Origin of the sequence: Streptomyces chiangmaiensis (genome assembly GCF_036281785.1) — a bacterium.
GTDB lineage: Bacteria > Actinomycetota > Actinomycetes > Streptomycetales > Streptomycetaceae > Streptomyces > Streptomyces chiangmaiensis.
This window is the reverse complement of the sequence record NZ_JAYWVC010000039.1, coordinates 1-48,280: the sequence shown is the minus strand read 5'-3', so window position 1 is coordinate 48,280 and position 48,280 is coordinate 1. Positions and strand designations below refer to the sequence as shown.

Sequence of the window (48,280 nt, the reverse complement as noted above, 5' to 3'; positions counted from 1 at the left end):
CGTTGCAGAGCTTCGGTGATCAGGTCGGTCCAGGGCCAGTGCTTGGCGAGGCGGAGGATGCGGCGCCGTCCGGTGGTGACGAGCTGGGCGGCGGCGCAGAACAGCCGCAGCCTCAGGCGCTTGGGCTCCCACAGTCGGGCGGGGCCGGTCAGGGCCAGCATCGGCATCCAGGCCAGCAGGTCGAGGGCGATCTGGACGATCTCCAGCCAGACCTGGTTCTGCGCGGCGTCGTGCAGGGGCAGGTTGGTAAGGCCGGTGGCGCGGGCGGCGCGGATGCGGTCCTCGGCTCGGGCCCGCTGGCGGTGGCGCAGCTCGAGCGCGGCGATCGCGCTGTCCTTGGTGTTGGTGGCGAACGCCGTCAGGCGCATGCCGTCGGCATCGGTGAAACGCAACTGGGCGCCGGGGTGCGGGCGTTCTTTGCGGATGATCAGCCGCATGCCCTGTGGCCAGCCGTCCAGCACATCTCCGGCGAGCTCGGCGACCCAGGCACCGTCACGGATCTCACCGCCGGGCTCGACGGCCGGCGTCCACGCCGAGGCGGGAACCCGCAGCACCGCCTGGTGGATCTGATCGGTGATGGTCATGCCGACCGAGTACGACAGCCACCGCCCGCGCGCGGTGAGCCAGTCGAGGAATGTGTGGGTACCGCCGGCGGAGTCGGTGCGGATCAGGGTGCGCCGACCGCGCCGGAACTTCCCCGGCAGCTGGGCCAGCGCCAGGCGGGTGGTCTGGACGTGGTCGGTGGCGGTGTTGCTGCCCGCTCTGCCCGGCCGCAGCAGTCCCGCGACGGGCTCTCCGGTGCCGCCGCGTCCGTGGTCGACGAAAGCCATGAGCGGATGATGCCCGTAGGTCTTCTTCCAGGTCCGTGTGGCGTCCTCCTTGTCGGAGTGGGCCAGCACCAGCACGCCGTCGATGTCGACGATCACCTGCCCGCCGGCGTTCGGAGCACCAGGCCCGGCCAACTGCCATATGCGGTCGCGGACTTCGGCCCGTGCGGTGCGGATGGCGGCCAGTGCCCGAGAGCCCGCTGCGGCAAGCGTATCGATGAGGCGGGAGACGGTCGGATCGGAAGCCACCGGCCCGAAGAGGGCCGGTTCGGCCCTCAGCATCACGACATCGGCCAGGCAGTCCCCGCCCAGAGCGGTCGCGAGCGCAAGGTCCAGCAGGATCTTGCCCGGGTCGTGCACCGCCCGCGGCTTGCACCACGGCGCGAGCGCCGCCGACAACGCAGCATCCACGCCGCTCTTGCGGATCGTCTCCACCAGCAGGACCGCCCCGGCCTGCGAGACCACCGCACGGCCGTTGCCCTCAACTCGGACAGGCGGGTACGACCCGCTACGCTTCTTCACCCGGGGAGTGCTTCTTTCTTGGTGACGAACAGGACCTTCGACAAGCCCTATCGTCCCAGCTCAGAGGCACTCCTCGCTTATTTGATCATCCTTCGGACGGCCGCCTTCGTGAAAGCCCGAGGTTAGACCGTGGCACGTCGGCTGGGCTCGGCGGCGCGGGCGAGGTCTGTCTCACCTACTCGCCCGTGGGGGCGCCGGTGGCGGTGAAGGGGATTCACAGTGACCGCCTCGGGCCGGTGACACGGCAGTAGAGGAGCGCAGTCGGCGCGAGGACGCCAACGCGCCGGCTGTCACGGAACGAGATCCCACTCGGGCGGCCGACGGAAGCTCGCTCGAAGTCGAGCAGTACTGGCCCCTCTGGCGTGCGTGCGACGTTGGCGGCCTCCGCGCACTCGGCAGGCCGTGATGCTGGAGCAGGCCGACATCGAGCCCAGCGTGAAGGAAGGTCCTTCGGTGCGCCCGCCCTCGCGTTCATCAAGCAACGCACGGCCAGCGCATCGAGCCGGTATCTGCGCATCCGGGCTGCGTCTGGGCGCGGCGACCCTCACCATTACCCGGAACCGTCCGGCCGAGGCCCATCAGCGCGTCGACCGCGCCAAGCGGCCTCCCGTGGAAGGATTCGACCTGGTCCAGGGCCTGTCGGGGCTGGGGGCGTACCACCTGAGCCGCCAGCCCGAACACGAGGTGACCCGGGTCGTCCTGGCCTGCGTGGTGCACCTGACCGGCCCCTGCTCGATCCGGCCGGACTGCCGCCGTGGCGGATGAGCGTCGCGCCCACTGGCTGACCCCACACCGGCTACCCCGCCGGACACGGGAACTTCGGGCTCTCCCACGGCATCGGCTCCGTCCTATGCGTACTGCCCCTGTCCCTGCTGCGCGACGTGGCAGTGCCGGGAACAGTCGACGCGGTCGAACCGACCTGGGGCCTTGTGAGCGTCACAGGCGCTGCTTCGGGTACGGATTCCCCACCCTCAGTCATGCAGCGATCGTGCCAGCTCAGGCCGTCGCCTGACCTGCTGGCCCCCGCGCACGGCGCGCCGGAGAGGCGGGCGAGTACGAGAGGCGGCTGGGTAGGGTCGTGGTACACGAGCTGGAGAGGTAGTTGCATGACCAACGAGATTGTGATCGCGCAGACAACCATCGACACCGAGGACCAGGCAAGGGAGCTGGCACGGGGTGCGGTTGAGAGCAAGTTGGCAGCGGGCGTTCACATCGACGGGCCGATCACCGCCGTCTACTGGTGGAAGAACGAGGTCGAGACGGCGCGAGAGTGGCGTATCTCGTACATGACGACGACAGACCGTCTCCCGCAGCTGGAGGCGTGGCTGTCCGAGAGGCACCCGTATGACGTCCCCCAGTGGATCACGCTGCCCGTGACCGGCGGGTCGGAGGCGTACCTGTCGTGGGTTGTTGAGGAGACAACGCGGGACTGACGAGCGACGTGTCGCGTGACGGCGCTCGTGTCCTTAGCTCGCCCGTGTACGAGGGGATCGATTCAGGACGCGAACTGCCGCAAGTGATGGGCGAGTTCCCGCTCACTGTCGGGGAGCCAAGCGGCTATTTTCGCGGCGCGTTCCTTGCCCATCGTGTTGGGCTTGGCTTGGGAGGCGGCCGTGAACTGGCGCGACACGTAGACGCCTTGTTCGACGTCGCCTCCGCACAGCAGGGCCGCAGCGAGATCACCGAGGACGACGACGCCGCCATCCGGTAGTTCGTCCCCGAGGCGGTCGACCGCGGTGTCGGCCGTGGCGGTGAGTTCGGATCGACCCAATTGCCCGTACACGGAAAGGGCCAACGAATCCATCCGGTACGGCGTCACGAAGCGGACCCATGCCTGTTCGCTGGTGTGGTCCGCGAAGTCGTACGCGAAGCATGCTCGGTCAAGCGCACGCAGCGCTCCTGTCTCGTCGCCGGCCGCGGCTGATTCCTCCGCGTGCCTTCCGAGGACCCAGGCTGCGGCCGTGGCGTTGCCGTGGCCCCGCACATCCTGGGAAGCCTGGGACAGGAGTTCCAGCTTCCTCTTCGGTGTTGGAGCCCCGTAGCTGGCGTAGGTGAGGGCCAAGGCCCTGAGGGGAGGATGCCCGGCCTTCGCCGCGCACTCAGTCGTGACGTTGTAGTAGGCGCCAGCCTTGTCGTACTCGCCCAGGTCCCAGGCCACCCATCCGGCAAGGGCGGCGGTTTCCCCGGCTGCGATGGTGAGCGGCCGTTCGTGCTCGCCGGCGTGAGGCAGGGCTGCGGTGATCGCGTCAAGGTGGGACTCAACGGTGCTTTGCAGGCGGCGGGCACTGAGATTGAGTTCCTGGACGTGCAGGTCAGCAGCTCGGTTGATGAGCGCGATCGCAGCGGGCGTGTCGATGCGGGAGCCCTTGCTGAGCGCGAAGGCGAGCCGCCCCCAGGGCTCGGCAGCCGCGCTGACGCCGATGGCGGCGCTGCCCAGCAGCTTGCGGCGCTTCACGTCGTCCTGGTCCTCCTCTTCACGGACGTTCCCCCTCCTCCGTCGGGCGCGGGCGGCCTTGGCCTCCCGTAGTAGTTCTTCGAAGGGGACGCCGGAGGCCGCTGCGATGTGGGCGAGTGTGTGGTTCGTAGGGACGTTCTCGAACTTCTCATAGCGGCTGATTTCCCGGCGAGTCATGGTGTCCCGGCCGGAGACAGCGTTGATCGCGTCTGCCTGCTGCTCTTGCGTCCGGCCTGCGTCCGTCCGGAGCCGGAGCAACAGTTCGGCGAACGGATCTGGCATGAGTGTGACCTCTGTCGTGGGCGGAATCCAATCATGGCCCCAATTCCCCCCTGGCTTTCCCCCCTTGACAGATTTTTCCCCCTCTGGATTCCCCTGGTAGACGGCCTCGCAGCGCGGTGCGATGGGCCCATGACCACGTTCCTCAAGTCGGGCAACCGAGGCCAGCCGGTGCTGCTCCGGGACGAGATCAAGTCAGGCGGCCAACTCTTGCCGAATCCGGTCCAGGGCATGGTCCGCGACTTCCCTGATCTCCGGCAGCCGGCGGTGCGCCGCGCGCACGATGCGCTGCAATTGGTGAGGAAGGCGCTGGCGGACCGCTTCCTCGACGGCGGTGTGCAGGGACTGCGCGGCGCCGCCGCAGTCGTCAGCGGCCAGCCGTACCTGGGCCACGGTGATGAGCTCGATCACGCGCCATTGTGGGGCGACCGTGGTCGTCGGTACAGGACTGCCCTGCTCGACCAGTTGTACGGCGATGTCGGTCCTGCCGGTGGCCATCAGCCCTCGAAGTCGGATCTCGTGCAGGGCGTAGGGGTTGAACAACGACGTGTGTTCGGTCTCCTCGAGGAGCCGGTTCGTCTCCTGCATTGCCTCGTCGAACAGAGACTGGTTCCGGAGGGCGCCGGCCGCACGAGCGAGCAGCGGAAGTACGGCTGCTTTCGCCTCGTGGTGCGGTGCGATGGCAGCCGCGTGCTGCAGACGGTCGACAGCGGCTCCGTGGAGGCGAGCCTTGCGCAGCTCGTTGCCGTGCATGCGCAGCACGTAGGAGGTGAAGGCCGGTTCGCCGAAGTAGCGCGCGATGTCGATGCTCTTTGCCGTCCAGCGGGCGGCGGTGCTCAGTCGTTCCTCCGGCAGGACGTTGCCCAGGGCGACGCCAAGGCCGACACGGGCTCGGGCCAGGAGGTGCAATACGTCGCGTTCTGCGTGCCCGTCCTCCATTCGTGCTTCGAGCCGGGCGACCAGGGGCCACAGCTCAGCGACCGCTTCGGAGGCGTGCCCGGACTGTCGGGCGATCTCGGCGAGGCGGACTGTGGACTCGCCGAACTGGAGCATGGCGCGGTGGTCGGTGTCCGCCGGATCGGTGACGCCGACGACGTGCAGGGGCAAACGCAGGGTCTCGGCGATGTGCCGGCGAGAGCCGATGTCTTCGAGGCTCCGTTTGCCCAGTTCGAGGAGCGAGATGTACGTCTTGTCGTAGCCGAGCAGCCGACCGAGTTCGGACTGGTTCATGCCGTGCACGGCGCGGTGGAAGCGCAGGATTGCCCCGAGATCACGGGTGGCGAGGACTGCCTCGGCCTGTGGAGTTGCCCAGTGCCACAGGGTGTGCTGCGAGCGCCGTGCCGCCATCGCGCTGTCCATGGTCGGTCACATCCGTGCGTACCAGGCGGCGATGGACTGCTTGTATCCGTCCGGCATGGTCAGGCCGGGCACTTCGTCGGCGGTGAACATGCCGAGCTGCTTGTGCTCGTGACTCACCAGGGGGGTCTTGTCCGGGGTCAGGACGCTGCAGCCGTAGGTGACGATCACGACTCGCCGCTCCGGCATGGTCACAGGCAGGGGCTGGTAGATCCACACGTCCAGCAGAGGACCGGCCTTGACCGCCCAGCCGGTCTCCTCCTCGATCTCCCTCTCCAATGCCAACTCTGGTGTGCCATCCGAGGGTTCGAGTCGGCCTCCGGGCAGCTCCCACTCCTCGCGTTCGTTCTTCAGCAGCAGTACGCGTCGGTGGCTGTCCACGGCTACGCCTTTAACGGAGACGGGCCAGGTGGGGGGCGTGTACGCCATCGCTCTCCTCGGATTGCACGTACGGCCGGGGGTGGTCGGAACGTAGCACGCGGTCCGTGGCGCGAGCCGGGCGTGGGCGAATTGCCCGAGTCGACAATCTGTCGCTTTACCGCCGGTCCAGCGGCGCCGAACAGTGGGACCAATCCATCGCAGCCAAGGAGATCCGTGATGCGCCGAGTTCATCAGCCGTACGCCGACGTCTTCGTGCGCAACCACGTCGATCTGGCTGTGCCGGGAGCCGAGGAGAAGATCGCAGGGCGGCTGCGGGACACGGGCTTGGTCACTGTCGACGGTCTCGCTTCGCGCACTGCCGTGCTCTCCTTCGCGACCCGGATCATGAATCTGGTGCCGCACCGCGACAGCGACTCGGACGGCCTCACCACTATCCGCGACACCCGCCGCCACACGCACCGGGCGGGATTCGCCGGGTTCGGCAACGGCCCGCTTGATCCGCACACCGAACGCTCCGGCACCCCCAATCCGCCCCGTCTGATGCTCCTCGTGTGCGGACAAGCCGCCGCGGCGGGTGGGGAGTGCCTGCTCACCGACGGGCAGGCCGTGCACGCCGACCTCTTCACCGGCGAGCGAGAAGCCGGGGTCGCACTGGCACAACCGCGCACCGCGTTCTTCGGGGCCGGAGACGGTCATGCCACGCAGGTGTTCACCGTCCACGACGATCTGAGGGTGTCCGTGCGCCTGCGGTTCGACGGGCTGGCGCGCTGGAACCCGATCATTCAGCCCTACCTCCCGCGGCTGCGAGCCGCAGCCGGACGTCATCAGATGCGCCTCGCCCTGGCTCCCGGTCAGGGGTACCTGCTGGACAACGAACGCTGGCTTCACGCGCGACGTGCCTTCACTGGCGATCGGCTCTTCTGGCGCGCCCTTGGGCAGCCCCTGTTTCCTATGCTGCGAGGGTTCACGCCCGCCCCCACCTCCGTCCGTACGCCCATGCTCTCGGAGGCGGGATGATGACGGACCGAGTCCGAACGCTCGCCACGGTAGCGACGACGTCCCCCACGTCTCTCGCCGCAGCCGCTGCGGCCGCAGTCCGGGACCAGGCGGACGAAGGCGGCTTCGAGGTCGACTTCCTCCCAGCTGAGCACCTCATCAGGCAGATGAGGCGGATCACCAGAACCCAGCTGTGCCACTGGGACCTGACCACGCTGAGCGACGACGCCACGCTCGCCGTCTCCGAGTTGGTCACCAACGCCATCAAGCACGGCAAAGGACAACCGGTCGGGCTCAGGGTGCGGCGCTCCCCCTATGAACTGCGCATCGAAGTGACCGACGGCACCCCGAGTCCGGCACGGCTGCGTTCCGCCGACGTGGCCGACGAGAACGGCCGCGGCCTTTTCCTCGTCGCCGCCCTCGCCTGGAAGTGGGGAGTCAGCAAAGACGGCAGGACGACCTGGTGCATGTTCCAGATCCCTGAGGGGAGGGCGTGATGGTTGCAGTGCCGCCAGCGCGCAGATCTGGTGTCGTCTCGCTCTCCCCACGACGGCGTCTGGCTGCCCCTCACCGGCTGCGTGCGGACGGATCGCGCGCGCTCCCTGCTCCCGCTGCCTCCAAGGAAGCCGGACCCGACGGTGAATCCGGTCGCGGGATCCGGCTTGTCCATGCGATCTCAGATACGCGCGAGAGCAGCGCCGAGGAGACGTGGTGTGAGTTCCTCTACGCGAGGGCTCAGACCTCCAGCTGGTCCCCGACCAGCCAAACGACGAGCAGCACAGCTCAGTCACTCCCGTTACGCAGGGCGCTCCGAGGGTCGCTCGCTTGCCTTCGCCCAGTAATTCGGTTCGAGCATCTCGCCAGGCCACGCGGGCTGACGGATCGGGCCCCGAGGCCCCATCTGCTCGAAGTATGGTGCCAGGTCGATCACGGGCGTTCCGTCTACGGCGTCGAGATCGGTGACCAGCAGATCCCGGCCTTCGACATTGAGCAACCGCGGGTAGCTGATCGCCAGTTGGTTGGGGCGCCGGTGGTTGCGGTGGACGAACGTACCGGTCGCCGGCCAGTTCTGGTTTCCCCGTGGGCTGCGTGCGTGGAGCTCGATGTCTTCGGGTCGCGCCAGGTGGAAGCGCCACGTCACTGTCAGGTGGGAGAACTCTTCGATTCCCTGCAGCGTTTCGAGGGGGTACGCGTCGTCGAGCCGGATGATCGATTCGACTCCGCCCTGGTAGTCGTCCTGAACGCGGGTGTGGCCCCCGACGACTGTTGCGATCGACTCGATCTCGTACGTCGGCATCGGCGTTCGTTCCTCTCCCTCGGCGTAGCGTGCGCGGCGGCCTCCGGCCAGCGCCGCGATCCTGCTCTGTGGTCAGCCTATGGTGCGCAGCATGTCCCGTGTCCGGCGGTCCAGTTCGGCGACATGGCGACCGCCGCGGTTCCGGACGGGCGAGAGGTCGCTCTGCATGCGGACGATGACGTCGCGGGCGCGGCCGGACTGGACGCCAGCCATGGCGTCGAGGGCTTGGTTCCAGGTGGCGCACGCCTCGTCGAGGCGTCCCTGCTGAACCTGGACGGCGCCGAGGTAGCCGAGGGTCACGCTGTGGGTGCGGGCGTACTGCTGGCGGCGGCGGGTGGCCACGCTGCGCTGGAAGTGGATCTCTGCGTCCAGTGGCTGGCCCATGTCGCGCAAGGCGCAGGCTGTCTCGTGGGCCAGGGAGGCTTCCTGGAAGAAACTCACGCGGCTCGGAGCGTCGTTGTTGTCGGCGCGGGAGAGGTCTCGCTCTGCGCGGCTGATGGCGGCGAGGGTGCCGGCGCGGTCGCCATCGGCCGCGAGGGCTCGTGCGTGAACGATCGCGAGCAGGGCTTTCTCGCGGTGGCTAGCTTGGCCGTAGCGGTCGCGGGTCATGGAGGCGTCGGCCAGGGCGAGGGCGCGGCGGGGGTGTCCAAGGTCCACGGCTTGGTGCGCGAGGGCGCGCAGGATGTGGCCGCCGAGCGGCTCGTCGCCCGCTTCGGCCGCTATGCGGGCGGCGAGAGTGAGGTAGCGCTGGGCGGTGCGGTGCTCGGAGGCGTCGAAGGCCATCCATCCCGACAGGTAGGTCATCTCCGCCACGGCCGAGTAGGTGTCGCGGCGAAGCTGTTCCGTGCGGAACCTGCTGCCGAGGAGGGGCACCGCTTCGTCGCGAAGGTGGCCAGCGAGGGCCGAGCGTCCCGAGGCTCCACCGCGCTGTTGGTCACGCGCGGAGTAGAAGGTCGTCAGATCGCGGACATCATCGATGTCGGCCTGTGTCACCAGCCGGGAGGAGACTGCTGGGCGCTTCGCCGCCGCGGCAGGAGCGGCTGCCCACCACGAGGCGGTGGGCAAGGCGAGGCCGGCGGCCGAGTACGCGGCGGTCGCCAGCAACTTGCGTCGGTGCATATCGAGGTCGTCGCTTCCCAACTCGGCCAGCACGGTCAGAGTGTCGACGCTCCAGTCGGAACCGCTGTCGGTCTTGCCTGTCGCTTCACCTTCCAGCCCGAGGTCGGCCAGGGTGAGGCGGCGGCCGAGCCTGCGGGACAGCGTCTCGCGAAGGATATGAGGCGCCTGACCGCTCGGCTGCGTGCCCTGCACCCACATGGCGATGTGCGAGCGGGAGATGGCTTCCAGCTCACGCACCCCGCTCTCTGCGGCTACCCGGGCGACCGCTGCGGCTGCTTGCGGCTGGGACCAGCCCGCTTCGCGCAGAAGTGCGGCGAGGGCGACGTTTCGCATTCGGGCCATGGGCTGCCCCTCGGTTCCGAAATGATCTTTGACGCCTTTGACGGCCTCGGGGGCCGCGCAGGCATACCCCCCAGCGGGGATTCACGGTTCGCTCAACGTAGCGACCGGATCACTCACTTTGCACGACGACCCCGGTCAACTTGGCCTGATCTGAACAGGAGTTGTGTCATGCGTCTCTCGCTGGCTCCCCGCCAGGACGCCTGTCAACGCGTCGCGTCCAACAGGAAGGGCCGGGTCGCTGTTGAGGCGGCTGCGCAGCGCGATCAAGCGGTGGCCGCGGCGGAGACAGTGGCGCTCGTGCTGGACGAGGACTCGCCGCTGCCGGAGACCGCTGCTGACGTTGAAGAGCTTGCGATGCGTCTGCGTGGTCACATCGATCGACTCGGTGTCATGGTGCCGAAGGAGGAGCCGGTGCTGCGCCGCGCACAGCAGCTCGGTTCGGCGGCGGTGCCCGACGGCTACATGCCCAGCAGGGTGCATCTGGTCAAACTGGCCGAGGCAGCCCAGGAACTCGTGGCGACCGCGGAGGCCCACGGCACCGACCGTGCGATGCGGCAGCGGGCACGGCGTTGGTGGACGCCGTCGATCAACCTGCTGCGCGGCACAGTTTTCGCGGTCGCCTTCGCCTGTCTTGTCCTGGCTGCGTCGGTGCCCCGGACATGACTGTCACCGGGGCGGTTCTGATCGTCCTGATCCTTGGTCCCACGACATGGCTGGTTCTCCGCGGTGATCGCGCAATCAGTCCGCCGTCGGCGGACGAGGAACCCGCCGCGGCGCGGAGCGAGTCGCCGCCTCACCGGTGACCACCGGAGTTTCGCCTCACCGACAGTTCGCCGGCCGTTTCGACGGCCCTGAAGCCCTCCCCGGATTCGCGGGGTCTAACGGAGATCTTCAAGATGAAACGCCTTCCGCGTATCGAGCATTACGGCCTGATCGGCGATATGCAGACCAGTGCCCACGTCTGCGACGACGGCTCGATCGACTGGCTGTGCCTGCCCCGCTTCGATTCGCCGGCCCCCTTCGCTGCGCTGCTCGGCACGCAGAAGCACGGCGCGTGGCGCATGGCCCCGGCCGCTGCGTACGAGGGGGGAGCGGGCGCGACTGCCGCGCGGCGCTATGTCGGTGAGTCCCTTGTGCTGGAGACGGTCTGGACGACGCCCTCCGGCAGTGCGAAGGTCACCGACTTTATGCCGCCGCGCGACGGGGCACCGCAGGTCATCCGGATCGTGGAGGGAACGGCTGGCCAGATCGCCATGGCTTCCACGCTGCGCGCCCGCCCCGGCTACGGCCGGGTCAGCCCGTGGATCCATGAGCTGGGCGGACGCATGATCGCTGAGGGCGGAGGGGATGCCCTGTGGCTGGACACGTCCACCGGGCAGGTTGAGAAGGACGGCGCGATCGTCAGCTCCTTCACGGTCACCGCCGGCGAGAGCGTCGCCTTCGTGCTGAGCTGGGGGCCCTCCCACGGTGTCGCGCCGGAGATCCCGGATCCCGACGCGGCGCTCGCCGCGACCCTCGCATTCTGGGAGGACTGGACGAGCCAGTGCACCTACGCCGGCCCGCACCGGGAAGCAGTCGTCCGGTCGCTGATCACCCTGAAGGCGATGACGTACGCCCCCAGCGGCGGAATCGTCGCAGCGCCGACCACGTCGCTTCCGGAAGAGATCGGTGGCGACCGGAACTGGGACTACCGCTACACCTGGCTGCGCGACGCCTCCACCACCCTGGGCGCCCTGCTCGGTTCGGGGTACTGGAAGGAGGCCGAGGCGTGGCGGCGGTGGCTGCTGCGGGCCGTGGCCGGAGATCCGGAGAACCTGCAGATCATGTACGGGATCACCGGGGAGCGGGATCTGCCGGAGCGGGAGCTGCGGTGGCTGCCCGGCTACGAGAACTCCGTCCCGGTACGGATCGGCAACGGGGCTGTGGACCAGTTGCAGCTCGACGTGTACGGCTATGTGATCGAGACCCTGTACCTCGCCCACCAAAGCGGGGTGGCCCGTTGTGGCGACACCGCGGTCCTGCACCAGCGGCTGGTCGAGCACCTCGCCGAGCGGTGGCAGACGCCCGACGAGGGAATCTGGGAGATCCGAGGTGAGCGCCGCCACTTCGTGCACTCCAAGGTCATGGCCTGGGCCGCGATCGACCGGACCATCCGCCTGGTCGAAGCCGGCGCCCTGGACGCCGATTTGTTCGCCCTGATTGAACTGCGCGAGGCCATCCACCAGGAGGTGTGCACGCGCGGATTCGACCCGGTCCGCAACACCTTCACCCAGTCCTACGGATCACAGGAGGTCGATGCCGCCCTGCTGCTGATCCCCCGGGTGGGATTCCTGCCGCCCGACGACCCCCGTGTGCTGGGGACGGTGGAGGTAGTACGCCAGCAACTGTCCACCCCGGACGGCCTCGTACGGCGATACCCCACCGCCGGCGACCGCATCGGGCTCGACGGCCTGAACGGTGACGAGGGGACCTTCCTGCTCTGCTCGTTCTGGATGGTCGACGCGCTCGCCCTGACCGGCCGCCTGGACGAAGCCCACGCGCTCTTCGACCGGCTCCTGGCCCTGCGCACCGACCTCGGCCTGCTCGCCGAGGAGTACGACCCCGCCACTGGGCGACAACTGGGCAACTTCCCGCAGGCGTACAGCCACATCGGGGTGATCGGGTCCGCGCTCCTACTGCAGCAGCTCGACGCGGGGGCGCCCGCAGCCGAGGCTGGCGTGCTCTTGGCGGTGGGTGTCTGATGAACGCGACCGCCACCATCATGTTCATCGTGCTCGCCGCTGCGGCCATAGTCGCTGCGGCAGCGGCCTGGGTTACCCATCACCGCTGGCAGAAGACGCGGCGGCAGGCACACCTCCTGGCCCGCGACCAACAGGCCACCGAGGGGGCCCTGCAGAAGCTGGTCGACGAGACGCTGCCCGAGATCCACCGGTCGGGCGGTCGGATCACGGTGCCGGCCCCCGCACCCGAACTGGCCGGCACCGTGATCGGTGAGCAACTGACCAACGTGGTCAAGGGCACCGCCGGAGTCGTCCAGGCGGTGGTCCGCGACATCCAGTACGCGGCGCACCAGGAGATCGAGCAGGCGAAGACGCTCGGGGCGGAGGAGTTGCGGCGTTCGCACACCGCCGCGCAGGAAGAGATCGCGCGTGTCCGTGCCACTGCCGTGCGGTCGACGGAGGCCGCAGTGCGCGGTGTGTCGTCGGCGCTCGTGGGCATGGCCGCTAAGACAAGCCGCAAGGTCAGCGAGGGCGTACGCGAGCACGAGGACGACGCCGCGTTCGAGACGCTGACCGGTATCGACCACACCGTGCAGCAGATGCTGCTGGTCGCCCAGGGCTGGACCATTCTGGCCGGCGGCAAGCTGACCCGGCATTGGCCCACGACGACGCTGACCGATGTGGTGCGAGCCGCGATGGGCTACGTCGAGGACTACCAGCGTGTACAGCCCCAGGAACTCACCGTCGCGGTGAAGACCCGCGTGGTCGGGCCTGTGGTGCACGCCCTCGCACTCCTGCTGGACAACGCGTTGCGCTTCTCGCCACCACAGTCGAGAGTGCACGTGTCCTTCGAACAGGGCCACCACGGAGTCACCGTCTTCGTGGACGACAGCGGCCTGCAGATGACGCCGGAGCAGCTCGACAGCGCCCGGGACATCCTCACCGGGCAGCGCACGGACGACATCACGCAGCTCGGTGCCCGGCCGCAGACCGGGTTCCGAGTCGCCGCCGCCCTCGCGCGCGCCTACGGATTCCGCATCGATGTCCAGGCACCCAACTCCCTGCTGGGCACCCGCGCGCTCCTCACCCTGCCCCAGGAGCTCCTCACCACGGCGCCCCAGGCGTCGCCGGCAATCTCGCAGGCGGCACAGGAGGTTCCTCCAGCTCGTCTCGCGTCCGCCCCTTCCAGCCCGCTCCCTGCGCTCGCCCCGGTTCCGGTAACCACACAGCCCGCGCTCACCCCCGTCCCACCGACGGCCGGGGAGTCCGACCGGGAGCGTTCCGCTGCCCGCACGACCGCCAGCGGACTGACGGTGCGCAGCCGCCGCGCCGCACCCGCCCCCGCTCCCGTTCCCCGCCCCGCCAACGCCGAGCCGGGTCGGGCGAGCGTGATCGCCGCCTGGGCCCGTGGCACCCAGCGCGCCCGCGCCGAGCAAGGCGCCCACGTCCCCGCTGCCGACAACGACCAAGGACACGACGCATGACCGACAAGAACATCGGCTGGCTCCTCGCAAGCCTGGAGGAGACCGCCGGCGTGGAATACGCGGTGCTGGTCGCCGCGGACGGCATGAGCCCGGCCTACACCGACCAGTTGCCGCGCGAGCGCGCCGAGAAGATCTCGGCCATCGCCTCCACTCTGTGGGGAGCATCGCGGGCCTACGACCGGGAGACGAAAGGCGGGGGCGTCCGCCAGTTCGTCATGGAGTCGGTCGACCACATCTCCCTTCTCATCCCGGCTGGCGACAACACCATGCTCGCCGTCCGCACCGACAGCCCTCACGCGGACATCGGTGTGATCAGCGAGGCCGCCCTGCGCCTGGCCGCGAGCGTGGGCGAACAGCTGGGCGTCCAGACACGCATCGCCGACGGCACGGAAGCACCGCTGGCATGAGCAGGCCGCGGCAGGACCCGGATCTGGTCAGGCCCTACGTCCGCACGGGCGGACGTACCCGCCCCAGCAAGGACGTGCGCTTGGAGAGCCTGGTCTTCGCCGCGACCGGCACCCGTCCCGGCCTCCCCCCGGACGCACGGCGCGTGCTTGCCCTGTTCGCACCCGCGCAAGGCGGGGGGCTGGCCGTCGCCGAGATCGCGTCCGCACTCGCCCTCCCGCCCTCGACCACCCGGATTCTCGTCGCCGACCTCATCGGGCACGGACTGATGACCCTCGCCCAGGGCCAGGACGACGACAGGCCCCCGGTCTTACTCATCGAAAGGGTTCTCCATGGACTCCGCGCTCACGCGTGACCGGTTCGTCGCGCGCACGGTGACGGCTACCGCGAAGATCGTGGTCGCCGGAGCCTTCGGCGTGGGCAAGACCACCTTCGTCGGCAGCGTGTCCGAGGTGCCTCCGGTCCACATGGAGGAGACCATCACCGGGGCGAGTGCCCTCGTCGATGATCTGGCCCGCACGCCTGCCAAGTCCACCACCACCGTCGGCGTGGACTTCGGACGCAAGCACCTCAGCGACGACCTCGTGCTCTACCTGTTCGGCACCCCCGGCCAGGCCCGATTCAGCTTCCTCTGGCAGGAGTTGATCATCGGCGCCCTCGGCGCCCTGGTCCTCGTCGACCCCCGCGACCTGGACGCCTCCCACGAAATCCTCGGCCTCCTCGAAGAGAACGGCGTCCCCTACGCCGTCGCGGTCAACCAGTTCGACGGCGCGCCCCGCCACCCGCTCGAAGAAGTCCACGAGGCCCTCGCCCTGGAGGGACACACGCCGCTGACCGTGTGCGATGCCCGCGAGCGAGCGTCCTGCATGCAGGCCCTGATCCAGCTCACCGAATACCTCGCCCGTCTCGCGCACCGTCTGGAGCCCCGACCGTGAGCACCGCGACCCGCCGCATCCCCCTGTACGAACCGGACTTCGCCCAGAATCCGCACGCCGCCTACCAGCGCATGCGGGAGCAGTTCGGCCCTCTGGTCCCCGTGGACCTGGCCCCGGGCGTGCCCGCCACGCTGGTCGTCGGCTATGAGGAGGCCCGCCGCATCCTCGGCGACCCGCAACGCTTCCCCGCCGACCCGCGCCAGTGGCAGACCTCCGTCCCCGACACCTGCCCCGTCCGGCCGATGATGGAGTGGCGTCCCAACGCCTTGCGCTCGGCCGGCGCCGAGCACACCCGCTACCGAGCCGCGAACACCGCCGCCCTCGCCGCTGTCGACCAGCACGCGCTGCGCGACCACGTCGAACTGGTCGCCGATCAGACCATCAACGCCTTCAAGGCCGGCGGCAAGACGGACCTGCTGTCCCAGTACGCCTGGCCCCTCGCGTTCCAGACGCTCAGCCACCTGCTCGGCTGCCCCGACGAGGTCGGCCACCGGATCGCGGACGGAATGGCGAAGATCTTCGACGGGGTCAACGCCTCCATCGGCAACCAGATCATGGCCCAGGCCGTGGCGGACCTCGTCGCCCTGCGCCGCCGAGAGCCCGGCGACGACGTGACCAGCAGGCTCCTCGTCCACGTCGCCCGGCTGGACGACACCGAGATGGGCCAGCAGCTCATCACCCTGTACGGGGCGGGCATCGAACCCCTGACCAACCTGATCACGAACACCCTCCTGGAGATGCTCACCAACAGCGAGTTCTCCGGTGACCTACACGCCGGCGACGCCTCCGTCCGCGAGGCCCTGGACAGCGTCCTCTATCGCGACCCGCCGCTCGCGAACTTCGCGATGACCTACCCGCCCCGCCCGGCCGACATTGGCGGGTACCTGCTGCCCGCCGACCAGCCGGTGGTCATCAGCTATGCCGCCTGCAACAACGACCCCGCCCTGGGAGACCACCGGCCGCTGGGCAACCGAGCCCACCTCGCCTGGGGCGCCGGCCCGCACAGCTGCCCGGCCAGCTCGCACGCCTACCTCATCGCCGAAGCCGCCATCCTCCACATCCTCGACGCCCTGCCCGAGATGGACCTCGACGGCCACCGCGACGACCTCGTCTGGCGCCCCGGCCCCTTCCACCGCTCGCTGGTCGCCCTCCCCGTCACCTTCCCCTCAAGCTGAAAGAGACCCCAAGGTGTCCAAACGGCAGATACTCGTCCTCAACCCCACTGGATCCGACCCCGACGCCGAACACCAGGCCCTGCGCGACCGCGGCCCCGCCACTCTGGTGGACATCCTCGGCGTGCGCGCCTGGTCCGTCTCCGACCCGGCCCTCCTTAAGCAGCTTTTGACCAGCAAGGACGTCTCCAAGGACGGTCGCGCCCACTGGCCGGCCTTCGCCGAGACGGTCCCCACCTGGCCGCTGGCCCTGTGGGTGGCGGTGGAGAACATGTTCACCGCCTACGGCGACAACCACAGCCGCCTGCGCCGTATGGTTGCCCCCGCCCTCTCGGCCCGCCGCACCGCCGCCCTCCAGGCGGACATCGAGACCCTCGTGAACAGCATCCTCGATGACCTCGATGCCCTCCCGGCCGACGAGGTGGCCGACCTGCGCGAGCACCTCGCCTACCCGCTCCCGATCGCAGTCATCGGCAAACTCATGGGCGTCCCCGCCAACCGGCGCACCAAATTCCGCACCGTGGTCGACAACGTGTTCGCCACCCACCTCTCCGCCGAGGAACAAGCCGCGAACACCGCCGCCCTGTACGGCCTGCTGGACGCCCTGATCGAGATCAAACGCACCGAGCCCGGCGAGGACATGACCTCGCTTCTGATCGCCGCCCGCGATGACGAGGGCGACGGCTCCGCCCTCAGCGACGCCGAGCTGCGCGACACGCTCCTGCTGATGATCAGCGCCGGGTACGAGACCACCGCCAACGTCATCGACCAGGCCATCACCACCCTGCTGTCCGAGCCAGAGCAGCTGGCCCACGTCCGGGACGGCCACTGCACCTGGGAGGGCGTGGTCGAGGAAACCCTGCGCCACCAGCCCGCGGTCAAGCACCTTCCCCTGCGCTATGCCCGCACCGACATCGCCCTCCCGGACGGGCAGACGATCAAGGCCGGCGAAGCGATCCTCGCCTCCTACGCCGCCGCCAACCGGCACCCCGACTGGCACGAGGACGCCGACCGCTTCGACGCCACCCGCCCCAGCAAGGAACACCTCGCCTTCGGGCACGGCGTCCACTTCTGCCTCGGCGCCCCACTCGCCCGACTCGAAGTCGCCACCGCCCTGCGCCTGCTCTTCGAACGCTTCCCCGACGCCCAACTCGCCACGGACAGGGCCGCGCTGAAGAGGCTGCCGAGCCTGATCAGCAACGGACACACCGCCGTCCCCGTGCGCCTGCGCCCGACGTCGAACCGCTGACCGATACCGAGGAAGACCACCATGACCGCCCCCGCCCCAACGTCACCCCTCACACCGTCCGAACGGCGCCTCGCCCGGCACGTCGTGGAGGGCCTGAGCGCCCGCGAGATCGCAGCCGCCACGCGGCTGACGGCCAACACCGTCCACTCCACCCTGCGCAACGTGCGCGGGAAATTGCACTGCCCCGAACGCTGCTCCCTTGCCGTCGTCGCGCACCGTCTCCTTGACGCCGGAGAGGTCAGCACGCCCACAACAGACGTGCCCGCACCCGAACTGAGCGCCGAGCAGATCAGCCTGCTGAAAGCCGTCACCGAGCACACTCGGCCCCTCGACATCGCCCGCGCCGCCAAGCTCGCCCCGGCCGACCTGCACGCCGCACTCGACCAACTCCTCGCCGACACCGGGTCGCCGGACACCACTCGCCTGGTCGTCCAGGCCCACGGCTGGAACCTGCTGACCGCCAAGCAGACCAGCATGGTGCAGAGCGGAGTGACCCAGTGAACGCATCCCCCGTTCCCACGGCCGTCGAGCCGTCCACCGCTCCGATGCACCAGCGACCGGCAGCGTTACCGCCCGTGTACGAGATGCGCTCGCTGCGCACGGACGCGGAACGCGCCGAAGCCGCCGCACTCGTCCAGGACCGTCAGCGCTGGCTCACCCTCCGCGGTCTGCCCGTACCCGCCCGCGTCGATGTCCCGGCTCTCTTCCGCGACCCGCAGGCGGAGCCGGCCGGACTGATCGAGGACGGCCGTCTGCTGGCCTGCATGATCCTGCAGCGTGAGCCCGACCTCGGCTGGGGCGGGGGCCCGTGCCTCTTCCTCGGCCATGTCCACACGCTGCCCGTCCGCTCCGACGATACGACTCGTCTGATCACCCTCTGGGCCTCCGACTTCGCTGCCCGCCTCGATCTGCCGCACGTACGAGCCGAAGCTCTCGCGCGCCACCCGCTCGAAGCCGACCCCATCGCCCGCTTCCTGGACCGTCTCACCTACATGGGCTGGGACGTAAACGGCGCCGGAGACGGACAGACCGGCGAACGAGTCGCCCGTCTCGAACTCGCTGCGGAGCACCGGCCTGGACTCGGCGCCCTCGTCGGCTGCAGGGTCCACGAGCCTCGATCCGCCGTGGACGAGCGGAGCATCGCGTGAAAACCGCCGACCCGCTGCGGCCGGACCTCGCTCGCGAGCTGATCACCCTCGCGGAGCAGTCAGCAAAGCGCCAGGCACAACGCGTCCGCAACCAGCTCGACGCCGTCCAACTCGGCCGGGGCCGGCACGGCGACCATGCCAACGCCAAGGTGTTGCGCCGCATCCTGGCCGACCACGACTGGCCCGGCCGTCGTCTCGTCGGCCCCGACGGCGCACGCGCTGCCTGGAGGATCGCCCTCCACTCCGACGACGAACCCGACTTCCAGCGGGCAGCTGCCGTCCTGCTGTTCCGCGCCGTCCAGAGCGACGACGCACGGATCCAGCACTGGGCGCATCTCCACGACCGCGCGCTGATCAACAACGGGCACGACCAGGAATTCGGTACCCAATATCTCCTCGGTGCCAATGGGCTCGAACTGTGCGCCCTGCGCGAGCCGAGCACCCTAGACCAGCGAAGGGCCGGCGTAGGGCTCCCACCAGTGGCCGTCGTTTTGGAGAGGATGCAACACCTTTTCCCGCCCATGCGCCGTGACGGCGACTCCCCGACTGTCGTGCTCGCGGGCGCCGCATGACCGAAGACGGTCCGCCCCAGTCCACATGGGACGCCGGACCGACTGATCCGCCCTGTCCCCAACTCACAAGGACGATCATGGACTTCACCTCCGTTCCGCTGCCGTCCGGCGCCTTCACCATCGGCAAGAGGTTCGACTTCGAGGCCGGCCACCGGCTTCCCGGACTGCCGCCTGAGCACAAGTGCGCCCGCCAGCACGGCCACAGCTACGAGGTCGAGGTGATCCTCTCCGCCCCCTCCTTGGAGGAGCCCGGCTTCGTCACTGACTTCGGCGCGCTTGCCCCGTTCAAGAAGTTCCTGGACACCGAACTGGACCACCGCAACCTGCACGAGATCCTCCCCTTCGAGCCAACCTCGGAGCGCTTGGCCCAGTTCCTGGCTGGCTGGTTCATCCAAAACCTCCAGCCGACGATCCACGGCCGCCTGGTTGCCGTCCTCGTCCGCGAGACCGGGAGCAGCTGGGCCCGCTTCGATGTGGAGGGGCAGTGACCACGCCGGAGCAGATCACCATCGGGGCGGTGCCGAGGAACACCGAGCACCATCTGATCGTCGCGGAGCGCTTCGGCGTCGAGGTGCCGACCTTCCAGGGCGAGGGCCCGAGCTGCGGGCACCCTGCCCTGTTCATCCGCCTGTCCCGGTGCAACCTGACCTGCGCGAAGTGCGACACGAAGTACACCTGGGACTGGTCCCACTTCGACCCCCGCGAGGAGTCGACGAAGCAGTCCGTGGTGGACCTGGTGGCCTGGGCCGTGTCCTCGCCGGTCCAGCTGGTCGTGATCACCGGCGGTGAACCGCTGATCCAACAGTCGCGCCTGGTGCCTCTCGTCCGGGAGCTGCTGGCCGCCGGGAAGCGGGTGGAGTTCGAGACGAACGGCACCATCGCACCGTCTCCCGAACTTGTGGTCCAAGGAGTCCGGTTCAACGTCTCGCCGAAGCTCGCCAGTTTCGGCGAGGTGGAGGCCAAGAGCATCGTGCCCGCCGCGCTGGAGGCGTTCGTGGCATCCGGGCGGGCCGCATTCAAGTTCGTCGCGTCCTCGGTAGCAGACCTCGACCGGGTCGCCGAACTGGCCGACGCGCACCGGTTGGCGCCGGTGTGGGTGATGCCGGAGGGCACCACCACGGAGGCGATCACAGCAACAACTCGGATCCTCGCGGACGCAGTGGCTGCCCGGCACTGGCACTTCACCACCCGGCTGCACGTGCTGGCCTTCGCGGACGCGCGAGGCCGCTGATAAGCACCCCCATTCGATCCCCAGTCCCCGGAAGCGAGAGAAGCCCATGACGACCTCTGTCGCCCGCTCCGAGGCGGCCTTGAGCGCCGCCGTCCCCGCGCCCGGCCGACGCGCCACGGCCATCAACACCAGCCGGGTCGCCGACCTGATCACCCAGCTCATAGTCGAGCTGGGCGAGGACCCCGCCCGCGAAGGGCTGGTCGGTACCCCGGACCGCGTAGCGGCCTGGTGGAGCGCCTTCCTGTCTCCGGACGACGCCTCGACGGCCACCTGCTTCACCGAGTCCCAGCTGAACGGTCAGCTGGTCATCGTGGGCGGCATGAGCGTGTGGTCCCTCTGTGAACACCACATGTTGCCCATGAACCTGCAGGTCACCGCCGGATACGTGCCAGACGGCGAGGTGATGGGCCTGTCGAAGTTCGGGCGCATCGCCCAGCACTTTGCTGGCCAACTCCAGGTCCAGGAACGCTTCACCCGCCAGGTCGCCGAGCACCTCACCGACGTCATCGGACGCGAGGACGTCGCCGTCGCCGTACGCGGTGTGCACCTGTGCATGAGCATGCGCGGCGTGCGGATGGAGGCCGCCCGCACCACCACGGCGCACATGGGGGGCCGGTTCAAAAGCGACCCGATGCTCAACCAGCAGTTCCTCACCTTCGCCGCCGCCCAGTGGAACGCGACTTGATCCCCGACCGGCAAGCAGACCATGAAGGTGAAGCAGATGGCCACGCCGTTGACGCACGCCGCTGACCGGCCCACCTATCTGACGTGGGACGACATCGGCGCCGCAACACAAGCCCTCGCTGAGCAGGTGACGGCCGCCGGGGTGCCGCAGGCCGTAGTGGGCATCGTGCGCGGCGGCATGATCCCGGCCGTGTGGCTCGCCCATCGTCTCGGTATCCGCGACGTGCGGACCGTCGAGGTCACCCACACCACCAGTGACGGCATCAACGCCGCCAAGACCACGCTGCCGACAGCCCGGAACGCCGCGTCGCTCGGCGACCTGATGGGCCTGGACGTGCTGCTCGTCGACGACATCGCTGGCAGCGGCGCAACCCTCGCCTACACGGCGGACATGATCCGCGGCCTCGGCCCTGCCCGGGTGCGCACCGCAGTCCTCACCGTGAACCGGGCCAACTGGGTGCAGGAGGCCGAGCCCCACCGCGTCATCGACTACACCGTTTCGCTGAAGGACACCTGGATCGTTTTCCCCTGGGAGGGACAGCATGGGCGCTGAACAGGACGAGCAGTACCGCACCCGGCCGGGTACGCCGATGATCGGCCCGTACAGCACCAACCAGATGGACGACTTCTACACCGCGCTCAGCCTCGGTGAGGCGAAGCCGTCGGGCCTGATGAACCTGATGCAGCACCTCATCGTCACCGAGCGGTGCGCGGACGGCGCCAGCGTGCTCGACGTGTGCTGCGGGCGCGGGCTGGCCCTGCCGCTGCTGCACCGGTACGCGCCGAAGATCGGCCGCTACGTCGGCCTCGACATCAGCCCGGACAACCTCGCCGAGGCCAGCACACGGCTCGCCGTCCTGCGCCAGAACTACGGCAGCCCGTTCCCCGTCGACTTCGTCGAGTGCGACGTGTCCGACCCGTGGCCGCAGCTGCCGCCGTTCGACGTCGCGCTGTACACCTCGGCGCTGGAGCACCTGCCGTACGAGCTCGGCGTGAAGAGCCTGGCCTCCACGGGGACCGCGCTCGCCCCCGGCGGAGTGCTGTACCTGTCCACGCCGCAGGCGTTCGGGCCGCCGCCGCGCCCGCTTCAGTACCGCGTCCACGTGTACGAGTGGTCTCGCGAGGAGGTCGTCCACGCCGTCGAGGCCGCTGGCCTGGTCGTGGACGACGTGATGGGGCTGTTGCCACCCGAGCCGGACGAGGTGGCCGTCGAGCTCGCCAAGCGGTACGGGACCGACGCGGTCGACTGGTACCGCGACCTGGCCGCCCGGGTGCCGAAGGCACTGCTGGACACGGTGTCTTCCGTGGCGGTGCCCGACCGTGCGACCGAGCTGCTGTTCGTGTGCCGGAGGCCGGCATGACCGCCACCGCGGTTCCCGGGCCCCGCCGCGCCTGGGAGGAACCGGGCCGGCCGCTGTGGGTGAGCGTGGAGGGCATCAACGGGGTCGGGAAGACCACCGCCGTCCGGGCGACGGCCGCGTCCCTCGGCTCGCGGTGCCTGCGGCTGGACGAGCTGACCGACCAGGCCGCCGACACCCTGCCCGGCCAGGTAATCGCCGCCCTAGCCTCGGAAGGGGACGTCTGCCTGCGGACCGGGCACCCGGTCGTGGAGACGTTGGCGCTGCTGGCGCTGAAGTTCCGTGAGGTCGAGCGCCTCACCCCCGAGCTGCTGGACGGCGTGGGCGTGATCGTCGAGGACCGCGGCGTGGACAGCGTGGCTGTGTGCCAGGGGGCGATCCTGCACGCCGAGCACCGGGCCACGCCCGCCCGGACGGTGGCTGAACAGATCCTGGCCACCGCCCGCCAGTGGCGGTCGATGCCGGACGCCACACTCCTGCTGACCGGCGACCGCGAGGTGTGCACGGCCCGGTTCGCCGCCCGGATCGGCCGCACCCTCCCGGCAAGCGCACTGGAGGTGATCGAGCAGACCGACCAGTTATACCGGGAGCTGGCCGCCGCCGAGCCCGACCGCTTCACCGTGCTCGACGTGACCGGGCACGGCCCGGAGGAGACCGGCAAGGCCGTCGAGGACGCCGTCCGCGCCCTCGTGGCGCACCGGGAGGTCGACCATGCCTCGTGACATCACCCTGCTGTGGGCCCTGCGCTCCCCCTGCAGCTTCGGCTGCCCGCACTGTTACTTCGGGGAACTGGACGAGCACAAGAAGGCCCTCCCCGAGGGCCTGGGCATGCTGTCCCACATCCCCGTACGCGACCTCGACCGCACCGTCATGGAGGCGTTCGCGCAGACCCTGGCCAGCTCGCCGGTCGAACGGGTCATCCTCGCCGGCGGCGAGCCGCTGGACTGGCTGCCCACCCTCAGCCTGATCAAGACGATCAAGGAAGCCGGATGCCAGGTCGTCGTCGCGACCAACGGCGTGCCGCTCACCCGGCCCGGCATCGCCCGGCGACTCGTCGAGCTCGGGGTCGACGGAGTCTCGGTATCCCTCGACAGCGCGGACGCGGCCACCAACGACCGGCTGCGGCCCTCCCGGTCCGGCCGGGTCGGCCACCGCGAGGTCCTGGCCGGCATCCGCACCCTGCTGGACGAGCGAGGCTCCGGGCCGGGCCCCCGGGTCGGCATCTACACCGTGGTCATGCGCGACCGCCCCCAGGAGATCACCGACGTCGCCCGACTAGCCTCCGCAGTCGGCGTCGACTACTACGTCCCGCAGCCCATCTCCCTCCCGCCCGACCACAAGCTCTTCGCCGAGCGGTGCCACACCCCCGAGGACGTCCCCGCGGTCGAGGACCAACTGCGCCACCTCCAGGAGGACCCCCGCGGGCTCACGCTCCCTGACCCCGCCTACATGCGGCAGTTCGTCGCCTCGATCGCCACCCAGGACAGCGGCCGGGTCGCGGACTGCTTCGGCGGGGCCCAGCTGTTCTTCATTCAGCCCGACGGCTCGCTGTGGGACTGCCCGTCCGACCGGCGGATCGCCGCCACACCGCCCGGCGAGCAGCGCACCATCGTCGGCGCCGACGCGCGGACCTTGTTCGCCGGCCGTCCGGCGTGCACGGACTGCCCCCACTTCTCCCGGGACTGCGTGAACATGGGACCACTCGTGCTCGGCATGCCCCGCCTCCTCGCCCGGGAGGCACCGTGACCGGCCTGCCACCGCTCTTCCCGGCGGAGGGTCTCGGCGAGGGCATGCTGGTCGCGCTGGCCAGCATGCCCAACCCCGCCGGCGACGCGTTCACTGCCCGGTTCGAACAGGACCTCACGCAGGCGTTCGCCAGCTGTCATGCGGTCGCGGTGTCCTCCGGCACGACGGCGCTGCACGCCGCGTTGTCCGCGGTCGGTGTCGGGCCAGGCGACGAGGTCCTGGTGCCGGCCCTCACCGTCGTCATGACCGCCGCACCGGTCGTACAGCTCGGCGCCACCCCTGTGTTCGTCGACAGTGACCCCGACACCCTCGACCTGGACTACGCCGACGCCGCCGCCAAGGTCACGGCCCGGACCAAGGCGATCGTCCCGGTGCACCTGTGGGGCAGGATGGGCGACCCGGCCAGCCTGCGAGCCTTCGCCGCCGAGCGGGGGCTCACCATCGTCGAGGACGCCGCCCAAGCCGCGGGGACGTCGCGCGCCGGCGTCACGGCTGGAACGGTCGGCGCGGCTGGGTGCTTCAGCATGAAGGACGGCAAGATCCTTTGGAGTGGTGAGGGCGGCTTCGTCCTGACCGACGACCCTGCTCTAGCCGCCCACGCCCGGGCCTTCCGCAGCCACTGGCTCCAGCCCCCGCCCGGTAGCCGACCCCAGGAACGGCTCGCGCTCAACGGCCGCCTGGCCGAGCCGCTCGCTGCGCTCGCCCAGGCCAACCTGCGCAGATTCCAGGCCCTGCTCAAGCGCCGCCGCGCCCAGACCACCTACCTGCTCCACGCCCTGGAGGGCGCCCCCGGTCTCACACCTCTCCAGCCGGCGACGGACGAGACGTGGAACCACTACGCCCCGCTCCTGCACATCGGCCTGCCGAATCCCAGGGCCTTCGCCGAGTACCTCGCCCAGCTGGGAGTGCCGAGCTCCACCGGCGCTTTCCGCCTGGTGCCGTGCGACACCCGGCCCATGTTCGCCAGCGGCGACCGAACACCGTGCCGCGGTGCCGCCCAGATCCTGGACCGCACCCTCGCTCTCGTACTCACCGAGCGCGACGACGAAGCGGTGTTCGACCGCTACGCCGCCGTCATCACCCGGGAGGCCGTCGCATGGCGCGAGTGACCAACTCCCCGAAGCCCCCCGCCGCCCGGAGTGCTCCCGCCGGCCCGCCGGCCTCGTCCCCGAAGGGATACCGCAGCATGACGATCACACCGATAGGGCCCCCTTGCAGCCGCGGCCCGCTGATCTCCGCCGAGGGCCTCAACGGAGTCGGCAAGACGTACCTCACCAACCGCGCCGTCGAAACCCTTGAGACCAAGCCGCTGATGCTGGACGAGTTCTCCGAGTGGGCGAACGGGCGCCCTGGCCTGGGCGGAGCCCTGCTCCGCGCGCTGTATGAGGCCAGCGTGCCGGACCCGTTCCTGCGCGGGGGCACACCGATGACCGAGGCGCTGCTCCTGATGGCCATCAAGCGGCACGACCTGGACACTGTCCTCCCCTCGCTGTCCGGCGGGCTCGCCGTCATCGAGGGACGCAGCGTGGACACCACCGCGGTGTGCCAGGCGCTGCTGCTGCAGCCCGACGACCCGGACGCCGCCCTCCAGACGGCGATCGCCCTGCTCGACCTCGCCTCTTCCTACCGGCCGCTGCCGGACCTCACGATCCTCGTCACCGACGACGCCTCGAAGGCCCTGGAGCGCGCGCAGCGACGTGACCGATGCGTCTTCACCGGCGAGCAGGCCGACTTCATGCGCGAGGCGTGCGCGCTCTTCGAGCGTCTCGCCGCCACCGATCCGGTCCGCTACCGGGTCGTGGACCGGCGCCACATCGACGAGTACGAGGCGGCCGAGCAGATCCGGGCTTGGATTCAAGGCGCCGGCGACGGCCTGAGCTGCCTGGTGGAGCCGTGGCAGGGCCCGGGCGCGGCGTGCATGTGCTGCGGGCAGCGCACCGCCGCGGAGGCGGCATGAGGACGGCCGCCCGGCCACCGCTCTGCTCCGGCGGGCGCGCTGCAGGGAGCTGCGTGCCTGCGATCGACAAGAAGGTCGAGGCCCTGGTCCTCGACTTCGACGGAACCCTCGCCGACACCAGGCGCGGGCACGAGGACGCACTGCGCGCGGCCCTGCAGCCGTACGGCGTCGCCCTAGACCCCGACTGGTACAGCCGGCACGTCGGCCTATCCATCCACGACCTCCTGGCAGTGCTGCCCGCCAGCCAGACGCTGCCCCACAACGAGATCATCCGGCACAGCCGCACCCATCTGCTGGCTTCGGTGCACACGATCACGCCCATCCCGTGCGTCGTCACGCTCCTGAACAGGGCCCGCCGAGCCGGGCTGCCCTGCGCCGTTGCGTCGGCCGCCAGCCGACGGCTCGTAGACCCGGGACTCGATGCCCTGGACCTGAAAAAAGCCTTCGCGGCCGTCGTCACACGCGAAGACGTCACACACGGCAAGCCGGACCCAGGGGTGTTCCTCACGGCCGCCCGCCGCTTGGGCATCGCACCGGGTCGCTGCCTCGCTGTCGACGACGCCCCCGACGGCATCGCCTCCGCCCGCGCGGCGGGCATGCACGTGATCACCGTGATCGACGGCCACCTGGCCCCCGTCGCCGAAGAGGCATCCGAGAGCGCCGCCTCGCCAACCGGGACGCAGATACCGCGCGGCAGAGCGCGACCCAGCGAACCCGGAACGGCCTCCGCCGGGGCCACGGCGATGCCCCGGCCCGCAGATCACACCCGATGACCGCGCGACGCCGTCAGCCCAGAGGAGCATGATGCCCGTCCTGAACTCGACCAAGAACCTGCACGTCGTCGAACCACCGACCGCGACGAGGGAAGGCGTCGGCATCTTCGAATACACCGACCACTACACCGTCTTCCACTACGGCCGGATGCCCGCCCCGATCCCCGGCAAGGGCGAAGCGATCTGCCGCATGGCCGTCGTCAACTTCACGATGCTGGAAGAGGCCGGCGTGCGAACCCACTTCCGCCGGTTCATCGCCCCGAACCGGATCGAGTTCACACTCGCGCGCCTCCCGGACCTGGCTGCCCGCCCCCTCACCCCGAGCCGCGGCAACTATCTCATCCCCCTCCAGGTCCTCTTCCGCAACGAGCTGCCACCGGGAAGCTCCGTCCACCGGCGGTTGGCCACCGGTGACTTGACACCGGCCGAGATCGGTCTCCGTGCGATCCCGGCGGTCGGCGAGACGCTGGAGCAACCGCTCATCGAGTACGCGACGACGCGGACCGCCGTCAACCGGTTCATCGCCTCCTCCGAGGCCCAGCGCCTCGCTGGCCTGGACGATGAGCAGTTCCACGCCATGCACGAGATCACCGCCAAGGTCAACGAGGTGCTGACCCGGCACGCACACGGGCTCGGACTGAGCCACTGCGACGGCAAGGTCGAGTACCTGGTGGCGAGCGACGCGGGTCTGGTGCTCGCCGACAGCCCCGGCACGCCGGACGAGAGCCGCCTGATGTTCAACGGCGTGCACTGCGGAAAACAGGTCCTGCGGGACTGGTACATGGACAACGGGCACGAGGTACCGGTCGGCAGGCTGATCGCCGACGGCGTGCCCAGGAGCCAGTGGCCGCAGCCGACGCCTCTCCCGCCCGAGTTCCTACCGGTGATGACGGACCTTTACCGCTCCCTGAGCGAGACCTGGACGGGCGAGCACCACTGGAACGCCCCGGACCTGGAGGCCGCCACCCAGGCTGTCGCCGACCTCATCAGCCGGTGAACGCACGTCCCGGCAGCCGGCGCTCGGGCATGCTCTGCTCGACGCGGACGCAAGCCGGGGCCGGCGGCACCACAGAACCCACGAAAACGGTGACCACATGGGCGACTTGACCAAGGACACGGCCTTCCAGGCGACGACGTTCGTGGTCATCGACTTCGAGACCACAACCCCCACCGGCTACCCGGCCCAACCAATCGAGGTCGCCGCTCTCGCACTGCGCTACGAGGACAGCGCGTGGAAGGAGACCGGCCGCACTGCGTCCCTGATCCGGCCACCCGCGTTCGCCCCAGTGACACCAGCAGACACAGCGCAGACCGGCCTGACCGCCGAGCAGCTTCATCAGGCCCCCACCCCGGCCGAGGCACTCGGGGCGCTCGATCGACGGCTCACGGCCGGCAACTCGTACTTGCTGGTGGCTCAACACGCGGCCACCGAAGCCAACGTCATCCACAACCAGGCGGAGCACTGCCCCACGCTGGCCCGAACCGACTTCCTCGACACGATCCCGCTGGCCAAGCACCTCATCCCGGGGCTGCCGAACTACAAGCTCGACACACTGCTCGCGCACTTCGGCATCAAGCAGCCGACGCACCGGCACAGGGCCTATGCCGACGTCGACGTCACCGCACAAGTGTTCCTCCAACTCATCAGCGCCGCAGACGAGAGCGCACAACTCAACGACCTCGCGGCTCTGGTGAAGACCGCGGGGCGCAAGGCCAAGCTCAACCTGCCCGTCCAAACCGGGCTGTTCGACTTCTAACCACCTGACAGATGAGGCATTTACACAACCGATCTGAGAGAGGACGGCGCTCAATACAATGATCAACGAACAACCGGAACTCGACGAGGCCGCCTTCTGGTTCGACCCACTGTGCCCCTGGGCATGGGTCACCTCGCGCTGGCTCCTGGAAGTCGAGCAAGTCCGACCGGTTCGCGCTGACTGGCGGATCATGTCGCTGGCCTATCTGAACCTCGAACAGCGCGAGGACAAGGGGCTCAGCGACGACTACCGCGCACTAATGGAGAAGGCATGGGGCTCGGTGCGGGTCTGCGCAGCAGCCGCTGAACACGCCGGCCGCGACGTCCTCGGCCCGCTGTACACCGCTATCGGCACCCGGCTTCACAATCAGAGGCGGCGCGAAGATCCCACCGTGATCACCGAAGCACTCGCCGAGACGGGCCTTCCCCTCTCGCTGGCCTCAGCCGCTACGAGCACGGAGTTCGACCAGCTCATCAGGGCCTCGCACGACGAGGCGTTCAACGAGGTCGGCCTCGATGTCGGGACACCCGTTCTCCGCGTCGGCGGAACGGCTCTGTTCGGCCCCGTGCTCAGGAAGGCCCCCCGCGGTGAAGCCGCCGGACAGCTTTGGGACGGCCTGGTCATGGTCGCCGCGACAGACGGCTTCTTCGAGCTCAAGCGAAGCCGCGACAGCAAACCCTCCTTCGAATGAGCGCGCCCACGGCGCGGCCAACATCCGCTGAGGGTTCGACCGTCACGACTCCCGCGACCCGTTCGGCAGGAAGACGAACGACGAAGCGAGACCCCCGACCAGCGCGCCCTGGGCCCGCCAGCCGCTTCTACCGAGGGCCTGGGTTAGCCAGCCTGGGCCGGTGTGCTGACCGCACGCGCGATGCGGTGCCCGACAAGACGCTCGGCCAGGTCCATCGGATACCACCCGGCCCCAGTCACCTCGGACTCCTGAATGCACCCGATCTCGGCGCGAGACGTCGTGAAGGCGTAACCGATGTCCAGGTGGTAGTGCTCTGGCTCGTCCTTCTTCGGTCGGGCCGGCACTCTGCCGTACTCGATGTAGACGGGAGCCGACGAAACAGGAAAGACCTGGCAGGGGTCGATGCCGGTCTCCTCCGTCAACTCACGCACCGCCGCGTCTACCAGTGTGGTGTCCGTCGGTTCAAGGTGGCCGCCAGGCTGCAGGGTGATCCCATACGCGAGGTGTTCGATGAGCAGGATCTCGGTGCCGTCACGGACGAGGAGCCCGCCAACGGTCACGTGCATCGGGAAACTCCGCCGCGAGGCAAAGTCTCCGCCCTGAGCCAGGAGCCGCAACGGCTCGGACAGCTGCCCGGCATCTTCGGGGTAGCGCTCAAGGTAGGCGGCCAGGACACCCGAGATATCCGAATCACTGATCGCCACAGGTCACCTCCACACCAGCCTGAGAGCGAAGCTCTCCATGACCGACTGCTCGGATACGAGCAACGAGCGCTAACACAGTCAGCTCCATAGAAGACACGTGGCGTACAAGAAGGTTCGCACTCTACAAGTTGGGCCTACGCCGGTGCGCGTCGACGCTCCCATCACTCGGGTCAGGAGGCGCCGATCCTGACATTCAACCGATCTTGTCGCGTGTTGCCACACCGACCCGGAGACCGGGATCGCGCACCACAAGGCACACCCTCGGCGTTTCGGCCAACGCCCGATCCACGCACTTCTGTTGCAGGAGGCGGGTCGATGCATCCTCCACGCTCCGCCACCCGCTCCACCCCGGGATTCCACATCCGACCGAAACACACGTGTTCGATATCCCGGCTGAGTCGTTGAGCCTCGCGAACCAGCCGCGACCAACCAATAGGGGGACCACGTTGACCTCAAGCAGCACAGCCGCACAGGCGAGCGCAGGTGCTTCGGAGGCGAGTCCTGCGGACGATGCGAGCTCGGCGCAGGAGGAGGAGTTCCTGTATCGGGACACGTCCAGGCTCCAGGCCGGTGCGCAGATGACGACCATCACGATGGCGCGACGGCTGCCCGCGCTGGTGCTGCGCTCCTTGAAGATGGCCTGGCGGGTGGACCGGGTCGCGACGGCCGGGCTCCTCGCCTGCCAGATCGGGACCGGCGTCCTCGCAGCCCTCGGCCTCTTGGCCGTCACGGGCACGATCACCGCGCTGGTCTCCTCGGGCGACATCACGGAGCGGCTGTGGGACGCCGCCCCGCAGCTGGCCGTGATCGCCGCCGCCACCGGCCTGCGGGCGCTGCTGGGTATCACCGTCGTCTGGCTGACCGGCCGTCTGCGCCCGGTGCTCGGCCGGGCCGCGGAGCTGACGATGCTCGAGGCCGCGCTCGGCGCGGAACTGGCCGCCAACAATAAGCCCGGCTACAACGACGCCTACGACATCGCCGACCGTGGCGCCCAGGTGACCCCTGACCTCGTCGAAGAAGCGCAGGACGTTCTCGCGGCGACCGCCACGCTCGCGGCCGGCGCCACCGTCCTGACCGTCCTGCACCCAGTGCTCCTTCCCCTTCTCTTCCTCGCGTGCTTGCCGCAGGCCACTGCCTATGTTCGTTCCGCCCGAGTGATCTACCTCGCTGGGCTGGAGACTTCAGGGCGGCGCCGGATGCTGGGAAAGCTGCGCTGGCACATGGCCTACATGGAGTCCAGTGAGGAGATGCGCGCCTGCCTGGCCGGTCCCTTCCTGATCGGCCGGTACCGGCGGCTGGCCGCCTCGGTCAACGCGGCCGAACGCATGGCCGCGAACACCGGGGCATGGATGGGGCTGGCCGGAGCAGTGGCCGGCGGGATCGCCTCGACCGCGGTATGGGCGGCGTTGCTGTGGCTCCTGGCCTCCGGGCGGATGAGCCTGGCGGCCGGCGGCGGTGCCGTCTTCGCTCTCCAGACCGCCACCGGCTCGGTGCGCGGCATCATCAACGGCGGGGCCCGCCTGGTGCGCACCGGTTGGTACGTGCAGGACTGGCAGAACTTCCTCGACAACGCCCACGGTCAGGCCATGACCGACTCCCGCGGCACCGCGCCCGTGACCGCGGCCCCGGAGCGTTTCGAGGTCCGCGACGTCACCTACCGCTACGACGGCGCCCCGAAGGACAGCCTGCGCAACGTCTCCTTGCACGTGCGGCGCGGGGAGATCGTGGCGCTGGTCGGGGAGAACGGCTCCGGCAAGACGACCCTCTCGCGCCTGCTGTGCGGGCTGCTGCTGCCCACTGAGGGCGACGTGGCCTGGGATCACGCTTCCACCGCGGACCTGGACCCGTGGGGGTCGTGGGAGCACGTCGCGCTGGTGCCGCAGAAGTTCACGTACCTGCCGCTGACGATGCGCGACAACATCACCTTCGGGCAGGGCGACACCAGCGACGAGGCCCTGCTCGCCGCCTGCGAGGCGTCCGGCGCCGCGGAGATGCTGCCGGGCCTCCGCTCGGGCCTGAACACCCTCCTGACCAGCGAGTGGTTCGGCGGACAGCAGCTCTCTGGCGGGCAGTGGCAGCGCCTGGTCCTGACGCGCGCGTTCCACCGGCAGGCGTCGCTGCTGGTGATGGATGAACCCACGGCCGCCCTCGACGCCCGCGCCGAGCACCGGATTTTCGCCGGTCTGCGCGAGCTGGCCAAGGACCGCGCCATCCTGCTGATCACACACCGCCTCACCAACGTGGCCGTCGCCGACAGGATCGTGGTCTTGGACGAAGGGCGGATCGTCCAGGAGGGCACCTACGCCCAACTCACCGAGCAGCCAGGGCTGTTCCGAACCCTGTGGGAGCTGCAGCGCCGGATGAGCGGCGGCACCGCCTGATCCCCGCTCCCCCGTCCGCGCGGTGCACCCGCCCGTCCACCCTGTCGAAAGGCCGAGCCACGTGACCTCTCCCGCCTCCCCTTCGAATCACGTCGCACCGCACGCGGCTCTGCCCGCAGCGCAGTACGCCGCTTCCCGGCATGCGGCGTGGCTCGGCGCTGCCGCGATCATCACCGACGAGGTCGGCCGGGTCCTGCTGGTGCACCCCACCTACCGCAAGGACGACTCGTGGCTGCTGCCCGGAGGCGTCGTCGAACCCGGCGAACACCCGCACGTCACCTGCCGGCGCGAGATCGCCGAGGAACTGGGCCTGGCGGACCTGCCCCTGTCGGCCGTGCTCGCCGTCCACTCCTTCTCCCCGCACCACCCCGACCTTCAGCCCGGCACGCCCTGCCCCGGAGAGGTCCGGTTCGTCTTCGACGGAGGAACCCTCACCCCCGACCAGGTGGAGGCGATCCGCCTGCCGCGCGGGGAGTTGTCCGAGTTCGTCTTCCTGGAAACCCGGGACGCGGTGCAGCGGCTGCGACCCGTGGACGGGCAGATCATGCTCGCCGCCTACCGTGCCCGGCTCGGGAACACCGCGACCGCGCACCTCGCCGACGGTCGGCACATCCTTGATGTCCCGGCGCTGGACCGCCATGACGTACACGTCCGCTACCGGCCTTTGTGGGACAGCCCTCTCAACCGCGGCCCCATCCCTGGGCGGCTGCCCGTGCAGCAAGCCTGGGCGTGGTGCTTCGTCCCCGACGGTCGCGTGGTCCTCGTGGTCGCACCTGGCCCGCGGGGCGCGCTGCCGATGCTGCCCGGCGGCACCGTGGAGACGACCGACGCGGCGCCCGAGGACACCCTGCACCGCGAAGCCGCCGAGGAAGCCCAGCTCACCCTGACCGATCCGGTGCGACTGGGCTGGGTGCTGGACAAGACCGGCGAAGTCTACGGCGGCGTGGGGCCCAACGCCCGGCTCCGCCTGGCCGCTCGGGTCACCGCCATCGGGCCGGCCGCCGTCGACCCCGCCACCGGCCACCCCTTCGCCCGCCTGCTCACCACCCCCGCCCAGGCAGCCGCCCTGCTGGGATGGGGCCCGCCCGGCGCGCGGCAAGCCCAGCTCGCAGTGGAGACAGCACGCGAGCGGTGGGGCCTACCCGCCGCTCGCTCCGCCGCCATCGAGGAGATCTCTGCGGAGGGGATGCGGCTGAGCTGACCCGAACGATCACCCCGCCTCGACTCGCCCCGCTCCACGCACATCTGAGGTAGCCCCATGCCGTTGTCGCACGACCACATCCGCACCACCGTCGAGACCTACCTCGCGCGCCACCCTCACGAGCGCGCACAGCTCGGCGGACTCCTGGACGCCCTCGACCGCCCCACCGACATCGCCAGCCGCTCCACCTTTACCGGACACGTCACCTGCGGCGCGATCGTCGTCGACTCGCTCGGCCGCGTCCTGCACGTGCTGCACCTGGCGAGCGGGAAGGTCCTCGCCCCCGGCGGACACACCGAGCCCACCGACGATTCCCTAGCAGCAGCGGCGCTGCGGGAGCTACACGAGGAGACCGGGATCCCGCCCCAGGCCGTCACACCATGGCCCGGCTACGAGGCGGTGCCGTTCGACATCGACATCCACGACATCGACGCCCACCCGGGCAAAGACGAACCCGGCCACCAGCACTTCGACCTCCGGTTCCTCTTCCGCCTGCACACCGCGAACGAGGTAGAGGTGATGCTGCAGGAAGAGGAGGTCGGCGGCATCGAGTGGCGGCCCGTGGACAGGGCGGCCTCCCCCTCCCTGCGCGAGAAGCTCCTCAAGCTCCCGCTCCAGGTTGAACCGAAGACGGCCAACGCCTCCGCACTGATCTACAACGACCGCGGCGAGTACCTACTCCACCTGCGCGACTACTTCCCCGGCCGGATCTGGGAGCCGGGCATGTGGTCCCTGCTGGGCGGCGGCCGAGAGCCCCAGGACGCCACCCTGGAACACACAGTGCGGCGCGAACTGGACGAGGAAGCCGGCCTCAACATCGCCGATCTGACCCCGTTCGGCACCGAGTACGCCTCCGACGACGACGGCGCGGTCGTGCCCATCGCCATCTACGCGGGCCGCTGGAACGGCGATCCCCGCGAACTCCGCCTGACGGAAGGGGTGATGCTGGCCTGGTTCGCCCCGGACGACCTCCACCGACTCCGTATCGCCGACACCACGAGCGACCTCGTACGGCGTCACGCCGCGAGTCTTCTGGCGGCGCAGAGCGGGCCCGAACCCGAGGAACGTCCGGCTTCGCCGCACGGCACGGTCCCCAACATCATCGGCGTCCACCTCTACCTGGAGCGGCCCGACGGTACGGTGCTGCTCGGGTTGCGCCACCCCAACTCCGCGTTTGCGCCGTCCACCTGGCACGTCCTGGCTGGCCACTGCGAGCAGGAGAACGCCATCGCCTGCCTGATCAGGGAGGCTCAGGAGGAAGCCGGCCTGCACATCGAGCGTCAGGATGTCGAACTCGTCCACGTCATCCACCACATCGGCAAGCCCAGGAACCCGCCCCGCATGGGCCTGTTCTTCCGCGCCCGTACCTGGCGCGGCGAGCCGAAGCTGCGCGAGCCGGACAAGTGCCTCCAGTGGAGATTCTGGGACCCCGCCGCCCTTCCCGATGACCTCGTCCCCTATACCCGACTGGCTATCGCGAAGATCCAGAACGGTGAGCTGTACAGCGAGACGGGCTGGCCCGCATGACCGCCACACCGAGCGGCACACCCTGTCGCGCGTCCGCTGCGACAGCGGCCGGACGTCTGGACACCCGCCTCGTAGTCGTCCGCGGGAATTCGGCGTCCGGGAAGTCGAGTGTGGCCCAGGGCCTGCGGGATCACTACGGCCGTGGGATCGCGATCGTGGGCCAGGACGTGATCCGCCGAAACGTGTTGCGCGAACACGACACCACGGGCGGCGCCAACATCGCCCTGCTGGGCAGGATCGCCCGCCACGCCCTCGACGCCGGCTTCCACGTCGTACTCGAAGGGATCCTGTACGCAGACCGCTACGACCACATGATCACGTCTCTGGTACGCGACCACCGCGGCGTCTCCAGCTGCTACTACCTGGACGTACCGCTGGAAACGACGCTTGCCCGGCACGCGTCGAAGGCGGATGCCGCGTACCTGGCGCAAGTCACCGACAAGCACCTCGCCGCCTGGTACCGCGAGCTGGATCTGCTGCCCGGCGGTCGGGAGACCGTGATCCCGGCCGACAGCACGCTGGAGGACACCATCGCGCGAATCCTGCGCGAAACCGATCTGGCCTCTGCCTCCCCAATCCCACCGCCGCAGTGCAAGCCGTCACAGGGAGACTCGATGAGCAGTCTGGTGTTGATGTCCGATCCGCGGGTCGCCGCGATCCCGGTGCGCGAGTGCGGGGAGCCGCTCGTCGACGTGCGTGACCACAGCTTCCGCGTCGATCCTCGCAAGCAAGATCCGCTGGGCGCATTCGCCCACGTCCGCGAGGGCGTCCTGGCCCGGCTGGAGCACGCCCGCTCGCTCCTACCCGCTGGTACCGACCTGCTGTTCATCGAGGGCTACCGGCCGCTGGCCCTCCAGCAGCGCTACTTCACCGAGTACCGGGACGAGCTGGCCGGCGCTCACCCCGGCTGGACAGCTGAGCAGCTGCACCAGGCCGCCAGCCGGTACGTGTCGCCGCCGGAGATCGCGCCCCACTCCGCGGGCGCGGCCGTGGACGTAACCCTCGTCGACCAGGACGGCCACGAACTCGACCTCGGCACCCGCGTCAACGCCTCCCCCGAAGAGAGCGACGGAGCCTGCTTCACGCACGCCCCGAACCTCAGCGATCAGGCGCGTCACCACCGCACGCTGCTTCTCAACGCCATGGAGGGCGCGGGTTTTACGAACTACGGGACCGAGTTGTGGCACTTCTCGGTAGCGGACCGGTACGACGCGCTGATGCGGCAGGAGCCGCACGCACGCTACGGACCGATCGAACTGCCCTAGCGCGCCAGCAGCCTCGTCCACTCCCTCGCCACCCACGCCGATCCGGAAACACAGGAGCGCGGCCACCGCACCCTGGCCCGGTTGCGATCCCAAAGCCGCTATGGACAGAACGCATCGAACGGAGGCACACGTGCCTGATGACACCCAGCAGGCGATCCCAGCCGTCCCGAGTCCGGTGGTCGGAGATGGACGGCAAGAGCACCACATGCACCTGCTCGGGCGGTACTACCGCCAAGTGGAAGCAGGCCGCAAGACGATCGAAGTGAGGGTGGCCACTCCGCAGAAGCGTGCCGTCGCCGCCGACGACACGGTCATCTTCCACGACCGGGACACCGGGCGGGAACTCGACGTCATTGTGCAGCGGATCACCCCGTATCCCTCATTCGAGCACCTCCTCAGCTCGGAGGACCCAGCACGCATCGACCCGGACGGGCCGCCGGGAGAGCTGCTCGCCACCCTCCGCAGCATCTATCCGCCGGCCAAGGAAGCCCTCGGCGTTCTCGCCCTCGCGTTCGACCACCGCCCCGCCCGGCCCGGCCGCCCCATGCCGATGACGCCCACGCAGTACGCGCAGACCGTCCCCCACCACACGGTGTACGGGTGCCTGTATATCCGCGACGGACACGACCGGCCTGTCCAGTTGCGTTCGGTCTACGGATCGCGGCTCTGGCAGTTCCCGGGCGGCAACCTGGACGCCCAAGGCGAGGACCCGCTCCAGACCGCCCGGCGCGAAGCGGTCGAAGAGACCGGCCTTGAACTCGGCCTGGATGCGCCGAGACTGCTCCTGACGCACTTCCTGCACGCTGGGCCCCGCCTGCCGCTGAACAAAGTGGGGCTCATCTTCGACGGTGGGCGGCTGACCACGGACCAGCTCGGCCGGATCCGCCTCGATCCCGCCGAACACGACATGTGGGCCGTCCACGACCTCGCCACCTGGCAGGAGCTGATGGCGCCGCGCGCCTTCGCCCGCCTCGACGCCATCGAACGAGCCCGGCGCGGCGAGGGCCCCGCCTACCTCATCACGCACACCTGATCCCCAGCACGCCCTACCCAGGAGGCACCCGTGCCCGTTGAGGACATCAACATCCGAGCCTGGAAGGTCTACGGTCAGCGCCAGCTGGCACGCGCCTACACGCCGCCCATTCCCAACCAGCTCTCCTGGACGCCCTGGGAGGGGGACGGACCGGGAGCTGAAATCCTCGGTGACATCACCGGGCGCCGTGTCCTGGACATCGGCTCCGGAGCCGGCCACCACACCGTCCATCTCGTCCAGACTCACGGCGCACGTGTCACCGGGATCGAGCTGTCCCCGACCCAGCACGAACGCGCCGTCACCAGCCACGCGGACGTTCCGGGCGTGGAGTTCGTCCAAGGGGATGTAGTCGAGTACCTGGCCGGGGCCGAGCCGTTCGACGCCGCGTACGCGATTGGGACGCTGGGGTTCATCGACCCGCACCGTTCGCTGCCGGCACTGCGCGACGGACTGCGTCCCGGCGCGCCCCTTATTCTCTCGCTTCTGCACACGGACTTGCACGGCCGCGGTCCGTCCTCGGAGGTCGCGCCGCGCGAGCAGATGATCTTGTTGCGCGACGATCCGCCCCTGCCAACGCAGATGTGGGTCCTGGCTCCGCAGCTGTGGGAGGACCTGCTCACGGAATACGGCTTCCGAGTCGAGGCTATCGACGTGCTGCCTCACCCCGACGAGAGCGCCTCGGTCGTGCAGCAGCTCATCCGCGCCCGGCGCCTGCCCGACCGGCCGGCACGGATCTCCAGCCGCCCCCGCAGCACCAAAGCGCCGATGGCACACGCAGCAGTTGGCGTCGGAGCGATCCTCCTCAATGAGCAGGGCGTCCTGCTGGGCCGACACCGTCGCGGCACCCTCGAACTGCCTGGCGGGTCCGTCGAGGCCGGGGAGTCCTTCGAAGCCGCCGTGATCCGCGAACTCGGCGAGGAAACTGGTCTGACCGCGCGCCCCGGAGACGTCAGGCTCCTGGGAACGCTCGTCGACCACGTCGAAGGTGTCCTGCGAGTCACCGTCGGCGCACTCGTCCACACCTGGCAGGGGCAGCCTGCCACGCAGCCGGACGAAAGCGTCGGCAACTGGGCATGGCATCCCCTCGATCAGCTCCCTAACGGCCTGTTCGTGTGCAGCGCCCAGATCCTCACCGCCTGGCGTCCCGACCTGGTCATCGATCACCCGCCCGCGCACTTCACTCGCTTCGCCCCCGGCACACCAGCCACGCCGGTAGACGGGCTGGCATGACAGCTAGCACAGACTCGATCCTGTGGGTCTGCACCCAGGCGTCACGCTGGCCCACCGAGCACTGTCAAGGCTGACCGCTGCCTTCCCTGGCACTCGGCCAGGCCCAGGGAGGTGCAGCCGGGGACCCCCGCTGCAGGTCGGGCCGAGGCGCCGAGCATCCGATGTTCTAACGCTCTTGTGAGGGGACGCCGTTCGGCTCTCCCACGGCCGATGCCGTGAGCCGGGCATCCCGAGGGACGACAACGAGCTCGCTCCCGCTGAGCAGCCGCCAGTCGAGAGGTGCCCCTGCAGCTTTCCGCGCCCGCCGGTACGTCAGGGCCCAGCCCATGTCCCGCTCGGCCTTCCCGTCCGGGCCGATGCTGGTGCGCCACCACAGCCAGCCGAACCAAGAGGTTCACTTCTTGAAGAGAGGCGACGCGAAGGCATAAGCAGTGGTCGTCATCTTCGCCAGCGCGCCGGCGAGCTGTTGCATCTCGCCCAGCGACACCAGATCTTGTCTGATCGCCACCCGGACCGCGCGTACGAATCCGCGTCCGACGGCCGCGATGGCCACGGCGACGATGACCCCGAGCAAGGCCCAGCCCGCGATCATCGTGAACCTCGTATGGCTGTGCGGGTCGCTTCGATCGTGTCCGCCAGGGTGCTGTGAACGTGAACTTCCGGGCGCGCGAGGGCGAGCTGCGTCACCACATTCGTGCGGCGTACGTAGTCGAAATCGGTTCCGATGACCAGAGTGCCGCCCTCACCGACAAGCGCCCCCAGCTCGTACAGGGCGATCGGCTGGTGGCTTGTGGACGACTCCGGGAACCAGAACATGACAAGGTTGGCGCGGCGCAGATGCCGGTACTCCCAGCCAACTTGGGCCACTTCGGCGTTCGGGTCGAGCAGCGGGAAGTTGCTGCGGCGCGGGTTCAATACCGTGACGTCGAGGTCGTCGAGCGCGGCTGTCACCGTCTTCTGCCAGTCGGGGCAGTCAGAGATGCCCCCGGCGGAAGCGCGTGGGTTCCGAGAATCCGAGACCAGTTGGCGTCGGAACTCACATGTATTCGGCACGACTTCAGCGTAAGGGCATCTGAGTTCGCTGGTCCGGGCCTAGCGTGGATCTCCTGTCGGGTGAGCTACCAACTCGATCGTCTGCGCCACCCTCCTGGCGATTCCAGCTCGAAGACGGCCGCAGCACATGAAGCAAGATCACTCCGCGTCACATAAGCTTACCGACAGGGATTCGCTGAGCCAGATGTCCAGCAACGGCGCGCATGGAGTCCTGCAGATGGTCGGCTTCTCGCAGGTGAGGTGGAGGCGTGACGGGGCGAACCCAGGCATTGGCCGGTGGCGCAACATTTCTGGTGACCGCGGGCGTGATGGCGCTGTACCTGGCCACGGTGGGCCTGGAGGAGGCAGCCATGTGGGCCACCGTGCTGGGGCTGTTCGTGAGTCTGGCCTCCCTGGCGGCCACGATGGGCGGGATATGGCGCGAACGCCGCGCTCCTAGCGGACAGTCAGTGCACGGCAGCGCTGTTGGCGGGGGAATCACCCAGGTCTCCGGGACGGGTGGGAATGTGCGTATCACCCGCCGCGGCCACACGGCCACGCCCCCGGGTCCCATACCGCCCACAACACCTTCCGGCACAGCAACGCCGGAGGGCGACGGACAGTCCGTGCGCGACTCGGGCACGGCGGGTCCGGTCGATCAAGTACGGAACACCGGCGGAGACGTCGACATCGAGGGCCCGTGAGTAATCCGGCCGACAGGCCCTGGTGGCAATCGCTGTTTCAGCGTTCACGAACGCCGTCCGCTCTCGCCCCACCGTCGGCGCGAAGACGGGGGCAGTGGGTAGCCGGTTCGGTGGTGCACGGGTCGGTGGTGCAGGTAGGTGACACGACCGGCGACGTGAACATCGCGGTCAGCACCGAGCGAGTTCTGTACCAGGTGGATACCTTCCGCCTCCACGCCCCCTCGATGACGGTGGATCAGGCTCGGGCTCAACCAGCCCGGCTGCTACAGGCCCGCTACGCGGTGGCGGACTTCGCCGGACGCCGCACCGAGCTGGAGCGGCTGGCAGCCTGGCGTGACGATGCGAGCACGGCCTCGGCTTTCCTGCTGCACGGGCCGGGCGGGCAGGGCAAGACCCGGCTGGCAGCCCAGTTCGCCCGCCTCAGTCAGGAGCGCGGCTGGCAGGTGTTCCAGGCCCGTCACGCGAGCGATCCCGCCCCACCCCCCGCCGAGCAGCCCAGTGCGACGGCTGATGGCCTGGGCGAAGTCGGGCCGGGGGCTGGAGTGCTGCTGGTGGTCGACTACGCCGAGCGCTGGCCGACGGCGGAGCTGCTGACCATGCTGACCGACGCGACCTTGCAGCAGCGGCAGACCCGAGTGCTGCTCCTGGCCCGTCCCGCTGGTGTCTGGTGGCAGAACCTCGCCTACCATCTGGACCGCCAGGGTCTAACCGGCGACGCCCTGCCTCTGAGCCCACTCGCCGACGATCCAGACACGGACCCCGAGACGTTGTTCACCAAGGCCCGAGACCGCTTCGCCGCCGCCCTGGACTTCGCTGGTGGCCATAACGTCATCCCTCCCGATGCCCTGCGAGAAGATCCCGGCTTCCGGCAAGCCCTGTCCGTACACATGGCTGCCCTCGCCGCAGTCGATGCCCACCACAGCGCGGTGTCCACCCCGCTGGACACCCCAGAGCGGGTCTCCGCCTACCTGCTGACCCGGGAACGTGACCACTGGCAGACGCTGCATGCCAACGGCCGCGTGCGTACCACCGCCGACACCCTCGCTCACGCCGTGCATACGGCCGTCCTGACCGGTGCGGTGCCCTACGACCACGGCCGGGACGCTCTCACAGCGAGCAGAACATGCACCTCGGGCCAGGCTGACGAGGTCCTCAGAGACCACGCAGTGTCCTACCCAGCCGCCTCGCCCAACACCTTCCTGGAACCGCTGCACCCAGACCGGCTCGCCGAAGACTTCCTCGCCCTGAACACCCCCGGCCACAACGTGAACGGCTACGCCCCCGACCCCTGGGCGGCCACGGCACCCCTGCACCTCCTCGCTGCTGCTTCGCCTGCCAGCCCAGGTCAGGTAGCGGAGACGCCCGTATGGACCCGCGCCACCCTGACGGCCCTGATCGCCACAGCTGCCCGCTGGCCCCATATCGCCACAGGCCCACTCTCCTCGCTGCTCACCGCACGTCCGGAGCTGATCCTCCAAGCCGACGGCGGCGCACTGACTGCACTGGCGGACATCGACCACCTCCCCACGGACGTCCTAGAAGCCGTCGACGCCCATCTGTCGGAATATCGGCAGCCCGACCTCGACCCCGGTGCAGCCGCTCTGGCCGCCCGCCTCACCCCCCACCGGCTCGCCACCGCAAGCGACACCGCCGAACGCGCCCGTGTTCTCCGCCGACTCGAAGCCCGCCAGTGGAATGCCGGCCTCCACCATCAAGCTCTCGCTACCGGCCAGCAGACTGTCGAAATCTGGCGGGGCCTCGCCCAGAGCCATCCTGTGGCGTACGCCGATCTCGCCACGGCCCTGTCCAACTTCGGACTCCACCTGAGGGCTCTAGGACGCCACGCCGAATCCCTGGCGGCTGAGCAGGAGGCGGTGTCCATCCGTTTCCGCTTCGCCCAAGCTGACCCTGCTGTCCACAACCCCAACCTCGCGGAGTCCTTGGTCAACTACTCACTGCACCTGGCAGAAGCCGGACGACATGCTGAAGCCCTAGCCGCCAGCGAACGGGCTGTACACGTCTACCGGCAGCTTGTTGAGACCGATCCCACCACATACGAGCCCGGCCTTGCCACTGCCCTGAACAACCTCGGCGTCATCCTCGCGGGGGCCGGGCGGCCCGGGGAGGCCAGGGAGCCCACCGAGGAGGCCGTCACGATCCGCCGCCGCCTCGCCCAGGCGAACCCGGCAGTCTACGAACCCGATCTCGCTTCTTCCCTTGCCAACGTCAGCGCGCTCCGGTCCATGACCGGGCAACACGAAGGCGTCCTGGAAGCCGTGCAGGAAGCGGTAACGATCCGCCGCCGCCTCGCTCAGGCCAACCCCGCCGCCCACGGCCCTGACCTCGCCGGCGATTTGACCAACCTGGGCGTTCACCTGGCAGCGGCCGATCGACGCGCTGATGCTCTGGCCGCCGCCGAAGAAGCGGTGCAGGTCTACCGGCAGCTTGCAGAGTCCAACCCCGCCGCCCGCGAACCTGACCTCGCGAAGGCACTGCACAACTTCAGCATCCACCTGGCCGCGACCGGGCGCCACGAGGACGCCTTGGACGCCACCGAGGAGGCCGTCACGATCCGCCGCCGCCTCGCGCAGCGCATCCCCGCAGCGTACGAGCCCGGCCTCGCCCGGTCACTGGGAATGTTCGCCCGGGTACGGGTTGAACTGGGACGAGACCTGCTCCTTGCACTGGAAGCAGCGGAGGAGTCCGCGGAGATCTACCGCCGCCTGGCCCTAGCAGAGCCCGTCGCGTACGACACGGACCTGAGTATCGTTCTGGACGTCCAAGCCGACATCCTCGACCGGCTCGGCCGCACCGAGGAAGCAATGCGCATTCGGCCGCCGCGACCATGACCCTCAGCGGGACACGCAGGTCCCGGGCCCGGAGTCTGCAACGGCGGCGAGACAGCCCGGCTCCGACAGCCGCAGCACGGCCCGGAACTCGCATGTTGGCGGCACGAGTTCAGGAAATGACGCCCGAGGCCGCCTGGCGCTGAGCGTGCCGTGGCGATCAGCCGAATCGACCTCAGGAGGGTCTCCGACAATGGGGTGGACACGCATGTCGACGGAGGTGCTCCATCGAAGCCCATTCGTATCTTTGTACCGCGACTCGGTAATCAGGCCGGATGGAAGTAACGGCACGTACGAACACGTCGTAGTGGACGATGCAGTCCGTGTTGTCGCGCTCGACTCCCAGGGGCGAGTCGTCCTTGTCGAGGACGACTTCTACCTCCAAGGCAGAAGAGTCCTTCATCTTCCTGGAGGCGGGAGCGGTGGCCAGGAGCCGAAGGCGGCGGCACTTCGCGAGCTGGAAGAGGAGACGGGGTTCGTCGTCGGCGACCTACATCCGCTCGGCGTCATCGATCCGCTGCCCGCCGCGACGGCCGCAAGGACGCATCTGTTCCTCGCCACCGATCTGCAGTCTGGCGTGGTTCACCGGGACGACACGGAGATCGGCATGACGGTGCACTGGTGGAAGCTGAGCGAAGCCCTGGCCGCAGTTCGTTCCGGTCGCATCACCGAGGCCGGCTCGGTCACTGGGCTGCTCCTGGCCGCGCACACGCAGCGCTGACGACGGCCTCGGTACTGGTGGGCTCGCGTATTCGACTGTCGCCAGTTCTCGGTGGAGCCGGGCCTGCTGGTGACCGTGTGTGACCGCCGGGATGAGTCCGGTTCCTACGGGAAGCCAGGGCGGGACGTAAGGAGTCGCAGCTACCCGCGGCTCCGAGCGCGGAGGTGCTTCCTAAGCTTGGCCTTGCGGTGCCGGACCTTCCACCGGAGCGCCAGGCGGCGCCGCGCCATGACCTCGCCGGGCAAGGATCTTCCTCCGCCCCAGTAGGGAAGGTCGTGGTTCTTCCTTTCCCACCGTGCGCCGGCTGCGTCCCGGTAGGAGTACGTCACGTCCGGAGGTTCCAGCAGATTCTCAGCCGCGATTGGTGAGCCGTCGGCGTCGTTCTTCCACTCCAGGAAGGAGAGCTTTCTCGTCTCATCCGGGGCCAGCAACTCCACGCTGTGTGGATCGACTCTCGCAACGGCGATCCCCGTGAATTCACCCCAGCTCACGCCCCCGGCCGCGGTCCTGTCGACCACCGTGCACGTTTCCCCGACCACGAGCCGGCTGATCGGCGTCGAGCCTAGGTTACGGATGGTCACCGAATCTTTGGTGCGCTCAATGATCGCCACCAGAGTGGCCTTCTCTTCCCGCTCTCCCCGCCTGACGGACTCCTGGGCGATGTGTTGCCAAAGTGCGATGCCCGCGGCGCTGACGGCCAGCGCAAGGGTGCCGATAGCAGTCAGCGCGTCCCAGGGGCCCATTTGCCCACAGTAGGCGCCGCGCGGGAGAGCTTCCTGTCGAGTTCCCAGGGGTGTCCCGGTGTACATCGCGACACGGCAGATGACTGGTGAGCTCGCGTGTTGAGGTGTCGCGTATTCCGGACGGATGCGGGCCGCCGTCACTCTGCGTCATCCGCGGATGGGTGTTCACCAGTCACGAGGCCGTAGTAGAAGGGCGAGGGCCCGTCGATTCCCGCCCGCTCCAGGAACAGCCCCTCGTAGTGCTGCAGCAGCTCCATGTCGAAGTCGGCCTCCGGGGCCGTCCCGTCCTCCGTAAAACTACCGAGAAGAAGCTGCGTCCAGCGCTGATCGGCAGCCGACCACACCACCAGGTGCGAGGGCGCGAAGAACACCCACATGGCGTCGATGTCGCCTGGCAGCGTCGGGGCAGTCAAGGTGTGCGTGATCAGCGGATCGAGACATTCCACGTAGGGCCGGTCGAAAAAGTGGGACACGATGAACACCACCCGCGCCCGGTCGGGCGAGGACTTGTCCCGCAGCTGCTTCGCGGCCTTGGCGATCACCGACTGGGCCGCCTCGACGACATCGTTCGCTGACACGAACGTCGACCAATGAGTGCCTGGCTCCTCACCTCGTTTCAGTGCCCGGGAGACCGCTGCGTCGTGCTCGCGGAAGTCACCAGGTATCGACTTCACCTCGAAGTCGGTGAACTCGACACCGTTGCGGCCGAGCAGCGACGACAGTGCGTCGCTGTCCGAGTCCGCCACGCGGTAGACGAGATCCACGCCGCCGTGGACGTCTACGGCGACCGGCACGATGCCGAGATAGGCAGTCGTCAGCATCGCCGCGAGATGCTCGCCCGCGGCCAGCTTCAACTTCTTCAGGTCATCCGCCGGTACGTGCGCCGGCAGTGCCTCCGTCGCCCAGTCCATCACTTCGTAGGTGATCGCGATGACGTGGGTGCCGATGGCTCCGTCGAGGCTCTTGGCGCTGTCGTCGCTCATGGGCGCGAGTGTGGCAGCACCGTGACGCGGTCGCGACGGGTTTCGGTACTGGCGGGCTCGCCTATGTAGCTGTCGCCAGTTCCCCGTGAAGTCCACCCTGCTGGTGACCGGGTGTGGTCTCCGGGGGCGTTCGGCTCCAGGCGCCTCCGAGCTCGGACGTGGGGCGAGCCGTGGTGACCTGGTGGTAGCCGAGGACATCGGTGACCTTGCCCAGCATGTCGAGGACGACCAGCTACTTCCGGATGCTGACGCCTTTCTCCGGGTGTGCGGTGGCGACGTAGTTCATGGCCGTGGTGGACGACAGGCCGAACAATCTCATGATCCGCACCGGGTCGGCGGTCTCGTGGGCTTCGTCGAGGACGCGGTCGATACGGAGCTGGGTGGCGTGCAGTCCGCCAAGCCGCTGGAGGAGGCGATGCAGGTGCGCCTCCGTGATCGGTGGCCTCCTGTAGTCGGTCGCAGAGCGGTTGCTGACCAGGAGGTACGGATTCTGAGTCCGGGGCCACCGCTCGTGCCGCTCGCGCATCCAGTCGCTGAGCACACGGTGGGTCAGTTCGTCCATGTAGATGTATCGGCGAGGGAAGCCGCCTTGGTCGATGCGGGCCTTCGCCATGTCGACGCGGTTCAGCTCCAGCATCCGAACTGCTGTGGGCGTCATGGTGCACGGCGATCAGGACGATGATCACGCGCGTGAGGCGGTCCTCGGCCCGCTCGAAGATCCGGGACAGCAGACCGGTGGGGATTGACACCGGCGGGCGTTGGTGTCCGGGCATGCTGATGCCGCGCGTCGGATCACGGAAGATGAGGCGTTCCTGGAGCAGCGCGCCGAACAGGCTGCGCAGCGCGACGTGCCGGTCCTGTGCCGTGGTGCCGGCCACGTCCTTCAACTCCGTTGTGACGGCGGCCTTCGTCACCTCGCGGAAACTCGCGTACTCGCCTGCCCACCGGGTCAGTACGGGGACGAGGTAGCCGACGTACTTGCGGATCGTGGACCAGTCCAGGGCCCGGTGCTCCAGTCGTCCTTCGCCTCTGAGGACGGCCACCCAGCGGTCGATGTCGCTGCGGAAGCCGTCGGGAGCCTGGCTGACCAGGCGCTGGACGGCTGCCTCGTGCGGACCAACGACAGGGGCAGGAAGCGGAACCAGCAGGCGGCACGAGTCGAGGAAGGCGGCGGTGCGTGGACCGCAGGAGCACGTCGTGCGTCGGGTGAGAGCGCCGACGTCGCGTTCGTCGATCGGGGCTGCGGCCCCGAGCCAGGACACCAACACCCTGAGCGTTTTGGCGACTTGCTTCTCGGTCGACTCGTTCCACGAGTGCCTTCTGGCGTACTGCATCAGCTGTTCCAGGACGCTGGCGGCCTCCGGTGTCAGCGAGGACAGCTCGTGCGCGTCGATCGAGATGCGGCTCCAGTCACGCTCGACGTCGAACAGCGGGAGCTGACCGGGGAAGGCGAGGTGCTCGGAGACCGGCTGGGGTTTCGGGCGGGCGGCCTGCTGGCCCCGCTTTCGGCCCGGCCGTCCCTGCGGGGAGTAACCGAGCGCGCGGGATGCGCCGCCGACGCCCAGGGCGAGGACGCCGCCGAACCACAGCTGGATCGGCGCGTCGAGTCCGTGGTGATGAATGTGGACCCGACAGCCCCGGCACAGGCCCTGCTGAACGGGCACGACTGGTGCATGTAGACAGCCAGCAGCCGGCTGATGGTGATCTCGACGCGGTCCGGTCTGATCTTCCGCAGCCGGCGGTTGAATTCGGAGTCGTGCACGTCCGGAGCACGGAAGTAGGCGAGCGTGGAGTGCGGCCAGTACCTGTCCCCGGCTTCGCGTAGTTGCACCCCTGGCACGGTCGAGACCGCATTGCGCACCAGGGCGTTGATGGCGGCGAGCGGCTCCTCGGGGTACATGGCGACGGTCACGGCACTCGGGCCCGGCCATACGGGGCCCATCGTGACGGTTGCGGGCGCTGCGTGCTGCGCGGCCTCTCTGGCGGCCTGCACCGCGCGCTCCACCTGGACTTCGTCGAGCTGGTGGTGAACGCCCTGCGCTGTCCAGTGCAGCCACGGCGCCGGCACGATCCCGACTCGGTCGCCGTACTCGGTCAGCAGATCGTGGTGGGCCTGGGTGAAGGCCACGTACTCCGGGTCATCCAGAGGCGTCGCGTACAGGGAGGCCCGGCTGCTGCCGAGTGAGATCTTCCCAAGCTGTATGAGTAGTTCCGGGTCACACGGCAGCAGGATCTGATCGGCTTGGGTAGCGCGTGCGGGAGCCAGCGACACCAGGTCGAGGCGCCCGTCGTCCCATCGGGCCCACATGCCGAGGGTGGGCCATGCAACGGCACGACGCTGCCGGGTGTGGCGCCACCAGCTCGGGCCAGCACTTCAAACAGCGCGCCTGTTACTTACTCGGCCGATTCTTGTCCTAGGCTGGCTAGCACCTCTGCTGCCCATTCCCGAACCGG

The 48,280-nt window shown here is 69.2% G+C and carries 50 protein-coding genes; 37 read left to right on the top strand and 13 right to left on the bottom strand.

Annotated features, from left to right (window positions below; genetic code table 11):
* Positions 1-1,349 (bottom strand): IS1380 family transposase (locus VXC91_RS15000; protein ID WP_329507745.1); only part of this gene is annotated, 1,349 nt, incomplete at its 3' end.
* A gap of 609 nt (positions 1,350-1,958) precedes the next feature.
* On the opposite strand from VXC91_RS15000, the gene VXC91_RS14995 reads away from it, so the two are divergent.
* Together VXC91_RS14995 and cutA are read left to right on the top strand one after the other, a co-directional pair.
* Complete coding sequence (locus VXC91_RS14995; RefSeq protein WP_329507744.1) at positions 1,959-2,114, top strand: hypothetical protein; 156 nt, start codon at positions 1,959-1,961, stop codon at positions 2,112-2,114.
* Between the two features lie 341 nt (positions 2,115-2,455).
* Entirely contained in the window at positions 2,456-2,782 is a 327-nt protein-coding gene (gene cutA, locus VXC91_RS14990; protein WP_329507743.1) for a divalent-cation tolerance protein CutA, read from the top strand.
* Positions 2,783-2,844: 62 nt separating this feature from the next.
* Here the strand turns inward: cutA and VXC91_RS14985 are convergent, their stop codons facing one another.
* The 3 genes from VXC91_RS14985 to VXC91_RS14975 form a co-directional block, all read right to left on the bottom strand.
* On the bottom strand, positions 2,845-4,086 hold the full coding sequence (locus VXC91_RS14985) for a helix-turn-helix transcriptional regulator (RefSeq protein ID WP_329507742.1): 1,242 nt from the start codon (positions 4,084-4,086) through the stop codon (positions 2,845-2,847).
* A 192-nt stretch (positions 4,087-4,278) separates the two neighbouring features.
* Positions 4,279-5,442 (bottom strand): helix-turn-helix domain-containing protein, encoded by a 1,164-nt coding sequence (locus VXC91_RS14980; RefSeq protein ID WP_329507741.1) that lies wholly within the window; start codon positions 5,440-5,442, stop codon positions 4,279-4,281.
* 6 nt (positions 5,443-5,448) lie between these two features.
* A complete protein-coding gene (locus VXC91_RS14975) occupies positions 5,449-5,868 on the bottom strand; it encodes an NUDIX hydrolase (protein WP_329507740.1) in 420 nt (139 codons plus the stop codon).
* A 168-nt stretch (positions 5,869-6,036) separates the two neighbouring features.
* On the opposite strand from VXC91_RS14975, the gene VXC91_RS14970 reads away from it, so the two are divergent.
* Together VXC91_RS14970 and VXC91_RS14965 are read left to right on the top strand one after the other, a co-directional pair.
* Complete coding sequence (locus VXC91_RS14970; RefSeq protein ID WP_329507739.1) at positions 6,037-6,837, top strand: TauD/TfdA family dioxygenase; 801 nt, start codon at positions 6,037-6,039, stop codon at positions 6,835-6,837.
* Positions 6,834-7,313: an ATP-binding protein gene (locus VXC91_RS14965; RefSeq protein WP_329507738.1), complete on the top strand. Its 480-nt coding sequence runs from the start codon at positions 6,834-6,836 to the stop codon at positions 7,311-7,313. The genes VXC91_RS14970 and VXC91_RS14965 overlap by 4 nt, the downstream gene beginning before the upstream one ends.
* A 299-nt stretch (positions 7,314-7,612) precedes the next feature.
* Here the strand turns inward: VXC91_RS14965 and VXC91_RS14960 are convergent, their stop codons facing one another.
* On the bottom strand, positions 7,613-8,113 hold the full coding sequence (locus tag VXC91_RS14960) for an SAM-dependent methyltransferase (RefSeq protein WP_329507737.1): 501 nt from the start codon (positions 8,111-8,113) through the stop codon (positions 7,613-7,615).
* A gap of 72 nt (positions 8,114-8,185) precedes the next feature.
* A complete protein-coding gene (locus VXC91_RS14955) occupies positions 8,186-9,574 on the bottom strand; it encodes a tetratricopeptide repeat protein (protein WP_329507736.1) in 1,389 nt (462 codons plus the stop codon).
* Positions 9,575-9,742: 168 nt separating this feature from the next.
* On the opposite strand from VXC91_RS14955, the gene VXC91_RS14950 reads away from it, so the two are divergent.
* From VXC91_RS14950 to VXC91_RS14835, 24 genes are all read left to right on the top strand, one after another.
* Positions 9,743-10,237, top strand: a complete 495-nt coding sequence (locus VXC91_RS14950) for a DUF6415 family natural product biosynthesis protein (RefSeq protein WP_329507735.1) — start codon at positions 9,743-9,745, stop codon at positions 10,235-10,237.
* A 233-nt stretch (positions 10,238-10,470) separates the two neighbouring features.
* Positions 10,471-12,315: a glycoside hydrolase family 15 protein gene (locus tag VXC91_RS14945; protein WP_329507734.1), complete on the top strand. Its 1,845-nt coding sequence runs from the start codon at positions 10,471-10,473 to the stop codon at positions 12,313-12,315.
* Positions 12,315-13,778, top strand: coding sequence for an ATP-binding protein (locus VXC91_RS14940; protein WP_329507733.1), 1,464 nt, complete (start codon positions 12,315-12,317; stop codon positions 13,776-13,778). Before VXC91_RS14945 ends, VXC91_RS14940 begins: the two co-directional genes overlap by 1 nt.
* Positions 13,775-14,185 carry a roadblock/LC7 domain-containing protein gene (locus tag VXC91_RS14935; RefSeq protein ID WP_329507732.1) on the top strand — a complete coding sequence of 137 codons (411 nt, stop codon included), beginning with the start codon at positions 13,775-13,777 and terminating at the stop codon, positions 14,183-14,185. Before VXC91_RS14940 ends, VXC91_RS14935 begins: the two co-directional genes overlap by 4 nt.
* Positions 14,182-14,538, top strand: a complete 357-nt coding sequence (locus VXC91_RS14930) for a DUF742 domain-containing protein (protein ID WP_329507731.1) — start codon at positions 14,182-14,184, stop codon at positions 14,536-14,538. Before VXC91_RS14935 ends, VXC91_RS14930 begins: the two co-directional genes overlap by 4 nt.
* Positions 14,516-15,118 carry a GTP-binding protein gene (locus VXC91_RS14925; protein WP_329507730.1) on the top strand — a complete coding sequence of 201 codons (603 nt, stop codon included), beginning with the start codon at positions 14,516-14,518 and terminating at the stop codon, positions 15,116-15,118. The genes VXC91_RS14930 and VXC91_RS14925 overlap by 23 nt, the downstream gene beginning before the upstream one ends.
* Positions 15,115-16,293 (top strand): cytochrome P450 family protein, encoded by a 1,179-nt coding sequence (locus tag VXC91_RS14920; RefSeq protein WP_329507729.1) that lies wholly within the window; start codon positions 15,115-15,117, stop codon positions 16,291-16,293. The genes VXC91_RS14925 and VXC91_RS14920 overlap by 4 nt, the downstream gene beginning before the upstream one ends.
* 13 nt (positions 16,294-16,306) lie before the next feature.
* Complete coding sequence (locus VXC91_RS14915; RefSeq protein WP_329507728.1) at positions 16,307-17,539, top strand: cytochrome P450 family protein; 1,233 nt, start codon at positions 16,307-16,309, stop codon at positions 17,537-17,539.
* Between the two features lie 21 nt (positions 17,540-17,560).
* Complete coding sequence (locus VXC91_RS14910; RefSeq protein WP_329507727.1) at positions 17,561-18,040, top strand: helix-turn-helix domain-containing protein; 480 nt, start codon at positions 17,561-17,563, stop codon at positions 18,038-18,040.
* The gene (locus tag VXC91_RS14905; RefSeq protein WP_408057389.1) at positions 18,037-18,687 is read left to right on the top strand and encodes a hypothetical protein; all 651 of its coding nucleotides are present in this window, start codon (positions 18,037-18,039) and stop codon (positions 18,685-18,687) included. The genes VXC91_RS14910 and VXC91_RS14905 overlap by 4 nt, the downstream gene beginning before the upstream one ends.
* Positions 18,684-19,259 (top strand): DUF6624 domain-containing protein, encoded by a 576-nt coding sequence (locus VXC91_RS14900; RefSeq protein WP_329507726.1) that lies wholly within the window; start codon positions 18,684-18,686, stop codon positions 19,257-19,259. The genes VXC91_RS14905 and VXC91_RS14900 overlap by 4 nt, the downstream gene beginning before the upstream one ends.
* A gap of 77 nt (positions 19,260-19,336) precedes the next feature.
* Positions 19,337-19,747 carry a 6-pyruvoyl trahydropterin synthase family protein gene (locus tag VXC91_RS14895; RefSeq protein WP_329507725.1) on the top strand — a complete coding sequence of 137 codons (411 nt, stop codon included), beginning with the start codon at positions 19,337-19,339 and terminating at the stop codon, positions 19,745-19,747.
* Positions 19,744-20,490 carry a 7-carboxy-7-deazaguanine synthase QueE gene (locus tag VXC91_RS14890; RefSeq protein ID WP_329507724.1) on the top strand — a complete coding sequence of 249 codons (747 nt, stop codon included), beginning with the start codon at positions 19,744-19,746 and terminating at the stop codon, positions 20,488-20,490. The genes VXC91_RS14895 and VXC91_RS14890 overlap by 4 nt, the downstream gene beginning before the upstream one ends.
* Positions 20,491-20,536: 46 nt before the next feature.
* Complete coding sequence (gene folE / locus VXC91_RS14885) at positions 20,537-21,175, top strand: GTP cyclohydrolase I (protein WP_329507723.1); 639 nt, start codon at positions 20,537-20,539, stop codon at positions 21,173-21,175.
* A gap of 36 nt (positions 21,176-21,211) precedes the next feature.
* Positions 21,212-21,727, top strand: a complete 516-nt coding sequence (locus tag VXC91_RS14880) for a phosphoribosyltransferase (protein WP_329507722.1) — start codon at positions 21,212-21,214, stop codon at positions 21,725-21,727.
* On the top strand, positions 21,717-22,535 hold the full coding sequence (locus tag VXC91_RS14875) for a class I SAM-dependent methyltransferase (protein WP_329507721.1): 819 nt from the start codon (positions 21,717-21,719) through the stop codon (positions 22,533-22,535). Before VXC91_RS14880 ends, VXC91_RS14875 begins: the two co-directional genes overlap by 11 nt.
* Positions 22,532-23,254 carry a dTMP kinase gene (locus VXC91_RS14870; RefSeq protein ID WP_329507720.1) on the top strand — a complete coding sequence of 241 codons (723 nt, stop codon included), beginning with the start codon at positions 22,532-22,534 and terminating at the stop codon, positions 23,252-23,254. The genes VXC91_RS14875 and VXC91_RS14870 overlap by 4 nt, the downstream gene beginning before the upstream one ends.
* Entirely contained in the window at positions 23,244-24,278 is a 1,035-nt protein-coding gene (locus VXC91_RS14865; protein WP_329507719.1) for a radical SAM protein, read from the top strand. The genes VXC91_RS14870 and VXC91_RS14865 overlap by 11 nt, the downstream gene beginning before the upstream one ends.
* Positions 24,275-25,387 (top strand): DegT/DnrJ/EryC1/StrS family aminotransferase, encoded by a 1,113-nt coding sequence (locus VXC91_RS14860; RefSeq protein WP_329507718.1) that lies wholly within the window; start codon positions 24,275-24,277, stop codon positions 25,385-25,387. Before VXC91_RS14865 ends, VXC91_RS14860 begins: the two co-directional genes overlap by 4 nt.
* Before the next feature lie 77 nt (positions 25,388-25,464).
* Positions 25,465-26,235, top strand: a complete 771-nt coding sequence (locus VXC91_RS14855) for a dTMP kinase (protein WP_329507717.1) — start codon at positions 25,465-25,467, stop codon at positions 26,233-26,235.
* Positions 26,236-26,288: 53 nt separating this feature from the next.
* Positions 26,289-27,008 carry an HAD family hydrolase gene (locus VXC91_RS14850; protein WP_329507716.1) on the top strand — a complete coding sequence of 240 codons (720 nt, stop codon included), beginning with the start codon at positions 26,289-26,291 and terminating at the stop codon, positions 27,006-27,008.
* A 28-nt stretch (positions 27,009-27,036) separates the two neighbouring features.
* A complete protein-coding gene (locus VXC91_RS14845; RefSeq protein ID WP_329507715.1) occupies positions 27,037-28,005 on the top strand; it encodes a phosphoribosylaminoimidazolesuccinocarboxamide synthase in 969 nt (322 codons plus the stop codon).
* A gap of 97 nt (positions 28,006-28,102) precedes the next feature.
* Positions 28,103-28,765, top strand: coding sequence for a 3'-5' exonuclease (locus tag VXC91_RS14840; RefSeq protein ID WP_329507714.1), 663 nt, complete (start codon positions 28,103-28,105; stop codon positions 28,763-28,765).
* A 58-nt stretch (positions 28,766-28,823) separates the two neighbouring features.
* Positions 28,824-29,456, top strand: a complete 633-nt coding sequence (locus VXC91_RS14835) for a mycothiol-dependent nitroreductase Rv2466c family protein (RefSeq protein WP_329507713.1) — start codon at positions 28,824-28,826, stop codon at positions 29,454-29,456.
* 143 nt (positions 29,457-29,599) lie between these two features.
* Here the strand turns inward: VXC91_RS14835 and VXC91_RS14830 are convergent, their stop codons facing one another.
* A complete protein-coding gene (locus VXC91_RS14830) occupies positions 29,600-30,160 on the bottom strand; it encodes an NUDIX hydrolase (protein ID WP_329507712.1) in 561 nt (186 codons plus the stop codon).
* 446 nt (positions 30,161-30,606) lie between these two features.
* Between VXC91_RS14830 and VXC91_RS14825 the strand changes: the two genes are divergently transcribed.
* From VXC91_RS14825 to VXC91_RS14800, 6 genes are all read left to right on the top strand, one after another.
* Complete coding sequence (locus VXC91_RS14825; RefSeq protein ID WP_408057388.1) at positions 30,607-32,541, top strand: ATP-binding cassette domain-containing protein; 1,935 nt, start codon at positions 30,607-30,609, stop codon at positions 32,539-32,541.
* A 61-nt stretch (positions 32,542-32,602) separates the two neighbouring features.
* Positions 32,603-33,742, top strand: a complete 1,140-nt coding sequence (locus tag VXC91_RS14820) for an NUDIX hydrolase (RefSeq protein ID WP_329507709.1) — start codon at positions 32,603-32,605, stop codon at positions 33,740-33,742.
* 57 nt (positions 33,743-33,799) lie between these two features.
* Positions 33,800-35,269, top strand: coding sequence for an NUDIX domain-containing protein (locus VXC91_RS14815; protein WP_329507708.1), 1,470 nt, complete (start codon positions 33,800-33,802; stop codon positions 35,267-35,269).
* Positions 35,266-36,534 carry a M15 family metallopeptidase gene (locus tag VXC91_RS14810; protein ID WP_329507706.1) on the top strand — a complete coding sequence of 423 codons (1,269 nt, stop codon included), beginning with the start codon at positions 35,266-35,268 and terminating at the stop codon, positions 36,532-36,534. The genes VXC91_RS14815 and VXC91_RS14810 overlap by 4 nt, the downstream gene beginning before the upstream one ends.
* A gap of 130 nt (positions 36,535-36,664) precedes the next feature.
* Positions 36,665-37,567, top strand: a complete 903-nt coding sequence (locus tag VXC91_RS14805; protein ID WP_329507705.1) for an NUDIX domain-containing protein — start codon at positions 36,665-36,667, stop codon at positions 37,565-37,567.
* Between the two features lie 30 nt (positions 37,568-37,597).
* On the top strand, positions 37,598-38,797 hold the full coding sequence (locus tag VXC91_RS14800; protein ID WP_329507704.1) for a bifunctional class I SAM-dependent methyltransferase/NUDIX hydrolase: 1,200 nt from the start codon (positions 37,598-37,600) through the stop codon (positions 38,795-38,797).
* Positions 38,798-39,191: 394 nt separating this feature from the next.
* Here the strand turns inward: VXC91_RS14800 and VXC91_RS14795 are convergent, their stop codons facing one another.
* Together VXC91_RS14795 and VXC91_RS14790 are read right to left on the bottom strand one after the other, a co-directional pair.
* A complete protein-coding gene (locus VXC91_RS14795; protein WP_329507703.1) occupies positions 39,192-39,389 on the bottom strand; it encodes a hypothetical protein in 198 nt (65 codons plus the stop codon).
* Positions 39,386-39,850: a nucleoside 2-deoxyribosyltransferase domain-containing protein gene (locus VXC91_RS14790; protein WP_329507702.1), complete on the bottom strand. Its 465-nt coding sequence runs from the start codon at positions 39,848-39,850 to the stop codon at positions 39,386-39,388. The genes VXC91_RS14795 and VXC91_RS14790 overlap by 4 nt, the downstream gene beginning before the upstream one ends.
* 248 nt (positions 39,851-40,098) lie before the next feature.
* On the opposite strand from VXC91_RS14790, the gene VXC91_RS14785 reads away from it, so the two are divergent.
* The 3 genes from VXC91_RS14785 (at position 40,099) to VXC91_RS14775 (ending at position 44,100) form a co-directional block, all read left to right on the top strand.
* Positions 40,099-40,533: a hypothetical protein gene (locus VXC91_RS14785; RefSeq protein ID WP_329507701.1), complete on the top strand. Its 435-nt coding sequence runs from the start codon at positions 40,099-40,101 to the stop codon at positions 40,531-40,533.
* Positions 40,534-40,658: 125 nt separating this feature from the next.
* Positions 40,659-43,382, top strand: coding sequence for a tetratricopeptide repeat protein (locus VXC91_RS14780; protein ID WP_329507700.1), 2,724 nt, complete (start codon positions 40,659-40,661; stop codon positions 43,380-43,382).
* Positions 43,383-43,686: 304 nt separating this feature from the next.
* The gene (locus VXC91_RS14775) at positions 43,687-44,100 is read left to right on the top strand and encodes an NUDIX hydrolase (RefSeq protein ID WP_329507699.1); all 414 of its coding nucleotides are present in this window, start codon (positions 43,687-43,689) and stop codon (positions 44,098-44,100) included.
* A 140-nt stretch (positions 44,101-44,240) separates the two neighbouring features.
* Here VXC91_RS14775 and VXC91_RS14770 read toward each other — a convergent pair whose 3' ends face one another.
* The 4 genes from VXC91_RS14770 to VXC91_RS14755 all read right to left on the bottom strand — a co-directional run bounded on the left by VXC91_RS14770 (position 44,241) and on the right by VXC91_RS14755 (position 48,134).
* A complete protein-coding gene (locus VXC91_RS14770) occupies positions 44,241-44,843 on the bottom strand; it encodes a hypothetical protein (protein WP_329507698.1) in 603 nt (200 codons plus the stop codon).
* A 137-nt stretch (positions 44,844-44,980) separates the two neighbouring features.
* The gene (locus VXC91_RS14765) at positions 44,981-45,826 is read right to left on the bottom strand and encodes a hypothetical protein (RefSeq protein ID WP_329507697.1); all 846 of its coding nucleotides are present in this window, start codon (positions 45,824-45,826) and stop codon (positions 44,981-44,983) included.
* 232 nt (positions 45,827-46,058) lie between these two features.
* Positions 46,059-46,463 (bottom strand): hypothetical protein, encoded by a 405-nt coding sequence (locus VXC91_RS14760; protein ID WP_329507695.1) that lies wholly within the window; start codon positions 46,461-46,463, stop codon positions 46,059-46,061.
* Between the two features lie 729 nt (positions 46,464-47,192).
* On the bottom strand, positions 47,193-48,134 hold the full coding sequence (locus VXC91_RS14755) for a 2'-5' RNA ligase family protein (protein WP_329507693.1): 942 nt from the start codon (positions 48,132-48,134) through the stop codon (positions 47,193-47,195).
* Positions 48,135-48,280: the final 146 nt, after the last annotated feature.

What these genes read in the sequence shown, in the direction of transcription:
- cutA (WP_329507743.1), top strand. Translation starts at nt 2,456, where the DNA reads ATGACCAACGAGATTGTGATCGCGCAGACAACCATCGACACCGAGGAC.
- VXC91_RS14985 (WP_329507742.1), bottom strand. Translation starts at nt 4,086, where the DNA reads ATGCCAGATCCGTTCGCCGAACTGTTGCTCCGGCTCCGGACGGACGCA.
- VXC91_RS14980 (WP_329507741.1), bottom strand. Translation starts at nt 5,442, where the DNA reads ATGGACAGCGCGATGGCGGCACGGCGCTCGCAGCACACCCTGTGGCAC.
- VXC91_RS14975 (WP_329507740.1), bottom strand. Translation starts at nt 5,868, where the DNA reads ATGGCGTACACGCCCCCCACCTGGCCCGTCTCCGTTAAAGGCGTAGCC.
- VXC91_RS14970 (WP_329507739.1), top strand. Translation starts at nt 6,037, where the DNA reads ATGCGCCGAGTTCATCAGCCGTACGCCGACGTCTTCGTGCGCAACCAC.
- VXC91_RS14965 (WP_329507738.1), top strand. Translation starts at nt 6,834, where the DNA reads ATGATGACGGACCGAGTCCGAACGCTCGCCACGGTAGCGACGACGTCC.
- VXC91_RS14960 (WP_329507737.1), bottom strand. Translation starts at nt 8,113, where the DNA reads ATGCCGACGTACGAGATCGAGTCGATCGCAACAGTCGTCGGGGGCCAC.
- VXC91_RS14955 (WP_329507736.1), bottom strand. Translation starts at nt 9,574, where the DNA reads ATGGCCCGAATGCGAAACGTCGCCCTCGCCGCACTTCTGCGCGAAGCG.
- VXC91_RS14950 (WP_329507735.1), top strand. Translation starts at nt 9,743, where the DNA reads ATGCGTCTCTCGCTGGCTCCCCGCCAGGACGCCTGTCAACGCGTCGCG.
- VXC91_RS14945 (WP_329507734.1), top strand. Translation starts at nt 10,471, where the DNA reads ATGAAACGCCTTCCGCGTATCGAGCATTACGGCCTGATCGGCGATATG.
- VXC91_RS14940 (WP_329507733.1), top strand. Translation starts at nt 12,315, where the DNA reads ATGAACGCGACCGCCACCATCATGTTCATCGTGCTCGCCGCTGCGGCC.
- VXC91_RS14935 (WP_329507732.1), top strand. Translation starts at nt 13,775, where the DNA reads ATGACCGACAAGAACATCGGCTGGCTCCTCGCAAGCCTGGAGGAGACC.
- VXC91_RS14930 (WP_329507731.1), top strand. Translation starts at nt 14,182, where the DNA reads ATGAGCAGGCCGCGGCAGGACCCGGATCTGGTCAGGCCCTACGTCCGC.
- VXC91_RS14925 (WP_329507730.1), top strand. Translation starts at nt 14,516, where the DNA reads ATGGACTCCGCGCTCACGCGTGACCGGTTCGTCGCGCGCACGGTGACG.
- VXC91_RS14910 (WP_329507727.1), top strand. Translation starts at nt 17,561, where the DNA reads ATGACCGCCCCCGCCCCAACGTCACCCCTCACACCGTCCGAACGGCGC.
- VXC91_RS14895 (WP_329507725.1), top strand. Translation starts at nt 19,337, where the DNA reads ATGGACTTCACCTCCGTTCCGCTGCCGTCCGGCGCCTTCACCATCGGC.
- folE (WP_329507723.1), top strand. Translation starts at nt 20,537, where the DNA reads ATGACGACCTCTGTCGCCCGCTCCGAGGCGGCCTTGAGCGCCGCCGTC.
- VXC91_RS14880 (WP_329507722.1), top strand. Translation starts at nt 21,212, where the DNA reads ATGGCCACGCCGTTGACGCACGCCGCTGACCGGCCCACCTATCTGACG.
- VXC91_RS14875 (WP_329507721.1), top strand. Translation starts at nt 21,717, where the DNA reads ATGGGCGCTGAACAGGACGAGCAGTACCGCACCCGGCCGGGTACGCCG.
- VXC91_RS14870 (WP_329507720.1), top strand. Translation starts at nt 22,532, where the DNA reads ATGACCGCCACCGCGGTTCCCGGGCCCCGCCGCGCCTGGGAGGAACCG.
- VXC91_RS14865 (WP_329507719.1), top strand. Translation starts at nt 23,244, where the DNA reads ATGCCTCGTGACATCACCCTGCTGTGGGCCCTGCGCTCCCCCTGCAGC.
- VXC91_RS14855 (WP_329507717.1), top strand. Translation starts at nt 25,465, where the DNA reads ATGACGATCACACCGATAGGGCCCCCTTGCAGCCGCGGCCCGCTGATC.
- VXC91_RS14845 (WP_329507715.1), top strand. Translation starts at nt 27,037, where the DNA reads ATGATGCCCGTCCTGAACTCGACCAAGAACCTGCACGTCGTCGAACCA.
- VXC91_RS14840 (WP_329507714.1), top strand. Translation starts at nt 28,103, where the DNA reads ATGGGCGACTTGACCAAGGACACGGCCTTCCAGGCGACGACGTTCGTG.
- VXC91_RS14835 (WP_329507713.1), top strand. Translation starts at nt 28,824, where the DNA reads ATGATCAACGAACAACCGGAACTCGACGAGGCCGCCTTCTGGTTCGAC.
- VXC91_RS14815 (WP_329507708.1), top strand. Translation starts at nt 33,800, where the DNA reads ATGCCGTTGTCGCACGACCACATCCGCACCACCGTCGAGACCTACCTC.
- VXC91_RS14810 (WP_329507706.1), top strand. Translation starts at nt 35,266, where the DNA reads ATGACCGCCACACCGAGCGGCACACCCTGTCGCGCGTCCGCTGCGACA.
- VXC91_RS14795 (WP_329507703.1), bottom strand. Translation starts at nt 39,389, where the DNA reads ATGATCGCGGGCTGGGCCTTGCTCGGGGTCATCGTCGCCGTGGCCATC.
- VXC91_RS14770 (WP_329507698.1), bottom strand. Translation starts at nt 44,843, where the DNA reads ATGGGCCCCTGGGACGCGCTGACTGCTATCGGCACCCTTGCGCTGGCC.
- VXC91_RS14765 (WP_329507697.1), bottom strand. Translation starts at nt 45,826, where the DNA reads ATGAGCGACGACAGCGCCAAGAGCCTCGACGGAGCCATCGGCACCCAC.
- VXC91_RS14760 (WP_329507695.1), bottom strand. Translation starts at nt 46,463, where the DNA reads ATGCTGGAGCTGAACCGCGTCGACATGGCGAAGGCCCGCATCGACCAA.
- VXC91_RS14755 (WP_329507693.1), bottom strand. Translation starts at nt 48,134, where the DNA reads ATGTGGGCCCGATGGGACGACGGGCGCCTCGACCTGGTGTCGCTGGCT.